General features: G+C 70.6%; 50 protein-coding genes and 2 tRNA genes. 20 read left to right on the forward strand and 32 right to left on the reverse strand.

Features of this window, described 5'->3' with window-relative positions:
• The 6 genes from BJP40_RS24880 to pknB form a co-directional block, all read left to right on the forward strand.
• Positions 1–401: FHA domain-containing protein (locus BJP40_RS24880; RefSeq protein ID WP_143066025.1), on the forward strand; the 401-nt coding region annotated here is incomplete at its 5' end.
• A 10-nt stretch (positions 402–411) separates the two neighbouring features.
• On the forward strand, positions 412–903 hold the full coding sequence (locus tag BJP40_RS24885) for an FHA domain-containing protein (protein WP_071282520.1): 492 nt from the start codon (positions 412–414) through the stop codon (positions 901–903).
• Between the two features lie 137 nt (positions 904–1,040).
• Positions 1,041–2,573, forward strand: a complete 1,533-nt coding sequence (locus BJP40_RS24890; RefSeq protein ID WP_071282521.1) for a Stp1/IreP family PP2C-type Ser/Thr phosphatase — start codon at positions 1,041–1,043, stop codon at positions 2,571–2,573.
• Between the two features lie 28 nt (positions 2,574–2,601).
• Positions 2,602–4,032 (forward strand): FtsW/RodA/SpoVE family cell cycle protein, encoded by a 1,431-nt coding sequence (locus BJP40_RS24895; protein WP_071282523.1) that lies wholly within the window; start codon positions 2,602–2,604, stop codon positions 4,030–4,032.
• A complete protein-coding gene (locus tag BJP40_RS24900) occupies positions 4,029–5,486 on the forward strand; it encodes a penicillin-binding protein 2 (RefSeq protein ID WP_071282525.1) in 1,458 nt (485 codons plus the stop codon). Before BJP40_RS24895 ends, BJP40_RS24900 begins: the two co-directional genes overlap by 4 nt.
• 166 nt (positions 5,487–5,652) lie before the next feature.
• Positions 5,653–7,707 carry a Stk1 family PASTA domain-containing Ser/Thr kinase gene (pknB, locus tag BJP40_RS24905; protein ID WP_071282526.1) on the forward strand — a complete coding sequence of 685 codons (2,055 nt, stop codon included), beginning with the start codon at positions 5,653–5,655 and terminating at the stop codon, positions 7,705–7,707.
• 402 nt (positions 7,708–8,109) lie between these two features.
• On the opposite strand, the gene BJP40_RS24910 is transcribed toward pknB, so the two are convergent.
• The 5 genes from BJP40_RS24910 to BJP40_RS24925 all read right to left on the reverse strand — a co-directional run bounded on the left by BJP40_RS24910 (position 8,110) and on the right by BJP40_RS24925 (position 11,976).
• Positions 8,110–8,817 carry a class E sortase gene (locus BJP40_RS24910; protein WP_371258694.1) on the reverse strand — a complete coding sequence of 236 codons (708 nt, stop codon included), beginning with the start codon at positions 8,815–8,817 and terminating at the stop codon, positions 8,110–8,112.
• Positions 8,818–8,837: 20 nt separating this feature from the next.
• Positions 8,838–10,301: a class E sortase gene (locus BJP40_RS32290; RefSeq protein WP_226962558.1), complete on the reverse strand. Its 1,464-nt coding sequence runs from the start codon at positions 10,299–10,301 to the stop codon at positions 8,838–8,840.
• Positions 10,298–10,936, reverse strand: coding sequence for an aminodeoxychorismate/anthranilate synthase component II (locus BJP40_RS24920; protein ID WP_071282528.1), 639 nt, complete (start codon positions 10,934–10,936; stop codon positions 10,298–10,300). The genes BJP40_RS32290 and BJP40_RS24920 overlap by 4 nt, the downstream gene beginning before the upstream one ends.
• Positions 10,933–11,097: a hypothetical protein gene (locus BJP40_RS33270; protein WP_107407975.1), complete on the reverse strand. Its 165-nt coding sequence runs from the start codon at positions 11,095–11,097 to the stop codon at positions 10,933–10,935. Before BJP40_RS33270 ends, BJP40_RS24920 begins: the two co-directional genes overlap by 4 nt.
• A gap of 108 nt (positions 11,098–11,205) precedes the next feature.
• The gene (locus BJP40_RS24925; RefSeq protein WP_071282530.1) at positions 11,206–11,976 is read right to left on the reverse strand and encodes a DUF881 domain-containing protein; all 771 of its coding nucleotides are present in this window, start codon (positions 11,974–11,976) and stop codon (positions 11,206–11,208) included.
• A 148-nt stretch (positions 11,977–12,124) separates the two neighbouring features.
• On the opposite strand from BJP40_RS24925, the gene crgA reads away from it, so the two are divergent.
• The gene (gene crgA / locus BJP40_RS24930; RefSeq protein WP_071268636.1) at positions 12,125–12,382 is read left to right on the forward strand and encodes a cell division protein CrgA; all 258 of its coding nucleotides are present in this window, start codon (positions 12,125–12,127) and stop codon (positions 12,380–12,382) included.
• Between the two features lie 292 nt (positions 12,383–12,674).
• Here crgA and BJP40_RS24935 read toward each other — a convergent pair whose 3' ends face one another.
• Both BJP40_RS24935 and BJP40_RS24940 read right to left on the reverse strand, forming a co-directional pair.
• On the reverse strand, positions 12,675–13,553 hold the full coding sequence (locus tag BJP40_RS24935; RefSeq protein ID WP_071282532.1) for a rhomboid family intramembrane serine protease: 879 nt from the start codon (positions 13,551–13,553) through the stop codon (positions 12,675–12,677).
• Between the two features lie 97 nt (positions 13,554–13,650).
• On the reverse strand, positions 13,651–14,184 hold the full coding sequence (locus BJP40_RS24940; RefSeq protein ID WP_071268638.1) for a peptidylprolyl isomerase: 534 nt from the start codon (positions 14,182–14,184) through the stop codon (positions 13,651–13,653).
• Between the two features lie 183 nt (positions 14,185–14,367).
• Between BJP40_RS24940 and BJP40_RS24945 the strand changes: the two genes are divergently transcribed.
• The gene (locus tag BJP40_RS24945) at positions 14,368–15,057 is read left to right on the forward strand and encodes a DUF5324 family protein (RefSeq protein WP_071282534.1); all 690 of its coding nucleotides are present in this window, start codon (positions 14,368–14,370) and stop codon (positions 15,055–15,057) included.
• 7 nt (positions 15,058–15,064) lie between these two features.
• Here BJP40_RS24945 and BJP40_RS24950 read toward each other — a convergent pair whose 3' ends face one another.
• The 4 genes from BJP40_RS24950 to BJP40_RS24965 all read right to left on the reverse strand — a co-directional run bounded on the left by BJP40_RS24950 (position 15,065) and on the right by BJP40_RS24965 (position 17,474).
• Positions 15,065–15,565: a DUF6344 domain-containing protein gene (locus BJP40_RS24950; protein WP_143066026.1), complete on the reverse strand. Its 501-nt coding sequence runs from the start codon at positions 15,563–15,565 to the stop codon at positions 15,065–15,067.
• A gap of 217 nt (positions 15,566–15,782) precedes the next feature.
• A complete protein-coding gene (locus tag BJP40_RS24955; protein WP_071282538.1) occupies positions 15,783–16,286 on the reverse strand; it encodes a hypothetical protein in 504 nt (167 codons plus the stop codon).
• A 113-nt stretch (positions 16,287–16,399) separates the two neighbouring features.
• Positions 16,400–16,816, reverse strand: coding sequence for a hypothetical protein (locus BJP40_RS24960; protein ID WP_071282539.1), 417 nt, complete (start codon positions 16,814–16,816; stop codon positions 16,400–16,402).
• A gap of 585 nt (positions 16,817–17,401) precedes the next feature.
• Positions 17,402–17,474, reverse strand: a tRNA-Ala gene (locus BJP40_RS24965).
• Positions 17,475–17,626: 152 nt separating this feature from the next.
• Between BJP40_RS24965 and BJP40_RS24970 the strand changes: the two genes are divergently transcribed.
• Positions 17,627–18,178: a DNA-binding protein gene (locus BJP40_RS24970; RefSeq protein ID WP_071272933.1), complete on the forward strand. Its 552-nt coding sequence runs from the start codon at positions 17,627–17,629 to the stop codon at positions 18,176–18,178.
• A gap of 55 nt (positions 18,179–18,233) precedes the next feature.
• Positions 18,234–19,955, forward strand: a complete 1,722-nt coding sequence (locus tag BJP40_RS24975; RefSeq protein WP_071282541.1) for a serine/threonine-protein kinase — start codon at positions 18,234–18,236, stop codon at positions 19,953–19,955.
• Between the two features lie 91 nt (positions 19,956–20,046).
• On the opposite strand, the gene BJP40_RS24980 is transcribed toward BJP40_RS24975, so the two are convergent.
• The 11 genes from BJP40_RS24980 to dnaA all read right to left on the reverse strand — a co-directional run bounded on the left by BJP40_RS24980 (position 20,047) and on the right by dnaA (position 35,286).
• A complete protein-coding gene (locus tag BJP40_RS24980) occupies positions 20,047–21,336 on the reverse strand; it encodes a hypothetical protein (RefSeq protein ID WP_071282860.1) in 1,290 nt (429 codons plus the stop codon).
• A 300-nt stretch (positions 21,337–21,636) separates the two neighbouring features.
• Entirely contained in the window at positions 21,637–21,765 is a 129-nt protein-coding gene (locus tag BJP40_RS35020; RefSeq protein WP_217649982.1) for a DLW-39 family protein, read from the reverse strand.
• Between the two features lie 156 nt (positions 21,766–21,921).
• Positions 21,922–21,995 (reverse strand) — tRNA-Ile (locus BJP40_RS24985).
• A gap of 73 nt (positions 21,996–22,068) precedes the next feature.
• A complete protein-coding gene (locus tag BJP40_RS24990; protein ID WP_079171446.1) occupies positions 22,069–22,725 on the reverse strand; it encodes a DUF3566 domain-containing protein in 657 nt (218 codons plus the stop codon).
• A gap of 3 nt (positions 22,726–22,728) precedes the next feature.
• Positions 22,729–25,362 carry a DNA gyrase subunit A gene (gyrA, locus tag BJP40_RS24995; RefSeq protein ID WP_071282543.1) on the reverse strand — a complete coding sequence of 878 codons (2,634 nt, stop codon included), beginning with the start codon at positions 25,360–25,362 and terminating at the stop codon, positions 22,729–22,731.
• 41 nt (positions 25,363–25,403) lie between these two features.
• A complete protein-coding gene (gene gyrB, locus BJP40_RS25000; protein WP_079171447.1) occupies positions 25,404–27,485 on the reverse strand; it encodes a DNA topoisomerase (ATP-hydrolyzing) subunit B in 2,082 nt (693 codons plus the stop codon).
• Positions 27,486–28,086: 601 nt separating this feature from the next.
• Positions 28,087–28,647, reverse strand: a complete 561-nt coding sequence (locus BJP40_RS25005; RefSeq protein ID WP_071282547.1) for a DUF721 domain-containing protein — start codon at positions 28,645–28,647, stop codon at positions 28,087–28,089.
• Positions 28,644–29,765, reverse strand: a complete 1,122-nt coding sequence (gene recF, locus BJP40_RS25010; RefSeq protein ID WP_071282549.1) for a DNA replication/repair protein RecF — start codon at positions 29,763–29,765, stop codon at positions 28,644–28,646. The genes BJP40_RS25005 and recF overlap by 4 nt, the downstream gene beginning before the upstream one ends.
• Positions 29,766–29,847: 82 nt before the next feature.
• Positions 29,848–30,726 carry a phosphogluconate dehydrogenase (NAD(+)-dependent, decarboxylating) gene (gnd, locus tag BJP40_RS25015; protein WP_071282551.1) on the reverse strand — a complete coding sequence of 293 codons (879 nt, stop codon included), beginning with the start codon at positions 30,724–30,726 and terminating at the stop codon, positions 29,848–29,850.
• 169 nt (positions 30,727–30,895) lie between these two features.
• Positions 30,896–32,026: a DNA polymerase III subunit beta gene (gene dnaN / locus BJP40_RS25020; RefSeq protein ID WP_071268038.1), complete on the reverse strand. Its 1,131-nt coding sequence runs from the start codon at positions 32,024–32,026 to the stop codon at positions 30,896–30,898.
• A gap of 1,451 nt (positions 32,027–33,477) precedes the next feature.
• Positions 33,478–35,286, reverse strand: coding sequence for a chromosomal replication initiator protein DnaA (gene dnaA, locus BJP40_RS25025; protein WP_079171448.1), 1,809 nt, complete (start codon positions 35,284–35,286; stop codon positions 33,478–33,480).
• Positions 35,287–35,674: 388 nt separating this feature from the next.
• Here dnaA and rpmH point away from each other — a divergent pair, with 388 nt between their 5' ends.
• From rpmH to BJP40_RS25070, 9 genes are all read left to right on the forward strand, one after another.
• A complete protein-coding gene (gene rpmH, locus BJP40_RS25030) occupies positions 35,675–35,812 on the forward strand; it encodes a 50S ribosomal protein L34 (protein WP_003956500.1) in 138 nt (45 codons plus the stop codon).
• 18 nt (positions 35,813–35,830) lie between these two features.
• Positions 35,831–36,202 carry a ribonuclease P protein component gene (rnpA, locus tag BJP40_RS32305; RefSeq protein ID WP_079169171.1) on the forward strand — a complete coding sequence of 124 codons (372 nt, stop codon included), beginning with the start codon at positions 35,831–35,833 and terminating at the stop codon, positions 36,200–36,202.
• The gene (gene yidD / locus BJP40_RS25040) at positions 36,199–36,534 is read left to right on the forward strand and encodes a membrane protein insertion efficiency factor YidD (RefSeq protein WP_071268044.1); all 336 of its coding nucleotides are present in this window, start codon (positions 36,199–36,201) and stop codon (positions 36,532–36,534) included. The genes rnpA and yidD overlap by 4 nt, the downstream gene beginning before the upstream one ends.
• Positions 36,535–36,537: 3 nt before the next feature.
• The gene (gene yidC / locus BJP40_RS25045) at positions 36,538–37,776 is read left to right on the forward strand and encodes a membrane protein insertase YidC (RefSeq protein WP_071282557.1); all 1,239 of its coding nucleotides are present in this window, start codon (positions 36,538–36,540) and stop codon (positions 37,774–37,776) included.
• Between the two features lie 14 nt (positions 37,777–37,790).
• A complete protein-coding gene (locus BJP40_RS25050) occupies positions 37,791–38,300 on the forward strand; it encodes a R3H domain-containing nucleic acid-binding protein (protein ID WP_071282559.1) in 510 nt (169 codons plus the stop codon).
• Between the two features lie 108 nt (positions 38,301–38,408).
• Positions 38,409–39,119 carry a 16S rRNA (guanine(527)-N(7))-methyltransferase RsmG gene (gene rsmG, locus BJP40_RS25055; protein WP_071268050.1) on the forward strand — a complete coding sequence of 237 codons (711 nt, stop codon included), beginning with the start codon at positions 38,409–38,411 and terminating at the stop codon, positions 39,117–39,119.
• A gap of 286 nt (positions 39,120–39,405) precedes the next feature.
• Positions 39,406–40,494: a ParA family protein gene (locus BJP40_RS25060; RefSeq protein ID WP_079171475.1), complete on the forward strand. Its 1,089-nt coding sequence runs from the start codon at positions 39,406–39,408 to the stop codon at positions 40,492–40,494.
• The gene (locus BJP40_RS25065) at positions 40,491–41,588 is read left to right on the forward strand and encodes a ParB/RepB/Spo0J family partition protein (RefSeq protein WP_079171449.1); all 1,098 of its coding nucleotides are present in this window, start codon (positions 40,491–40,493) and stop codon (positions 41,586–41,588) included. Before BJP40_RS25060 ends, BJP40_RS25065 begins: the two co-directional genes overlap by 4 nt.
• A gap of 332 nt (positions 41,589–41,920) precedes the next feature.
• Positions 41,921–42,538, forward strand: coding sequence for a GNAT family N-acetyltransferase (locus BJP40_RS25070; protein ID WP_071268054.1), 618 nt, complete (start codon positions 41,921–41,923; stop codon positions 42,536–42,538).
• An 86-nt stretch (positions 42,539–42,624) separates the two neighbouring features.
• Here BJP40_RS25070 and trxA read toward each other — a convergent pair whose 3' ends face one another.
• From trxA to BJP40_RS25105, 7 genes are all read right to left on the reverse strand, one after another.
• A complete protein-coding gene (trxA, locus tag BJP40_RS25075) occupies positions 42,625–42,969 on the reverse strand; it encodes a thioredoxin (RefSeq protein WP_071282563.1) in 345 nt (114 codons plus the stop codon).
• 51 nt (positions 42,970–43,020) lie between these two features.
• Positions 43,021–43,995, reverse strand: a complete 975-nt coding sequence (gene trxB, locus BJP40_RS25080; RefSeq protein ID WP_071282565.1) for a thioredoxin-disulfide reductase — start codon at positions 43,993–43,995, stop codon at positions 43,021–43,023.
• A gap of 131 nt (positions 43,996–44,126) precedes the next feature.
• Entirely contained in the window at positions 44,127–45,053 is a 927-nt protein-coding gene (locus BJP40_RS25085; protein ID WP_071282567.1) for a hypothetical protein, read from the reverse strand.
• Entirely contained in the window at positions 45,050–45,754 is a 705-nt protein-coding gene (gene sigM / locus BJP40_RS25090; RefSeq protein ID WP_071282569.1) for an RNA polymerase sigma factor SigM, read from the reverse strand. The genes BJP40_RS25085 and sigM overlap by 4 nt, the downstream gene beginning before the upstream one ends.
• Before the next feature lie 65 nt (positions 45,755–45,819).
• Entirely contained in the window at positions 45,820–47,541 is a 1,722-nt protein-coding gene (locus tag BJP40_RS25095; protein WP_071282571.1) for a protein kinase family protein, read from the reverse strand.
• A gap of 119 nt (positions 47,542–47,660) precedes the next feature.
• On the reverse strand, positions 47,661–49,892 hold the full coding sequence (murJ, locus tag BJP40_RS25100; protein WP_071282573.1) for a murein biosynthesis integral membrane protein MurJ: 2,232 nt from the start codon (positions 49,890–49,892) through the stop codon (positions 47,661–47,663).
• A 50-nt stretch (positions 49,893–49,942) separates the two neighbouring features.
• Entirely contained in the window at positions 49,943–52,327 is a 2,385-nt protein-coding gene (locus tag BJP40_RS25105) for a DUF6049 family protein (protein WP_177204477.1), read from the reverse strand.
• Positions 52,328–52,518: 191 nt separating this feature from the next.
• Here BJP40_RS25105 and BJP40_RS25110 point away from each other — a divergent pair, with 191 nt between their 5' ends.
• Entirely contained in the window at positions 52,519–53,961 is a 1,443-nt protein-coding gene (locus BJP40_RS25110; RefSeq protein WP_071282575.1) for a CCA tRNA nucleotidyltransferase, read from the forward strand.
• Between the two features lie 93 nt (positions 53,962–54,054).
• On the opposite strand, the gene BJP40_RS25115 is transcribed toward BJP40_RS25110, so the two are convergent.
• From BJP40_RS25115 to BJP40_RS25125, 3 genes are all read right to left on the reverse strand, one after another.
• Positions 54,055–55,308 (reverse strand): MFS transporter, encoded by a 1,254-nt coding sequence (locus BJP40_RS25115; RefSeq protein WP_071282576.1) that lies wholly within the window; start codon positions 55,306–55,308, stop codon positions 54,055–54,057.
• 152 nt (positions 55,309–55,460) lie between these two features.
• The gene (locus BJP40_RS25120; RefSeq protein WP_071282578.1) at positions 55,461–56,543 is read right to left on the reverse strand and encodes an inositol-3-phosphate synthase; all 1,083 of its coding nucleotides are present in this window, start codon (positions 56,541–56,543) and stop codon (positions 55,461–55,463) included.
• 48 nt (positions 56,544–56,591) lie between these two features.
• Positions 56,592–57,314 carry a PadR family transcriptional regulator gene (locus BJP40_RS25125; RefSeq protein ID WP_071282580.1) on the reverse strand — a complete coding sequence of 241 codons (723 nt, stop codon included), beginning with the start codon at positions 57,312–57,314 and terminating at the stop codon, positions 56,592–56,594.
• Between the last annotated feature and the right edge of the window lie 357 nt (positions 57,315–57,671).

The following is a 57,671-nucleotide window of genomic DNA, read 5'->3' on the forward strand; positions in this document are numbered from 1 at the left end:
CCGGCGCCCCGCCGATGCCCGCCGCACCGCCGCCCGGCTCCGCGGCAGGCGGCGGGCGTCCCGGAGCCGTCTCACCGCACCGGCCGCCGGGCGCCCCCGGCCACACCGCGGGCGCCGGCCAGGTACGGCGTTGGATCGAGATCAACGGCACCCGCCACCAGATCTCCCGCCCGACGCTGGTCCTGGGCCGCAGCACCGACGCCGACGTGCGGATCGACGATCCCGGCGTGTCCCGCAGGCACTGCGAGATCCGGACCGGAACGCCCTCGACGATCCAGGATCTCGGCTCCACCAACGGCATCGTGGTGGACGGGCAGCAGACCACCCGCGCTACGCTCCGCGACGGCTCGCGGATCATCGTGGGCAGCACCACCATCATTTTCCGGCAAGCCGAAGGGTGAAGCGGGGGCAATGTCAGAGCTGACCCTCACGGTCATGCGGTTGGGTTTCCTCGCCGTACTGTGGCTGTTCGTCATCGTGGCCGTCCAGGTCATCCGCAGCGACCTGTTCGGCACGCGGGTCACACAGCGCGGCGCGCGCCGCGAGAGCGCCCGCCCACAGGCGTCGGGCCGCCAGAGCGCGCCCCCGCAGCAGCGGCAGCGCCGCGGAGCCCCCACGAAGCTGGTCGTCTCCGAGGGCACGCTCACCGGCACCACGGTCGCCCTCCAGGGCCAGACGATCACTCTGGGCCGCGCGCACGACTCGACGATCGTGCTGGACGACGACTACGCCTCCAGCCGGCATGCCAGGATCTACCCCGACCGTGACGGCCAGTGGATCGTCGAGGACCTCGGGTCCACGAACGGCACGTACCTCGACCGGAGCCGACTCACCACGCCGACCCCCGTTCCGCTGGGCGCGCCGATCCGCATCGGCAAGACCGTCATCGAGCTGCGGAAGTAGTGCTACATCATGAAGAGGCGTGAGCGGAGCGAGCGAGCCGCAGCGGTCCGCGCGGACCGGGCAGGGCTCCCGACCGGAGGGTGGGCAGTGTGGCTCGACGAGACCGGCTGTACCCCGAGCCGACGGGTGAGGTGCGCATGAGTCTGTCACTGCGCTTCGCCGCCGGGTCGCACAAGGGCATGATCCGCGAGGGCAACGAGGACTCCGGTTACGCCGGACCGCGGCTCCTCGCGATCGCCGACGGCATGGGCGGCCAGGCCGCCGGCGAAGTCGCCTCCTCCGAGGTGATCTCCACCCTGGTCACGCTCGACGACGACATCCCCGGCTCGGACATCCTCACGTCGCTCGGTACGGCGGTGCAGCGGGCCAACGACCAGCTCCGGATGATGGTCGAGGAGGACCCGCAGCTGGAGGGCATGGGCACCACGCTGACGGCCCTCCTGTGGACCGGCCAGCGCCTCGGTCTCGTGCACGTCGGCGACTCCCGCGCGTATCTGCTGCGCGACGGCGTCCTCACGCAGATCACCCAGGACCACACCTGGGTGCAGCGGCTCGTCGACGAGGGGCGCATCACCGAGGAGGAGGCCACCACCCATCCTCAGCGCTCCCTCCTCATGCGCGCCCTGGGCAGCGGCGACCACGTCGAGCCCGACCTCTCCATCCGCGAGGTCCGTGCCGGCGACCGCTATCTCGTCTGTTCCGACGGCCTGTCCGGCGTCGTCTCCCACCAGACGCTGGAGGAGACCCTCGCCAGCTACCAGGGCCCGCAGGAAACCGTCCAGGAGCTCATCCAGCTGGCCCTGCGCGGCGGTGGGCCCGACAACATCACGGTGATCATCGCGGACGTCCTCGACGTCGACGGCGGCGACACCCTGGCCGGGCAGCTGCACGACGCACCGGTCGTGGTCGGCGCGGTCGCCGAGAACCAGCAGCAGCTGAACGACGGCGGCGCCATGCAGACCCCCGCGGGCCGCGCCTCCGGGCTCGGGCGCCCCGCCCCGCAGACCCCCGCCGGCGGCTTCGGCCCGCCCGGGAGCGGTCAGGACATCGACTACTCCGGCATGCCGCCGGAGGGCGGCCGGCGGGCGTACCGCGACGAGGATCTCGCCAAGCCGCGCCGCAAGGGCGGCTGGTTCAAAAGGATCTTCCTGATGGTGCTCGTGCTGGGCCTGCTCGGCGCGGGCGGGTACGCCGGCTGGCGCTGGACCCAGACCCAGTACTACGTCGGGGCGAACAACGGGCACGTCGCCCTCTACCGGGGCATCAGCCAGAAGCTGGCGTGGATCTCGCTGTCCGAGGTGGAGAAGGACCACCCCGACATCGAACTCAAGTACCTCCCGACCTACTACCAGCAGCAGGTCGAGGAGACGATCGCCGGCGGCAACCTCGCCAGGGCCGAGGCCAAGATCAGAGAGCTGGGCGTCCAGGCCAGCGCCTGCCGCAAGAGCGAGCAGGCCCGCGAGGCCGCAGAGCGGTCGGCAGCCTCCGCCCCCGCCGCCTCCGCGTCGCCGTCCCCCTCCACGTCCGCGTCCCCGGCCACGGGGGAGCAGCCCGACGGCACGTCCGACGCCAAGCCCGGCGCCGCCACCACGACCACGCCCACCCCCGCCCCGGGTCCCACCCTCACGGAGGAGGAGAAGCGGGCGGCCTCGAACTGCGGCAAGCAGTAAGCACCCGTAGGGGGGCCTTCTCACCACCATGAGCGTTGTCACCAACACGACCACCATCGGCGCGATCGACGCACCGAGCCGCCGCAACACCGAGTTGCTGCTGCTGGCGTTCGCCGTCGCCATCCCGGTCTTCGCGTACCTGAACGTCGGCCTCGCCATCGACGGCGAGGTCCCGACCGGCATGCTCGGATACGGTGTCGGCCTCGGCCTGCTCGCCGGCATCGCGCACCTGCTGGTGCGGAAGTTCGCCCGGTACGCGGACCCGCTGCTGCTGCCGCTCGCGACCCTGCTCAACGGGCTGGGCCTGGTGCTGATCTGGCGGCTGGACCAGTCGCCGCGGATCCAGAGCATGTACAAGACGTTCACCCCGGACGCGCCGAAGCAGCTCATGTACTCGGCGATCGGTGTGGCGTTCTTCCTGGTGGTGCTGCTGTTCCTCAAGGACCACAGGGTGCTCCAGCGCTACACGTACATCTCGATGATGGTGGCGATCGTCCTCCTGCTGCTGCCGCTGGTCCCCGGGCTGGGCACGGACAGCTTCGGCGCCAAGATCTGGATCAACATCGCCGGGTTCTCGGTCCAGCCCGGAGAGTTCGCCAAGATCGTGCTGGCGGTGTTCTTCTCCGGCTACCTGATGGTGAAGCGCGACGCGCTCGCCCTGGCAAGCCGCCGCTTCATGGGGCTGTACCTGCCTCGCGGCCGCGACCTCGGTCCGATCCTCACCATCTGGGCGCTCAGCCTGGTCATCCTGGTCTTCGAGAACGACCTCGGCACGTCACTGCTGTTCTTCGGCCTGTTCGTCATCATGCTGTACGTGGCGACCGAGCGGACCAGCTGGATCGTGATGGGTCTGCTGATGGCCGTGGGCGGCGCGGTCGCCGTCGGCTCGTTCGCCGGGCACGTGCAGTCCCGCGTGGCGGCGTGGCTCGACCCCTTCGAGTGCCTGGAGACGGCGCCCCCGAACACGAACATGGCCTGGGCCTGCGACCAGATGACGCAGGTGCACATGTCGTTCGGCGCGGGCGGCACCATCGGCACCGGCCTCGGCCAGGGCAACTCCGACCTGATCCGGTTCGCCGCCAACTCGGACTTCATCTTCGCCACCGTCGGGGAGGAGCTCGGTCTGGCCGGCGCCATGGCCTTCATCCTCCTGTACGGCCTGATCATCGAGCGGGGTCTGCGCACCGCGCTGGCGGCCCGCGACCCGTTCGGCAAGCTCCTGGCGTGCGGGCTGTCAGGCGCCTTCGCCCTCCAGGTCTTCGTGGTGGCCGGCGGTGTGATGGGCCTCATCCCGCTGACCGGTATGACCATGCCGTTCCTCGCGTACGGTGGCTCCTCCGTCATCGCGAACTGGGCGCTCATCGCGATCCTGCTGCGCATCAGCGACACCGCGCGCCGCCCGGCCCCGGCCCCCGCCCCGAACCCCGACGCCGAGAAGACCCAGGTGGTCCGACAGTGAACAAGCCCCTGCGCCACATCGCCATCTTCTGCGGCCTGCTGGTGCTCGCGCTGCTGCTGCGGGACAACTGGCTCCAGTTCGTCCGCAGCGACGAGCTGAACTCGCACCCGAAGAACCAGCGGACCGCCATCGAGCGGTACAGCTACCCGCGCGGCGACATCATCGTCGGCGACAAGCCGATCACCGGCTCCGCCGAGAGCGACGACTCGATGTTCAAGTACCGGCGCACCTACGTCGACGGCCCCCTGTGGGCGCCGGTCACCGGTTACGCGTCGTCGGTCTTCGGCTCCGACAAGCTGGAGAAGATCTACGACCCGATCCTCACCGGCAACGACGACCGGCTGTTCTTCGACCGCACCCTCAGCATGTTCACCGGCGAGACGAAGAAGGGCGGCAACGTCGTCACCACGCTCAACGCCGCCGCGCAGAAGGCCGCGTTCGAGGGGCTCGGCGACAAGAAGGGCGCGGTCGCCGCCATCGACCCGCAGACCGGGAAGATCCTGGCGCTGGCCTCCACGCCCTCGTACGACCCGGGCAGCATCGCGGGGCGTTCGAACGCCGACGGCAAGGCGTGGAACGCGATCCAGGACGACCCCGACAAGCCCTTCCAGAACCGGCCGCTGCGCGAGATCTACCCGCCGGGGTCCACGTTCAAGGTGGTCACGGCGGCCGCGGCGATAGAGGCGGGCATCGTCAAGGACATCAACGCGCCGACGGACACCCCCGAGCCGTACATCATCCCGCTGTCCCGGACGCCCATGAAGAACCACGCCCAGGGCTGCGAGAACGCCACCCTGCAGTATGCGATGCAGTGGTCCTGCAACTCCGTCTTCGCGAAGCTCGGTGACGAGGTCGGCCGCGACAAGATGGTCGAGATGTCCGAGAAGTTCGGTTTCAACTCGGAGCTCTTCACCCCGGTCCGCGCCGTCGCCTCGGTGTACGACAAGAACATGGACCGCGGCGGCAACGCCCAGTCCGCGATCGGCCAGTTCAACACCGCGACCACGCCGCTCCAGATGGCCATGGTCACCGCGGCCATCGCCAACGACGGCAAGCTGATGAAGCCGTACATGGTCGACTCGATCATGGCGCCGAACCTCGATCCGATCGAGAAGTTCGAGCCCGAGGAGATGAGCCGGCCGATGTCCGCGGAGACCGCGCAGCTCGTCCAGAAGATGATGGAAGTCACGGTCGAGCAGGGCACGGGCCAGAAGGCCCGCATCTCCGGCGTCCAGGTCGGCGGCAAGACGGGCACCGCCCAGCACGGCGAGAAGAACAAGGCGCGGCCCTACGCCTGGTTCATCTCCTACGCCAAGACCGACAGCGGCTCCCCCGTCGCCGTCGCCGTCATCGTCGAGGACTCCGACGCCACCCGCGACGACATCAGCGGCGGCGGCCTCGCCGCGCCGATCGCCCGCGATGTGATGAAGGCGGTCCTCGACAGCCGGAGGTGACGCGTGTGGCCTGTGTGATGTGCGCGGTGCCTGTGTACCGGTCCCGTATCAGCTTCCGGTCACGGCCTGATCGGCTTGCCGTGCCCGGTAGCCTTTGCCCGAACAGCACACCGCCGGACCACACAGACGGGTGCGGTCGGGACTGACGGAGAGGGCTGGAACAGTTATGGAAGAGCCGCGTCGCCTCGGCGGCCGGTACGAGCTGGGCTCGGTGCTCGGCCGTGGTGGCATGGCCGAGGTCTACCTCGCCCACGACACCAGGCTCGGCCGCACCGTCGCCGTGAAGACGCTGCGGGCGGACCTGGCCCGTGACCCGTCCTTCCAGGCCCGGTTCCGCCGTGAGGCCCAGTCCGCCGCCTCGCTCAACCACCCCGCGATCGTCGCCGTCTACGACACCGGCGAGGACTACGTCGACGGGGTCTCCATCCCGTGCATCGTGATGGAGTACGTCGACGGCTCCACCCTCCGCGAGCTGCTGCACTCCGGGCGCAAGCTGCTGCCCGAGCGCACGCTGGAGATGACCGTCGGCATCCTCCAGGCACTGGAGTACTCGCACCGCGCCGGCATCGTCCACCGCGACATCAAGCCGGCGAACGTCATGCTGACCCGCACCGGCCAGGTCAAGGTCATGGACTTCGGCATCGCCCGCGCCATGGGCGACGCCGGCATGACCATGACGCAGACCGCGGCCGTCATCGGCACCGCCCAGTACCTCTCCCCCGAGCAGGCGAAGGGCGAGACCGTCGACGCCCGCTCCGACCTGTACTCCACCGGCTGCCTGCTGTACGAGCTGCTGACCGTCCGGCCTCCGTTCATCGGCGACTCGCCGGTGGCCGTCGCCTACCAGCACGTGCGGGAGGAACCGCAGGCGCCCAGCGTCTTCGACCCCGAGATCACGCCCGAGATGGACGCGATCGTGTTGAAGGCCCTGGTCAAGGACCCGGACTACCGCTACCAGTCGGCCGACGAGATGCGCGCCGACATCGAGGCGTGCCTGGAGGGCCGCCAGCCGGTGGCCGCGACAGCGGCGATGGGCGCCATGGGCGCGCCCGGCGGCTACGGCTACCCGCACCCCGACGCGCCGACCACCGCGATGCACCCCGCGGACCCGGCAGGGCAGACCTCGATGCTGCCGCCGATGAACCCGGACGACGGCGGCTACGGCTACGACGACCGGGGCGCCGGGCGGCGCCGCCAGCCCCAGAAGAAGTCCAACGTCTCCACCGCGCTGCTGGCCCTCGCGGGCGTCCTCGTCCTCGTCGGCGCGGTCCTCATCGGCCGCGCGATCTTCGACACCGAGGACGGCCCGCGCGAGGTCATCGTCCCCAACCTGGTCGGGCAGACCCTGGAGGAGGCCGGGAAGTCCGCGGTCAACGCCACCGTCAAGGTGAAGCAGGGGGGCACCGAGCGCTGCGACCAGCCCAAGGACGCCATCTGCCGCCAGCAGCCGGAGGCCGACGGCAAGATCGCGGAGAACGGCGAGATCACGGTCTGGCTCTCCGAGGGCGCCCCGCTGGTCAAGATCCCCAGCGTGCTCCAGCAGAGCGAGGAGCTGGCGACCAGCAACCTCAAGAACGAGGGCTTCAAGGTCACGGTCGAGACCGAGGAGTCCGACAAGGCCGAGGGCACGGTCATCCGCCAGAAGCCCGAGGGCCTCACCGAGGCCGAGAAGGGCAGCGAGGTCACGATCACCATCGCCACCCAGGCGAAGGTGGACGTGCCCCGCGTGATCGGTAAGCCGTACGAGTCGGCCAAGGCGCAGCTGGAGGGCCTGGAGTTCCGCGTCCTGCGCGAGGAGGTCGACTCGGACAAGCCGGCGGGCGAAGTCGTCGACCAGTCGCCGGGCGAGGGCCAGCAGGCCCCCAAGGGCTCCGCGATCACGCTGAAGGTCTCCAAGGGCCCGCAGCAGCAGAAGGTCCCCGCACCGACCCTGACCGGGAAGCCGCTGGCCCAGGCACAGCAGGAGGCAGCGGCGCAGGGCTTCCAGCTGGCGGTCGTCGACGGTCCGAACGACGGGACGGCCTTCGTGGTCGCCCAGGACCCCAAGCCCGGCAAGCAGGTCGACCCCAACTCGACGATCAACGTCAAGACCCGGGCCTTCGGCGGCGGCAACCCCGGTGGTGGCGGCGACAACGACACCGGGGACAACGGCAACGACGACCAGGGCGGCTGGTTCGGCTTCGGTGAGCAGGGCGCGGTGCTTCCGGCCGAGCCGGAGTGACACAGCGGCTCGCCACGGCATGAGGGAGGCCCGGAACCCGCAGGGGTTCCGGGCCTCCCTCATGGGGCACCGAGCCGCACTGACCGGGCCCGCCCGGGCGGCGGGCCGCCCGGCTCCGGTCCTCTTCCCGGGGGCCCTTGGCAGGCCCAGGCCCCCGCCCCCCTGGGATCCCCGTCTCCGGAGCGGCTCCGGGCGTCGTCGCCCACCTGACGCGGGGAGCCGGCACGCCGCCGGCTCCCCGCGTCCCGGTCCCGGAACACCTGCGTCCGTGGTGGCCCGGCCCGAGACCCGGGATCCGTCCGTGTCACTCCCGCCTGAGGCAGCCCGGCCGTCACAACGCCTTCCCGCGCGGGCGCCCCAGCGGCGGCAGGGGGCCGTGGGCAGCCTCCGGGGCGGCCTCGCCTACCGCAGCTCCGCCGGCCTCGTCCGGTCCTTGTCGACCTTCTCGGTGCGCTCCAGCTCACCCCACACGATGTAGCGGTGCTCGGACGTGAGGACGGGGGTGCAGGTCGTCAGCGTGATGTAGCGGCCCGGCTTGGTCTTCCCCGACTGCCTCGGGATCGGCTCCAGCACCTCGACGTTGTACTTCGAGGTCTCCGGGAGCGTCTTGTAGACCTTGTAGACGTACCAGGTGTCCTTGGTCTCGAAGACGATCGAGTCGCCGAACTTCAGCTTGTCGATGTTGTGGAACTTCGCCCCGTGGCCGTCCCGGTGGGCGGCCAGCGTGAAGTTGCCCTGCGCGTCCTGGGGCAGCGCCGACTTGATCGGGTCGGTGTAGTAGCCGGCGACACCGTTGTTGAGGACGTCCTCGCCGGTGCCCTTCTTGACCAGCACCTCGCCGTTGTCCATCGCCGGGACGTGCAGGAACCCGATGCCGTCCTTGGTGTCCAGCGCGCCGGGGCCCGTGTCGGCCGCCGACCAGAGCTCCCGTACCGCGTCGCTCTGCCGGCCGGCTTCGCGGTCGGCGAGGACGTTCGTCCACCACAGCGAGTAGACGACGAACAGGCCCATCAGCACGCCTGCGGTGATCAGCAGTTCGCCGAAGACGCTGATGGCGGCGGCGATCCGGCCGCGCACACGTGCTGCCACTACTTCTTCCCGTCTTGAGATGTCGCCGGGCCCCGTCTCCGTCAGCCGGTGAGGGCCTTCGGTTCGCCCTCTGCCCGGGGCCGTTCCTCGACCATCTTGCCCCACACGATCATGCGGTACGTACTGGTGAACTCCGGGGTGCAGGTGGTCAGCGTGATGTACCGGCCGGGCTCCTTGAAGCCGGATCCGTCGGGGATCGGCTTCAGCACCGAGATGTTCGAGGGCGGGGTCTGCGGCAGGATGCTGGCCATCTCGTAGACGTAGTACGTGTCCCGGGTCTCCACGACGATGGGGTCGCCGGGCTTGAGCTGGTTGATGTAGCGGAACGGCTCACCGTGGGTGTTGCGGTGCCCGGCGACCGCGAAGTTGCCTTCCTTGTCGGCGGGCATGGCGGTCTTCAGGGCGCCTTCGGCGTAGTGGCCGACCAGGCCCTTTTCGAGCACCTTCTCCTTGTCGATGCCCTCGGCGCCCGGAACCGCCACGTCCAGCTTGGGGATGTGCAGGATCGCGAAGCCCTCTCCTGCCTCGAAGGCCTTGGGCGCGTCACTGCCCCCCTTCGCCCAGTCCTCCGTGATCCGGCTCTTCGCCTCGTCGACCTCCATGCCGGCCTGCACGTTCGTCCACACCAGCTGGTAGACGACGAACAGCAGCATGAGCACGCCGAAGGTGATGAAGATCTCCCCGACGGCCCGGCTGGCGATGACGGCGAAGCTCTCCTTCGCGGCCCGTGCGGCCCTGCGCGCCTCCATCCGCGTCATGGGGGCGCCTGCGGCCGTGGATGAGGCCGCGGTGGGAGGAGGCGGGGTGGCGGGGCCGGCTGCGCCCCGACGGCGTCCCCGTCCCTTGGCGGCCCGACGCCGCTCGGCCCGGCCCCCGACGGGCACGGCACCGATGCCCCCGCCCGCGGGGCCGCCGGCGGCTTCGCTGTCCGCTGTGTGCGGCTCCTCCACGACCGGGATGGCGACGGTGTCGCCATGACCGCGGGGCGCGGTGGCGGCGTCGCGGTCGCGGCTCTGAGTGGTGCCGCCGTGGTCCGTTGCCGGGCCACCGTGGTCGGGGGGCGTCTCGGGGGCGTAGGCGGCGGGGGTCCCGTACGCGTCCTGGGTGGCCGCCGTGTGCGGGTCGGAGCCGGGTGGGGCGTACGGGTCGCCCGGGATGCCCGCGGCGGGGGCGGTCGGGTGGGGCACGTACGGCGCCTGCGGTGCGTAGGCGGCCGGTCCGGGCGCGTACGGCTGGTGCTGCGGCTGTTCACCGTATGCGTCGGGCTGCGACCGGCCCTCGGGGTACGGCCCGTACGACGCCGCGTCCGGGGAGGTCCCGTACGACGCGTACGGCTGGTGGGGCTGCTGCGGCACCTGGTGGCCGGCGTGCCCGCCGGCGCCCTCGTACGGCTCCCGGGGCGGCTCCGGGAGGTTCGGCGTCCGGAACCAGGGAGAGCCGTGCTGCCCGCCTTCCTGCCCGCCCCGGTCCCCCGCCGGATCGTGCTCCGGGCGCGCGGTGGTCACGCGGCGGCCTTGCCCACCACCGGAGCCAGGCCGGCGGAGCGGCCGACCGCCCCGGTGTCGCCGCAACGCTCCAGCCAGTTGGCGAGCATCAGGTGCCCGTGCTCGGTGAGGACCGACTCCGGGTGGAACTGCACGCCCTCCACGGCGTGTTCGCGGTGCCGCAGTCCCATGATGATGCCGTCCTCGGTGCGCGCGGTGACCTCGAGGACGTCGGGCAGCGCCTCCGGTTCGGCGGCGAGGGAGTGGTACCGGGTCGCGGTGAACGGGGACGGGAGTCCGGCGAAGACCCCTCCGCCCTCGTGGAGCACCAGCGAGGTCTTGCCGTGCAGCAGCTCCGGGGCGCGGTCGACGACACCGCCGTACGCGACGGCCATCGACTGCATGCCCAGGCAGACGCCGAAGACCGGGACGCCCGTGGCGGCGCAGTGCCGCACCATCTCGACGCACACCCCGGCCTGTTCGGGCGAGCCGGGCCCGGGGGAGAGCAGGACGCCGTCGAAGCCGTCCTGTACGTGCCCCGGCTCCACCTCGTCGTTCCGGCGGACCTCGCATTCGGCGCCGAGCTGGTAGAGGTACTGGACCAGGTTGAAGACGAAGCTGTCGTAGTTGTCGACGACGAGGATGCGCGCGCTCACTGCTGACCGTCCACCGTCACATCGTTGAACGGAAGCAGAGGCTCCGCCCAGGGGAACACGTACTGGAAGAGCAGGTAGACGACCCCGAGGGCGAGCAGGAGCGAGAGGGCGCCGCGCACCCATGCGTTGCCCGGGAGATGCCGCCAGATCCAGCCGTACATGACGTCTGCTGTCCCTTCCGTTCGATACCGCACCAGAGTACGGCCCGTTCCCCTCCTCTTGGGGAACCTGTGGAAAGCCTGTGACCTACGCCGCCGGGTCCCGGGCGGTCACGGGGCGGCGGGGCTGGCGTAGTGCAGGTCGAGCGTGCCCGAGTAGCCGGGCAGCGTCGTGGCACCGCGCTCGTCGACCTTCCAGCCGAGGCCGTACGCCTTCACGTACAGCAGGTAGTTCTGGATCGCGGGGGACGCGTCGAGCGCCTTGCGCAGGGCCCGGACGTCGCCGACGGCGGTGACCTTGTAGGGCGGCGAGTAGACCCGGCCCTGGAGGAGCAGGGTGTTGCCGACGCACCGCACCGCGCTGGTGGAGATCAGCCGCTGGTCCATGACCTGGATGCCCTCGGCTCCGCCCGCCCACAGCGCGTTCACCACGGCTTGGAGGTCCTGCTGGTGGATGACGAGGTCGTCGGCGCGGGGCTCCGGGTAGCCGGGAGCGGCGCGGGCGTCCGGCGGGGCGTCGTTGAGCGTGATCGTGAGGGCCCGGCCCGACACCTCGGTGGTGCCGGCGGCCTTCTCCAGGGCGCCGAGCCGTGCGGCGTCGTCCTGGCTCGCCCCGGCGTCCCGGCGGGCGAGGGCACCGACCTCGGAGCGGACGGCCGCGGTGGACTCCTCCAGCTCGGCGTTCCTGTCGTTGCGCTCGCGTACCAGGTCGGAGAGGCGCAGCAGGGAGTCGTCCGTGCGGATGTTGGTGCCCTTGGCGGTGTTGAAGCTGGTGACGAAGAGCAGGCCCGCAAGGGCGAAGACGGCAGCGGTGAGCAGCCGGACCGGCCGCCATCGTCCGCGCCGGGCCGGCTCTCGGGGAGAGTCGGCGGAATTGCTCAACGTACCCTTATCTCCTTAGGCGTCGCAGAAGCACTACGCTAACGGACGCCCGGGCGGGACGACGGTGCCCCCTCGCTCCGCGCCCCGGTACCAGCCAGCAGCCAACGTTCCTGCGCGGTCACGCAGCGCATCGACAGGAGAGTCCCTCGTGCCGAAGTCACGGATCCGCAAGAAGGCCGACTACACGCCGCCGCCCGCCGCCAAGCAGGCGACCGCGATCAAGCTGACGAACCGCAGCTGGGTCGCCCCCGTGATGCTGGCGCTCTTCGCGATCGGGCTGGCCTGGATCGTCGTCTTCTACGTCACCGACGGCACCCTGCCGGTCGAGTCGCTCGGCAACTGGAACATCGTGGTGGGCTTCGGCTTCATCGCCGGCGGCTTCGCCGTCTCCACCCAGTGGAAGTGACCCACCCGGCCGCGTAGCGGGTGGAGGGTTGCCGAGTCAAGCCCTCCCCCGGGTTATCCACAGCGTTGTACACAGCCGTGGAAAAGGTCAGACGATCTGTGGATAACTCCCATGAGGTTGACGCCGATGTGACCGCGGCGGGGCCCACAGGGGCTCCGCCGGTCACATCTCTCACCGTCCGCAGAGTGCAACGCCGCAGGTCAGCGGCTAGGGGCAGCGCCCTCCCGGACAGAACGCGGCCGAATTGTCACCTACTGTGGACAAGTTCGTTCACGTTGGGGATAGCGGACGCTCAGGTGAGCGAGGCAGTCCGCAGAACGACGATCACGGCCGACGCCAGCAGCACCAGCGCACAGACGCCGGCCTGCACGGCGGAACGCCCCCTGCGGGGCGCACGCACCATGCCGAAGGCGACGACCGCACCGGCGACCAGCCCGCCGAGGTGGGCCTCCCAGGCGATCGAGTCGCGGAAGACGATGGTCACCAGCACGTTCAGACCGATCAGCGCCAGAACCGGCCGCAGGTCGTGGTTCAGCCGGCGCATCACCACGAACGTCGCGCCCATCAGTCCGAAGCCTGCGCCCGAGGCACCCAGCGCGCCCGCGTTCGGTGCGGCCAGCAGGTACGTGAGCGCACTGCCCGCGAGGCCGGACAGCAGGTAGAGCGCCAGATAGCGGACCCGGCCGAAGGCGGCCTCCAGCGGGCCGCCCAGCACCCACACGAGCAGCATGTTCAGGCCGATGTGCCAGGGCGCCTCGTGCAGGAACATCGACGTCACCAGGCGGTACCACTCGCCGTCGGCGACCCCGACCACCCGGCCGAGAGCCGGGTCGAAGGCGTAGCCGACCAGTGTCAGCTCGTCCACGAGCCCGTCGACGACCCAGCCGGCGAGGAATACCAGCAGGTTGATCCCGATGAGGACCTTGGTGACCAGATGCGGGTCCCCGGCCGTGACGGCGCCGCCCACGAGGTTCCTCGGACGGCTCGCGTCCCGCGCGCGCCCCGTCCCGGAGCCCCCGCGCACGCACTCCGGGCACTGGAACCCCACCGACGCCTCGACCATGCAGTCCGGGCAGATGGGCCGCTCGCACCGGGTGCAGCGGATGCCGGTCTCCACCCCGGGGTGGCGGTAGCAACTGGACAACCCGTTCGGCGCCTGGTCCTGCTCCATGGGGATCCCCTCGTCGTGGTACGTGCCAACGCCCCGCCCTTCCTTACGGACGGGCGGGGCGAAAAGGTTCCCGCGGGGAAACCCGGCTCCTGCGGGCTCAGCCCTGGCGGGACTCGACCACCACGGACTCGATGACCACGTCCTGCACCGGACGGTCGGTGCGCGGGTTGGTCTGGGCGGTCGCGATGGCGTCCACGACCTTCTTGCCCGCCTCCGTGGTGACCTCACCGAAGATGGTGTGCTTGCCGGTGAGCCAGGTCGTCGGCGCGACGGTGATGAAGAACTGCGAGCCGTTGGTGCCCGGACCGGCGTTGGCCATGGCCAGCAGGTACGGCTTCGTGAAGGCGAGGTCCGGGTGGAACTCGTCCTTGAACTCGTACCCCGGGCCGCCCGTGCCGTTGCCCAGGGGGTCACCGCCCTGGATCATGAAGCCGCTGATGACACGGTGGAAGACCGTGCCGTCGTACAGCGGGTCCGTGGTGCGCTGGCCCGTCGCCGGGTTCGTCCACTCGCGCTCGCCCTTGGCGAGCTCCACGAAGTTCTTGACCGTCGTCGGCGCGTGGTCCGGGAAGAGCCGGATCTCGATGTCGCCGTGGTTGGTCTTCAGGGTGGCGTAAAGCTGCTCGGCCACGGTGTGCCTTCCTTGGGTCTTGTCTGTCGTACCGATCCTCGCACGTCCGGTGGGGCCGTTGCCCCGGATGCCCGCCCCGCATGCCGACCTCCGGACCGGGAGGCATGATTTCGAAAAGGGTGGATAGGCGAAGAATCGCCCGACCTCGCCACCGAGGAGCCCGCCACTGAAGAGGAGGATCCCGTGACCCGTATGGACGGCGTGCGCGCCGCGACCGGTACGGCGAAGGACAGCGTGCTGCACGCCGCGGACGTGGTGGCGCCCTACGCCGGCGCGGCCAGGGAGCAGGCCGCGCTGTACGCGCACGAGGCACGCGTCAAGATGGCGCCCAAGGTCTCGAAGGCCGCCCACCAGGCCGGTCGGCAGGCCCGCGCCCAGTACGCGGTCCTCGTCGCACCGCACGTACCCCCGAAACTCGACGATGCCGCACACCGCGCCGTACACCAGACCCGCCTGGCCGCCCGCCATGCCGCGGAGTACGCCGCCCCGCGGGTGGAGCATGCGGTGGCCGCCGCCGGGCCGCTGCGTGACGAGGCCGTGGCCCGCTCCGCCGCCGCCCTCGCCGCGCTGCGCGGACAGGTGACGGCGAAGGAACTCAAGAAGCTCGTCAGGAAGCACGAGCGCCGCGCGAAGGCCCGGCGCACCGCGAAGGGCGTCGCCGTGGCGGGGCTGGTCCTCGGCGGAGCCGTGGCCGCCTGGAAGTGGTGGGAGCGGCAGTCCGCCCCCGACTGGCTGGTCGAGCCCCCGGAGCCGACGGAGGTGGCCGAGCGCTCCCCGCTCGCGTCCGTCGACGGGAGCGGCCCGTCCTCGCCGGGTCGGGAAGCCGAGCCGGGAGCCGCCGAGAACGGCGACGACAGCGACCGCCGCAGCTGACGGCCCGCTACAGCGCCGCCGCGCCACCGGACAAGGGCGCGGCGGCCGCGCCGGCGGAAGCGGGGACTCCCCGTGTGCCGCAGGCCGACGCGGACGAGCCGGCGACACCGTGGGCGCCCGCGGGCGCGGCCGGAGCCCCGGCGCACGCCGTGAGGGGAGCAGAGGCCGCGAGCTCGGCCACCGGCCGCCGTACCGCCGGGGAGGCCCCGTGCGCCTCGGCGCGAATGCGCTGCTTCATCGTGGGCGGCAGCGCCCGGGCCCGTACGGCGCCGAGTCCCCGGCCCGCCGCACCGCCCGCCTCCACCGCGCGCTGGGCGGGAACGGCCGGACGCACCGGCGCGGCCGCCCCGGTCCGACCGTCCGCCGCGAGGGAGGGCCGCAGCCCGAACAGGGCGAGGAGCACCCGCAGGAGAGAGACGATTGCGGTGCGGAACTGCTTGACCATGACGGCGGCCATGACTCCTCGCTTTCCCATCACGTCGGACACATCGGATTGGGCGATCTGCATACCTTCCTCATGATGTGTCCGCACGTCGAGAACAGGAGCAGCACCGCCGTCAGCACGCAGATCTTCAGATGAACACCACCCGTTCGGCCCCTCCGCCGCCGCAGCGGCCGCTCCGCACGGCACGGCGGCCTCCTGACGCCCCTTCAACAGAAAGGGCGTCAGGGCAACGTGCCACGGGCGTACAGGCCCGGCGCCGGACCCGTCGGCCGCGCCCGCCTCACCGGCCGGCCCAGCGCTCCAGCAGTTCCTCCAGCAGCGCCTCCCGCTCCGCGGGCCGCAGCGCGACGGGGCAGTCGGAGGCACGCCACCAGCCGGTCAGCAGGGACGGGCGCGCCGCCCCGGAAGTGAAGCGGTCCAGCAGCCGGTGCGACAGCGCCACCTCCCGTTCGCTGTACGCCGGCCACGCGGCCGAGGGCACCTCGTACGCGCCCTCCCCTTCTGCCAGCGTGACCCGAACCGTCATCAGCGGCGGCTCCTCGGGGCCGCCGAAGCCCGCCGCTGTCGTCGCGAAGCTCAGCGCCGTACTCAGGCCCCGCCGGAAGGCCGACCTGACGGGAGCGTCGACGACGGTCACCCGCTCCACCTGCTCCCAGGCCCAGGAACCGGTCTCCGTGCCGAAGACCTCCAGCCCCGCGTCCGTCAGCCGGATGCCGGTGCCGTCCCTGAGCGGCGGGGCACCGAGCAGGCACCCCTTCCCGTCGACCCAGAAGAGACCGGCCATCGCCCCTTCTCCCGCGGGCACCGCGGGCTCTCCGGGGTCCGGGACGGCCTGCCTTTCCACTGCTCCCACTGATCGCATCCATCCTCTCGGCGTCACCTGTCAGTGCCCAGTGTTCACCGGCCGCCCTGGCTCTGCGTCTCCTCCGGCCACCCCTGCGCGCGCAGCACGGCCGCCACGTCGGGGGCCCGGTACGAGTCGCCCTTGAGGACCTTGCCGTCGGACCGCAGGGACGGCCGGCCGTCGGGGCCGAGCTTCGACATGTTCGCCCGGTGCACCTCTTCGAGGACGGCATCGAGGTCGATCCCGTGGACGAGTGCCGTGCCGTACGCCACGTACACCACGTCGGCGAGCTCGTGGGCGAACTCCACGAGCCCGCCCGCGGCAGCGGCCTCGCCCAGCTCGGACACCTCCTCCTCCAGCAGGTCCTGGCGGTGCCGCGCCACCTCGGGCGGCACCTCGGCGGGACGGGTGCGGGCAGCGAGCCCGAACGCCTCGTGGAACTCCCGCACCAGCTCGGACACGGACCGCATGAAACCCCCACGGAGAAGAAGACGCACAGGGACGGAACGAAGAACAGGGACAACGACACCGCATCACGGCTCGCCATGACAAAGGAGTTCTGCGTCGCTGCCCGCCCGGCCGGCCCCGCACCGCCTTGAGCGAATCGCGTTCGCGACACCGGCCGGCTGCCGGGCAGCCCCCGCCGGGCCCCGGACCGACTGCCACGACCCACCGCACCACGTCCCTGGGGGCGCGCCGCCCCGGAACGCGGCCCCGACGGTCCGGGCCCCGCGGACCACCACGCCCCGACGGTCCGGACCCCTGCCGTCCGGACACGTGCGGTCCGCAGCCCTGCCGCCCTGAGCCCCGGAGCCCTGCCGCCTCAGGCCCCGCCGTCCGGCAGCCCACCGTCCGGAGCCCAGGCCCGCCGTCACGGCGAGCAGCTCGTCCCGTGCGGCCGTACCCGTCCCGCGTCCCCGGGACCCCGCGGGCCACGGCCCCCACCCCGGGCAGAGCTCCTGACGCCGCCGTGGGCGGGCCCGCCGGCCGTCCGCCCCGCACGTAAGAGAACCCCGCCTGACCACGTACGTACAGGTCAGGCGGGGTTCCCGTTGTGGAGCCTAGGGGAGTCGAACCCCTGACATCTGCCATGCAAAGACAGCGCTCTACCAACTGAGCTAAGGCCCCGCGCCACCCGTCCACGGGTGGTCGCGAACCAGAATACCGGGTGTTCCGGGGTCTCCCGCAAAAGGTGGAGGGACTCCCCCTGCGCGACCACGCTCCGTAAGATGCTCCGCGAGGTTCGCAGCAGCGAACCGCCGCGCGATGGGGAGACGCACATGGACGCAGCAGCACAGCAGGATGCCACCGCGAGAGCCAGAGAGCTCCAGCGCAGCTGGTACGGAGAGCCGTTGGGGGCGCTCTTCCGACGGCTCATCGACGACCTCGGCCTCAACCAGGCGCGGCTCGCGGCCGTGCTGGGGCTGTCGGCCCCGATGCTCTCGCAGCTGATGAGCGGCCAGCGCGCGAAGATCGGCAACCCGGCCGTCGTCCAGCGCGTCCAGGCGCTCCAGGAACTCGCGAGCCAGGTCGCCGACGGCAGTGTCAGCGCGGTGGAGGCCACCGAGCGCATGGACGAGATCAAGAAGTCGCAGGGCGGCTCCGTCCTCACCGCCTCCAGCCAGACCAACAACAGCACGGGGGCGCCCACCGTGCGCCGCGTCGTCCGCGAGATCCAGTCCCTCCTCCGATCGGTCGCCGCGGCCGGGGACATCATCGACGCCGCCGACACGCTCGCCCGCACGCACCCCGAACTGGCAGAGTTCCTCAAGGTGTACGGGGCCGGGCGCACCGCCGACGCGGTCGCCCACTACGAGTCCCACCAGGGCTGACCGCGGATCGGTCGGCACGGACGAGCACGCGGAGAGCGGGAGCGGGCGCAGCGCGATGGGTGAGGTCTTCGCGGGTCGGTACGAGCTGATCGACCCGATCGGGCGCGGCGGGGTGGGCGCCGTGTGGCGCGCCTGGGACCAGCGCCGCAAGCGGTACGTGGCCGCCAAGGTCCTGCAGCAGAGCGACGCGCACACGCTGCTGCGCTTCGTCCGGGAGCAGGCCCTGCGCATCGATCACCCGCACGTGCTGGCGCCTGCGAGCTGGGCCGCGGACGACGACAAGGTCCTGTTCACCATGGACCTGGTCGCCGGCGGCTCCCTGGCGCACGTGATCGGCGACTACGGGGCGCTGCCGCCCCGCTTCGTCTGCACCCTGCTGGACCAGTTGCTGTCCGGGCTGGCCGCCGTGCACGCCGAAGGGGTCGTCCACCGCGACATCAAGCCGGCGAACATCCTGATGGAGGCCACGGGCACGGGCCGTCCGCACCTGAGGCTGTCGGACTTCGGCATCTCCATGCGCAAGGGCGAGCCGCGCCTCACGGAGACGAACTTCGTCGTGGGCACGCCCGGCTACTTCGCGCCCGAGCAACTGTGGGGAGCGGAACCGGACTTCCCGTCCGACCTCTTCGCGGTGGGGCTGGTCGCGCTGTTCCTGCTGCAGGGGCAGAAGCCGGACGCCGACGCGCTCGTGGAGTACTTCCAGGCGCACGGGACGCCGGGTGCGCCGGAGGGCGTCCCGGAGCCGCTGTGGCAGGTGCTGGCGGGTCTCCTGCAACCCGACCCGGACGCCCGGTTCCGTACGGCGACGGGGGCGCGCAAGGCCCTGGCGTCCGCGGTCGAGCTGCTGCCAGAGGATGGGGCCGAGGAGGAGCCGGTCGAGGTCTTCGACCAGCTCGGCCCCCTTCCTCCCGGATACGGGCCCGAGGGCCCCGCCCCGCTTCCGTCGCCGTCCGAGACGGGCAGCTTCCACCTGGCGCCCCCGCCCGGGCGGCCGGCGGAACCCCCGTACGCTGTGGAAGCTCAGGCTCCGGGTGGGGAGCAGCGTCCGGCAGCGGCGGAACCTCCTGCCGGGGTGCCGCACGCCACGGACGTGCCGCGTACCGCGGGGCCCACGGCAGACGCGCTGTCCCAGGCGCCCCTGTCCGCCCTGCCGCCCCACGCCACTCAGCACACCCACGGCTATCCGCAGCCTGATCCGGCGCCGCAGGCTCATGGGACCCCGCCACACCCCGCAGTGCCCCAAGCCCCCACCCCTCATCAGGCACCCCCAGCCCCACAGCCTCACCCGGCCCCGCAGGGCTTCGGGGCCTCACCGGCGCATGGGACCCCGCCGACTTCGGGCGCCCCGGTGGACGCGTCCACCGCGGCGGGCCACCCGCACCGGCCACCACACGGCGCTGCCCCGGCCGCTGCACCCCAGGTTCACGCAGCCGGCGGGCCGCCCCTCCCGACGCAGCCGTACGCGCAACACCCGCAGCAGCACACGCCTTTCCTGCCCTACGCGCAGCCCCAGCCGCACCTGCCCCCGCACTCCTCCGCGGAAGCCGGGCAGGCTCCCTTCCCGGGGCGGGCCGAGCCGCCTGCGGCGAGCCGGACGCCTCCGACGCTGCCGCTGCCCTCCCAGGTGACGGCCACGGCGCCCGTCGGCCGCGCCGCGGCCTCGGAGCCCGTCACGCCCGCGCGGCGCCCCGGCCCGCCCCGTGCCGTGGCGGTGCCGGTGCTGCTGCTTGCCCTGGCCTGCCTGGCCGTCGGGTTCTGGGCCCTGCTGCGGGGCTGAGGGACCGACCACCCGACCGGGGGCCGCCGTTCAGCACCGCGAGCAGCCGAGGTCGGCCCGGGCACGCCCGGCCGCCCGCGGTTCGCGCGCCCTAGGCCCCGGCCCGCCGCCGCGCCACGAGCGTCCAGATCCCCAGCCCGACCAGCAGCGCGGTGCCCGTGGCGATCCCGCCGACGGCGACCAGGCGCATGGTGCCGGCGGACTCACCGGCCGCCGGTGACCCGCGGCTGCCCTCTGCGGCGGCGCGCTGGTCGTCCTCGGTCACCGTGAAGATCCCGGCGGGCCCGGCGTACCCGGGTTCCGGCCGGGCTTCGCCCTCCACGTGCACCCGCAGCGTCAGCCCGTACGGCTTCTTCCCGAACTTCTCGCCGACGCTGGGGTTCAGGGCGACCCGCACGTAGTACCAGCCGGCGAAGCGCATGTGGCGGGCGACGGAGTCGGAGCTGAAACGGTTCTCATAGGTGACGGGAGGCAGCGGGTCGAAGGCGTAGGTCTTCTGCTTCCCGTCGTAGGCCCCCGAGTTGACGCTGTCGACGAGTCCGAGCGCCGGGTTGTGCAGAGAGAGGGAGACCGCGTCGCTGATGAAGCCGTCGCCCGTGGAGCTGCTGAGGTTGGCGCTGAGGAAGAGCTGCTGGCCCCAGTCGACGGGGATCCGGTAGAAGCGGCTCTGGCCGGGCTCGATGCGGTCGGCCCATTCGCCGTCGGTCAGGCCGGGCGCGTCGGAGACCCCGTTGCCGCCCCGCCGCTCGCGTGGACCGCCGGAGGGCACGCCGGGAGAGGCGCTCGGCCAGGTCGAGGGCGCCGCGGCGGGCCCGCCGCCCTCCTTGAGGTCCGGCTCGGTCGTGAAGCGGAGTTCCAGGTCCCAGTCCTCGTTCGAGGAGGTGTCCTGGCTCTGGCGTTCGACGACGACGTAGTACGAGCCGGACTGGCGGCAGGTCGACGTGTCCGTGCCGAGGGTGCGGTGGGCGTAGACCGCCAGCGGGCGGGGAAAGTCCGCGGACCCGAAGCTGGACCGGTTGCTGTTGCACTCCCTGGCGTTCTCGTCCTGCAGGGACACCGTCACCGCGTCGGTGAAGGCCACCTTGCCGCCGGTGCGCGGGACGGCGACGGCGGAGACGTAGGCGTGTGACGCGGCGTCGAGGTCGACGCGGTAGATCCGCTTGCCGCTCTTCGTGAGGGAGTCCCGGTAGACGGTCCCTTCGTCGAGGCGGGGTGCGTCGCCGGTGGTGGCAGCGCCCTGCACCGGACTCGCGCCCTCGGCGAAGGCGTAGCGGTACGGGGAGCCCGCCTCCGGGGAGGCCGCCCCCGCCGGCCCCGCCACGACCGACAGCGCCCCCGCGAGGACGCCCAGCACCAGGCCGGCCGCGGAAGCCCGCCGCACGGTCCGCACGCAGCGGCGCAACCCGCGGCGCTGCCCCGCCCCGTCGGCACCGGCCGTCCCGGCTGCCCCGTGACGGCACCGGTCGACCGCTGCCTGCGGGCCGGTCGCCCGGCCCCCGCCACGCCTCTCCACGCGCATCCCCTCGTCGTCTCGTCGGGCGGCACCATCCTGCCCCGCCCGTCCCGCCGCTGTCTGCGCGGGCACCCGGAAAGGCCCGATCGGTCCGCTGCTCACCGCGCGCAACGGCAAGGGCCCCGGCCGCTCGTCGGCAGCCGGGGCCCTTCGCGAACTGTGCGCGTCTCACGAACCTGTGGTCACGGAGTCGGTGGCCTCCGTCCACAGGTCCTGCTCGGCGCGGTCGGCCTGGATCTGGCGGTACACGAGGAGTCCGCCGATGGCGGCCAGTGCGACCAGGAGAAGCTTCTTCACCGCGCGACCTCGTCTTTCATTGACGTAGGGGACCTTATGGCGCCCGACTATACACACCGACCGATATCAATCGGTGACCTAGCCCGGACAGCCGTACGACCACCACCCCCGGAACGCCGAAGGCCCCGGTCTTCCCGACCGGGGCCTTCGATTCTGTGGGGCTAACAGGATTTGAACCTGTGGCCTCATCCTTATCAGGGATGCGCTCTAACCAACTGAGCTATAGCCCCGCGGCGCTTTCGCGGTATGTCCCGCGCGCTGACCCCTGAAGATTAGCGCACGGGACGGCTCCCGCCAAAATCGCTACTCGTCCTCGGCGAGGGTGAGCTCGACGCCGCCCACGAAGCCGGCGGCCAGGTTGTAGATGAAGGCGCCAAGCGTGGCCAGCGCGGTGGCGAGCACCACGTCGATCACGGCGATCACCGACGTGAAGATCAGCACGCGCGGCAGCGACAGGAACGCCTGCAGGTCGAAGCCGTTGCTGCCGGTGGAACCGGTCGCGTCGCTGATGGTGGTGCCGACCGTGGAGAAGACGCCCATGGCGTCCATGACCATCCACAGCACGGCCGCCGCGACGACGGTGCAGATGCCCAGGGCGATGGACAGCAGGAAGCTGACCTTCATCACCGACCAGGGATCGGCCTTGGCCACCCGCAGCCGCGCCTTCCGGGTCCGCGGGGTGGTCTTCGCGCCCGTCCGCGGCAGGCGCGTGCCACCGGTGCCCTGGGCGTCGTACGCCTGGGGCGGGTGGTACGGCTGCGCCGTCTGACGGGCGGACGGCCGGGCGCCGGGCAGCGGCCCGCCGTCGTCGTAGGTGTCGTACGGGGGCGTGTTGCCCCGGTTCTCGGTCACCGCACCCCCCTGGGAGTCCGTGGCGGGGCCACGGGCACCGCTCTGTCCTGAAGCGGCGGCTCCTGAAGCGGCCGCTCCGGCCGACCCGGTGCCCGTGGCTCCGCTCACGCTCTACTCCTCGTCGTGCTCCCCGGCCGAGGGCTCCGCGCCCCCGGCCGCCTCGGTTACCTCGGACGCCGCCCCCTCGGCCGCGCCGTCCGCCTCCGCGATCTGCTCGACCTCTTCGGCTTCGGCCCCGGCCTCGGCGTTCCGTGCGATGCCGACGACGGCATCGCGCTTGCCCAGGTTGATCAGCTGGACGCCCATGGTGTCACGGCCGGTCTCCCTGACTTCGTTGACTCGCGTACGGATCACACCACCGGACAGCGTGATGGCGAGGATCTCGTCCGTCTCCTCGACCACCAGCGCGCCGACGAGCGAACCGCGGTCCTCCACGATCTTCGCAGCCTTGATGCCGAGGCCGCCACGACCCTGGACGCGGTACTCGTCGACGGACGTCCGCTTGGCGTACCCGCCGTCCGTCGCGGTGAAGACGAAGGTACCGGGCCTGACCACGTTCATCGACAGCAGCTCGTCCCCCTCGCGGAAGCTCATGCCCTTCACGCCGGAGGTGGCGCGGCCCATCGGACGGAGCGACTCGTCCGTGGCCGTGAAGCGGATCGACTGCGCCTTCTTGCTGATGAGCAGCAGGTCGTCGTCGGCGGAGACCAGTTCGGCGCCGATCAGCTCGTCGTCGCCGCCGCCCTCCCGCTCCCGGAGGTTGATGGCGATGACACCGCCGGAGCGGGGCGAGTCGTAGTCCTTCAGCGGCGTCTTCTTCACCAGGCCGGCCTGCGTCGCGAGCACCAGGTACGGCGCGGCCTCGTAGTCGCGGATGGCCAGGATCTGGGCGATCTGCTCGTCCGGCTGGAAGGCCAGCAGGTTGGCCACGTGCTGACCGCGGGCGTCCCGGCCGGCGTCCGGCAGCTCGTACGCCTTGGCGCGGTAGACCCTGCCCTTGTTCGTGAAGAACAGCAGCCAGTGGTGGGTGGTGGAGACGAAGAAGTGGTCGACGATGTCGTCTTCCTTCAGCTTCGCCCCGCGCACGCCCTTGCCGCCGCGCTTCTGGGCGCGGTAGTCGTCGGTCTTGGTGCGCTTGATGTAGCCGCCGCGGGTGACCGTGACGACGATGTCCTCCTCGGCGATGAGGTCCTCGATGGACATGTCGCCGTCGAAGGGCACGAGCTGGCTGCGGCGGTCGTCGCCGAACCTCTCGACGAGCTGCGCGAGCTCCTCGCTGACGATCTGCCGCTGCCGGGACTCGGACGCGAGGATGCCGTTGTACTCGCGGATCTTCGCCTGCAGCTCGTCGTGCTCGGCGACGATCTTCTGGCGCTCCAGGGCGGCCAGGCGCCGCAGCTGCATCTCCAGGATCGCGTTGGCCTGGATGTCGTCGATCTGCAGCAGGCCCATGAGGCCCTCGCGGGCGACCTCGACGGTGTCGCTGCGCCGGATGAGGGCGATGACCTCGTCGATCGCGTCCAGGGCCTTGAGCAGGCCGCGCAGGATGTGGGCGCGCTCCTCCGCCTTGCGCAGCCGGAAGCGGGTGCGGCGGACGATGACCTCGATCTGGTGCGTCACCCAGTTGCGGATGAACGCGTCCAGGGACAGGGTGCGCGGGACGCCGTCGACCAGCGCGAGCATGTTCGCGCCGAAGTTCGTCTGCAGGTCCGTGTGCTTGTAGAGGTTGTTGAGGACGACCTTGGCGACCGCGTCCCGCTTGAGGACGATGACCAGGCGCTGCCCGGTCCGGGACGACGTCTCGTCGCGGACGTCGGCGATCCCGCCGATCTTCCCGTCCTTGACGAGGTCTGCGATCTTCTGCGCGAGGTTGTCGGGGTTGACCTGGTACGGGAGCTCCGTGACGACCAGGCACTGCCGGTTCTGGATCTCCTCCACCTGGACGACCGCGCGCATCGTGATGGAGCCGCGACCGGTTCGGTACGCCTCCTCGATGCCCTTGCGGCCGACGACGAGTGCGCCGGTGGGGAAGTCGGGACCCTTGATGCGCTCGATCAGCGCGTCGAGCAGCTCCTCGTGCGTGGCGTCGGGGTGCTCCAGCGCCCACTGGGCACCGGCGGCGACCTCACGCAGGTTGTGCGGCGGGATGTTGGTCGCCATGCCGACCGCGATGCCCGCGGAGCCGTTGACCAGCAGGTTAGGGAAGCGGGACGGCAGGACCGTCGGCTCCTGGTTGCGGCCGTCGTAGTTGTCCTGGAAGTCGACGGTCTCCTCGTCGATGTCCCGGAGCATCTCCATGGACAGCGGCGCCATCTTGCACTCGGTGTAGCGCATGGCGGCCGCGGGGTCGTTGCCCGGGGAGCCGAAGTTGCCGTTGGAGTCCACCAGCGGCATGCGCATCGACCAGGGCTGCGCGAGGCGGACCAGCGCGTCGTAGATCGACGTGTCACCGTGCGGGTGGTACGTGCCCATGACGTCGCCGACGACGCGGGCGCACTTGTAGAAGCCCTTCTCGGGGCGGTAACCGCCGTCGTACATCGCGTACAGCACGCGGCGGTGGACGGGCTTGAGGCCGTCGCGGACGTCGGGGAGCGCGCGCGACACGATGACGGACATCGCGTAGTCGAGGTAGGAGCGCTGCATCTCCGTCTCGAGCCCGACGGGCTCGATGCGCAGCTGCGTCTCCTCCTCGGCCGCGACCTCGGTCGCGGCGTCCGGGGTCGCGGGGGTGTTCTCGTCGGCCATGGCCGGTGATCAGTCCTTTCGTACGGTCAGCCGAGACCGACTCAGATGTCGAGGAAGCGGACGTCCTTGGCGTTGCGCTGGATGAAGGAGCGGCGCGCTTCGACGTCCTCGCCCATCAGCACCGAGAACAGGTCGTCCGCCTGGGCGGCGTCGTCCAGGGTCACCTGGCCGAGCACGCGGTGCTCGACGTCCATGGTGGTGATGCGCAGCTCCTCGGCGTTCATCTCGCCGAGACCCTTGAAGCGCTGGATCGAGTCCTCCCTGATCCGCTTGCCCTGGCGGCGGCCCAGGTCGATCAGGGCGTCGCGCTCGCGGTCGGAGTAGGCGTACTCGAAGTCGTCCCGGCCCCACTTGATCTTGTAGAGCGGAGGGCGCGACAGGAACACGTGCCCGGCCTCGACCAGCGGCCGCATGAAGCGGAAGAGGAAGGTCAGCAGCAGGGTGTTGATGTGCTGGCCGTCGACGTCGGCGTCCGCCATCAGGATGATCTTGTGATAGCGGAGCCGCGAGATGTCGAAGTCCTCGTGGACCCCGGTGCCGAAGGCGGAGATCAGCGCCTGGATCTCCTGGTTCTGGAGGATCTTGTCGACGCGCGCCTTCTCGACGTTCAGGATCTTGCCGCGGATCGGGAGAATCGCCTGGTACTCCGGGTTCCGGCCGGACTTGGCCGAGCCGCCCGCGGAGTCACCCTCGACGATGAAGATCTCGCACTTGGTCGGGTCGTTCGACTGGCAGTCGGACAGCTTGCCGGGCAGCGAGGCCGACTCCAGCAGGCCCTTGCGCCGCGTCAGGTCGCGCGCCTTGCGCGCGGCGACACGGGCGGTGGCGGCCTGGATCGACTTGCGGATGATGTCCGCGGCCTCGTTCGGATTCCGGTCGAGCCAGTCGGTGAGGTGCTCGTGGACGACCTTCTGCACGAAGGTCTTCGCTTCGGTGTTGCCCAGCTTGGTCTTCGTCTGGCCCTCGAACTGCGGCTCGGCGAGCTTCACCGAGATGATCGCGGTCAGGCCCTCGCGGATGTCGTCGCCGGTGAGGTTGTCGTCCTTCTCGCGCAGCAGCTTCTTGTCCCGCGCGTACCGGTTGATCAGCGAGGTCAGCGCCGCGCGGAAGCCCTCTTCGTGGGTGCCGCCCTCATGCGTGTGGATGATGTTGGCGAAGGAGTAGACGCCCTCGCTGTACTGCGAGTTCCACTGCATCGCGACCTCGACGGACAGGTTCCTGTCCTTGTCCTCGGCCTCGATCTCGATGACGGAGGGGTGGATCACCTCGCCCTTGCGCGAGTTGAGGTACCTCACGAAGTCGACGATGCCGCCCTCGTAGTGGTACGAGACCGTGCGCGCCGGGGCTTCCTCGGCCGACTCTGCGGCGTCGGGGTCGTCGGCGTTCATCGTCGCCTTGGCGGACTCCCGCTCGTCCGTGAGCGTCAGGGTGAGGCCCTTGTTGAGGAAGGCCATCTCCTGGAAGCGGCGCGACAGCGTCTCGAAGGAGTAGTCGGTGGTCTCGAAGATGTCCGGGTCGGCCCAGAACGTGACCGAGGTGCCGGTCTCGTCGGTCTCCTCGTGCTGGGCGAGGGGCGCGGTCGCGGCGCCCATCTTGTAGTCCTGCGTCCAGCGGTAGCCGTCGGTCTTGATCTCCACCGAGACCTTGGTGGAGAGCGCGTTGACGACGGAGACGCCGACGCCGTGCAGACCGCCGGAGACCGCGTAGCCACCGCCACCGAACTTGCCGCCCGCGTGCAGCACGGTCAGCACCACCTCGACGGCGGGCTTGCCCTCGGACGGGACGATGCCGACGGGGATGCCGCGGCCGTTGTCGACGACCCGGACGCCGCCGTCGGCGAGGATCGTGACGTCGATGGTGTCCGCGTGGCCTGCCAGGGCCTCGTCGACCGAGTTGTCGACGACCTCTTGCACCATGTGGTGCAGGCCGCGCTCACCGGTCGAGCCGATGTACATGCCGGGTCGCTTGCGGACCGCGTCCAGACCCTCAAGGACCGTGATCGCGCTGGCGTCGTACGACGAGCCGCCGGCGTTCGGGGCTTCGGCGCTCTCGCCGGCGGCAGTGGACGGGTTGTTCTCGTTGGGGTTGCCGGAATCGGCCACGAAGCGCCCTTTCTGGCACAGCGCTGCCTAGCTCTCCGGGGACCCGGAGGTGGCTGCGTCGTTCGACATGTTCCGCAGTGGGCGGGATTACCTACCAGTCTACCGGTAGCACTGACACTCATGGGGGTTTGCCGGTACCTGAGTCCGCATGTGCCGCCCTGAACCGGACCCAGACGACTCCCCATATCCGGGACGGGGCTCCAAGAGGCTCACACGGGCACTCAGCGCTTCGGCATGTCAACCGCCCGCGACGGTGAGCGACACCTCATCGACACCGTGCGCACCGACGCGGCCACCGGCCCCCGCGAGGTCCTCCACAGCAGGTCACGCGCCTGTTCACGGCCTGCTGCCGGAGCCTTGGCCCTCGCCCCCGCCACCGGCGGCGCACCAAGGAAGGCCGACGAGAATCGAACACCGGCCACGGGGCACCGACAGGTGGCCGAATCCACCTGTGGGAATCCACCGCTCCGCTCGTACGGACCGCCACCCCGCCACCGACACTCCGCGCCCGGCCCGCGCCCCGCCCACCACGCCGGGGCCTCCCTTCAGCCACCTCGGCAGATGATCCGCGGCAACCGGAGCCCTGGCGACCAAGACGCTGGTGGCGGAGGAGGCGCGCCCGTCAGCCGTACGTGTCGCCGGGCCCCCGGCTGCCCGGTGCCCGCAGCGGCCCGTAGCCGCGCCGCGGCCCGCCGCCCGGCCCCAGCACCTTGATCGTCCGCACGGTCCCGTGCCCGAGGTCCTGGTTGAGCCGCGCCACGAGCGTGGGGGCGAGCAGCCGCAGCTGCGTCGCCCACGCCGTCGAGTCGCACTGGATGGTGAGCACCCGCACGTCCGGGTCGTCGTCGTACCGCACCGGCACACAGTGCTTGGCCAGGTCGTCGCCCACGATCTGCGGCCAGCGGCCCATGACGCCGCCGACCGCTGCGGGCGCCTCCCAACCCCGCTCGGTGATCAGCCGGTTGATCGCCGCACCCAGCGGCAGCGGGTCGCGCCCGTCGGCACGCGCACCGGACCGCAGCCCGCCGCCCCGCTTGGCCTGCTTCTTCTGCTGCGCCGCCGCGCCCCTGGCCTTGGCCTGCTCCTTCGCGGCGCGCAGCGCCACCCTGGCCAGGTCCACGCCGGACGGTGCGGGCGCCGGCACGGCCGCGGCCTGCGGTTCCTGCGGTGAAGGTGTCGTCATGCGCGCTCCACCGAACCCTCCGCCACGGCGTACCGCGTTCCCGCCAGCGCGCCGGGCACGTCGTCGTCCACCGCCGCCGTCACCAGCACCTGCTCACCCTTGGCGACGAGCTCCGCCAGCCGTTCCCTGCGCCGGGTGTCCAGCTCGGCGAAGACGTCGTCGAGCACCAGGACCGGCTCGTTGCCCTCGGAGCGCAGCAGCTCGTAGGACGCGAGCCGCAGCGCCAGCGCGTACGACCAGGACTCGCCGTGGCTCGCGTACCCCTTCGCCGGCATGCGCCCCAGCATCAGCACCAGGTCGTCGCGGTGCGGCCCGACCAGCGTGACGCCCCGTTCGATCTCCTGCTTGCGCACCTCGCCGAGCGCCCCCAGCAGCTGGCCGTACCACTCCTCGCGCGTTCCCCCCGCGCCCGGGGCGGACGCCTTGTACTCCAGCACCACGGGGCCGCCTCCGGGTGCGAGCTGCTCGTACGCCTTGGTGGCGAGCGGCTGCAGCGCCGCGATCAGGTCCAGCCGCTGAGCCAGCAGTTCCGCGCCGACGGCGGCCAGGTGCTGGTCCCAGACGTCGAGCGTGGACAGGTCCATGGAGCGGCCGCCGTGCCTGCGGGCCAGGGCGGCGGACTTCAGCAGGGTGTTGCGCTGCCTGAGGACCCGGTCGTAGTCCGCGCGCACCCCGGCCATGCGGGGTGCACGGGCCGTGACGAGTTCGTCGAGGAACCTGCGGCGCTCGCCCGGATCGCCCTTGACCAGCGCCAGGTCCTCGGGGGCGAAGAGCACGGTCCGGATGATCCCCAGCACGTCCCGCGGTCTGACCTGGGAGGACCTGTTGATCCTGGCGCGGTTGGCGCGTCCCGGGTTGAGTTCGAGCTCGACCAGCTGTTGCCGGTCTCCCTGCCGTACGGCGGCACGGATCACCGCCCGCTCGGCACCGATCCGTACCGGGGGGGCGTCCGAGGACACACGGTGGCTGCCCAGCGTGGCGAGGTACCCGACCGCCTCGACGAGGTTGGTCTTGCCCTGGCCGTTGGGCCCGACGAAAACGCTGACGCCCGGGTCGAGAGGCACCTCGGCCCGGGCGTACGAGCGGAAGTCGGCCAGCGACAGATGCGTGACGTGCATGGTGTGTGGCGCCGACCTTCCCCCGGCGAGGCGGCCGCCCACGCTCCGCCCCGACCGGGGTGGAGCGTGCACAGCCTGTGGATTACTTCTTCGGCTCGACGGCGTGGCCGCCGAACTGGTTGCGCAGTGCGGCGATCATCTTCATCTGCGGCGAGTCGTCCTGGCGGGACGCGAACCGGGCGAAGAGCGACGCCGTGATCGCGGGCAGCGGCACGGCGTGGTCGATGGCGGCCTCGACCGTCCACCGGCCCTCGCCGGAGTCCTGGGCGTAGCCGCGGAGCTGGTCCAGGTGCTCGTCGTCGTCCAGGGCCCGCACCGCCAGGTCCAGCAGCCAGGAACGGATGACCGTGCCCTCCTGCCAGGAGCGGAAGACCTCGCGGACGTCGGTGACCGAGTCCGCGGCCTCCAGCAGCTCCCAGCCCTCGGCGAACGCCTGCATCATGGCGTACTCGATGCCGTTGTGGACCATCTTGGCGAAGTGACCCGCGCCGACCTTGCCGGCGTGGACGGCGCCGAACTCGCCCTCGGGCTTGAGCGCGTCGAAGACCGGCTGGACCCTCGCGACGTGCTCGGCGTCGCCGCCGTACATCAGCGCGTAGCCGTTCTCCAGGCCCCAGACACCACCGGAGACGCCGCAGTCGACGAAGCCGATGCCCTTGGCGGCCAGCTGCTCCGCGTGCTTCTCGTCGTCCGTCCACCGCGAGTTCCCGCCGTCCACGACGACATCGCCGGGGGACAGCAGCTCCCCGAGGGCGTCGACGGTGGTCTGGGTGGCCTCACCGGCCGGCACCATGACCCACACGACGCGCGGGCCCTTGAGCTTGCCCACCAGCTCCTCAAGGCTGTGGACGTCGGCGATGTCGGCGTTGCGGTCGTAGCCGACGACGGTGTGGCCCGCGCGGCGGATGCGCTCGCGCATGTTGCCGCCCATCTTGCCAAGGCCGATGAGACCGAGCTCCATCAGATCTTCCTTACGCGTCGTGTGCGAGTTCGTACCCGTGTCCGAGATTACGCCCGGACACCGGCGCACACCTGTGGGGTCAGGCGCTCACTCGGCGTGCCGCGGGAGGCGGCACGCCGAACGGCGATCGGGGGGCGGCCGCGGGTCTCCTGGCCGCCCCCTCACCCGCTCAGCCGCTGAGGCGCACCGGCATGATCAGGTACTTGTACGCCTGGTCGGCCTCGGCGTCGACGGCCGGCTTGCCGTTCAGCAGCGCGGGCTTCGTCGAGGTCGTGAAGGACAGCTGCGCCACGGGGGAGTCGATGGCGCTCAAACCGTCCAGCAGGAAGGTCGGGTTGAAGGCGATCGAGATGTCGTCGCCCTCCAGGTGCGCGTCCACCCGCTCCACAGCCTGTGCATCGTCGCTGGAACCGGCCTCAAGGATGAGGACGCCCTGCTCGAAGCTCAGCCGGACCGGAGTGTTCCGCTCGGCGACCAGCGCCACACGCTTGACGGCCTCCACGAACGGCGCCGTCTCGATCGTCGCCACCGAGTTGAACTCGGTCGGGAACAGCGTCCGGTACTTCGGCAGGTCGCCTTCGAGCAGCCGGGTGGTGGTGCGGCGGCCGGCGCCCTCGAAGCCGATGAGGCCCTCGCCCGCGCCGGAGCCGGACAGCGCCAGGGTCACCGAGTCGCCGCTGGTGAGCGCCTTCGCGGTGTCCAGCAGGGTCTTGGCGGGCACCAGGGCCACGGCCGAGGTGTCCGGGGACTCCGGCTTCCAGAGGAACTCGCGGACCGCGAAGCGGTAGCGGTCGGTGGACGCCAGCGTGACGGTGTCGCCCTCGATCTCGATGCGCACACCGGTGAGGACGGGCAGCGTGTCGTCGCGGCCCGCGGCGATGGCCACCTGGGAGACCGCGGAGGCGAAGACCTCGCCGGGGACGGTGCCCGTCGCGGTCGGCATCTGCGGCAGTGCCGGGTACTCCTCCACAGGCAGGGTGTGCAGTGTGAAGCGGGAGGAACCGCAGACCACGGTCACCCGTACACCGTCGGTGGAGATCTCCACCGGCCTGTTGGGGAGTGCGCGGCAGATGTCGGCCAGGAGGCGGCCGGACACCAGGACCGTGCCGTCCTCCTCGACCTCGGCCTCCACGGAGACCCGTGCGGAGACCTCGTAGTCGAAGCTGGAGAAGCTGAGGGCACCGTCCTCCGCCTTCAGCAGCAGGCCCGCGAGCACAGGCGCGGGCGGCCGGGCCGGGAGGCTGCGGGCCACCCAGGCCACCGCCTCCGCGAGTACATCGCGCTCCACCCGGATTTTCACCGTTAGCCGCCTCCTGCTGTTACTGGCTCGCCCTGCTGGCCTTCCTCGTCGGCATCGGTTCCCCTGCGGCAGCTGCGGCAGCAGATGTGTGGATGCCGGGGTCCAGTCTGACGTACGCCACCGACACTCGGTGCGGCTCGGGGTCAAGTCGGCACGAGCCGCAGCCGGCGCTCCGGCCCCGAGTTGTGCACAGGCCCCGCTTCCCAACGGATTCAGCGCTAACTCTGTGTGGGAGTAGTAGTAGGGCTTGTGGATACCGTGGATAACCCTGTTTTCCCAGGTCACATCCGGTTTTTTGTCCACCGCGCCTGTGGGCGCAGCCCGTGGACAAGTGGGGTCCGCTGTGGACACAGCCGGGTTGTGCACACCCGATACACAGGCAGCCCGCAGTTCTCCCCAGTCCTGTCCCCAGCTTTACCCCGGTTCCCCACAGCCCAACCCAGCGACTTCGTGTGATGGCTTTCACTCCGGCCGGTGAGGCGGGGTGTTTCGTTGCCGAACAGTGGACAGCGGTGTGGAGAAGCTGTGGACCATGGAACGGTACCTGTGGGCCGCCGGTGGACAACGGCTGACGGGCTCCGTGGGCAGAGCGATTGTCCACAGGCTGTGGAGAGTCGTAAGCCACAATTCCACACCCCTCTGACCTGGGGCGATATACCTGTGACCGTCCCTCTTGTGGACGACTTCCGGATAACTCCGGGATCCCCACCCTGTGGATGACGGATCATCCCCGGAGCTGTGGAGAACGGCGTGGCGTACACAGCTATTCGAACACCTCTGGAGCTTGTGCACCGCCTGTGGAAGCCGCAGCGCAGCCGCCTCCACACCGGCCACGGGCCTCGCAGGCGGTGATCGGGGGCACCTCGCACAGCCGGCGGCCTTTGCAGCGGGCCCTCGTCGCGGCCGGGCGGACCTTTCTGCCCCGCGCGTACGACATGGTTCTCCGGCAGCCGAGCCCCGGGAGCCGGTGCCCGGAGGTCCACGCGCCCGAGCGCCGGGGCAGCGGCGCCCCCCCACGGCCTGACCCGACACGAGCAGGGCTGCTGCCGTCCCCGGGCTCGTGTACACGACCGCAGTGCCGGTCACCGGGCCACAGGCTCGCGGTGGCTTCCGGTGCGGCCACCCGGCCCCGCCGGCCGGCCCTCTCCCCGCCGGCCCGGCTCCCGGCGCCGGCTCTCCGGCTGTCGGTCCACCGCTCGGTGGCCGGCGCCCGGCTCAGTCGGTCGCCTGCCGGTGGCGCCCCCTGGTCGCGCGACCGCCCCGGCACGGGACGCCCGGTTCCGGCGCGTCCGCGCCCCCTCGTTCTCCGCGTCTGCTCGGCGTCCGTGCCCCGCTCCGCCACTCGCGTCCCGGTCCCGGTGCCCCACACGGCTTCGGCGCCCTCCCGCAACGGCGCAGGGCGCCCCGGGACGAGGTCCCAGGGCGCCCTGCACAGCGCCGCGAGCGGCCGCTCAGCCGTTCTTGATGCGGTTGGTCAGCTCCGTCACCTGGTTGTAGATGGACCGCCGCTCCGCCATCAGGGCACGGATCTTGCGGTCCGCGTGCATCACCGTCGTGTGGTCCCGCCCGCCGAACTGCGCACCGATCTTCGGCAGCGACAGGTCCGTCAGCTCCCGGCACAGGTACATGGCGATCTGCCGGGCCGTCACGAGCACCCGGCTGCGCGACGAGCCGCACAGGTCCTCCACGGTCAGCCCGAAGTAGTCCGCCGTGGCCGCCATGATCGCGCCGGCGGTGATCTCCGGCGCCGTGTCCTCGCCTCCGGGGATGAGGTCCTTCAGGACGCTCTCGGTGAGCACCAGGTCCACCGGCTGCCGGTTGAGGCTCGCGAACGCCGTCACCCGGATCAGCGCGCCCTCCAGCTCGCGGATGTTGCGCGAGATGCGCGAGGCGATGAACTCCAGCACCTCCGGCGGCGCGTTCAGCTGCTCCTGCACCGCCTTCTTGCGGAGGATCGCGATCCGGGTCTCCAGCTCCGGCGGTTGCACATCCGTCGTCAGACCCCACTCGAAGCGGTTGCGCAGCCGGTCCTCCAGCGTCATCAGCTGCTTGGGCGGCCGGTCCGAGGACAGCACGATCTGCTTGTTCGCGTTGTGGAGCGTGTTGAAGGTGTGGAAGAACTCCTCCTGCGTCGACTCCTTGCTCGCCAGGAACTGGATGTCGTCGACGAGCAGGATGTCCACGTCGCGGTAGCGCTTGCGGAAGGTGTCGCCCTTGCCGTCGCGGATGGAGTTGATGAACTCGTTGGTGAACTCCTCCGAGCTCACGTACCGCACCCGCGTCCCGGGGTACAGGCTCCGCGCGTAGTGGCCGATCGCGTGCAGCAGGTGCGTCTTGCCGAGGCCCGACTCCCCGTAGATGAACAGGGGGTTGTACGCCTTGGCGGGTGCCTCGGCGACGGCGACCGCCGCCGCGTGCGCGAACCGGTTGGACGAACCGATCACGAACGTGTCGAAGAGGTACTTCGGGTTCAGCCGAGCGTGCTGCTCCCCCGGTCCGCCCGAGCCGCCCGGCGGTACGGTCCCGCCCGAGCCGCCCATCGTGCCGGGCCCCGGCATGCCGCCCGGCCCCGTCCCGTGACCGGCACCGCCCGGGGCACCGCCTCCGGACAGGTGCGCCCCCTGCTGATCCTGCACTTCCCGGCGCTCACCGCGCGGACCGTCGTACGGTCCCCGCTCCGGCGCCTGCGGACCGCCGTACTCGTGGTGCGGGTGCTGCGGCCGCGCCGTGGCGTACGGATCCCGCTCCTGGTAGCCGCCGAGCCGCGGCTGCTGCCAGAGGTCTTCCTGGGTGCGCGGCCACGCGCCCGGCTCGGGCCGCTGCTGGTACTCGGGGTAGGCGGGCCGGACGGTCGGCAGCCCGTCGTCGACCGGGGCCCGGTGCCCGTACCCGTCGTACGGGTCGCCCGTGCCGCGGTCGTCGTAGCGCGACTGCGGAGGCTGCGGCCGGTCGTGCCCCGGCGTCGGCCCCGGGTCCCCGGTCGGACCGGCGGAGTCGTCGACGGTGATCGCGATACGGATGGGGCGGCCACACTCACGGCTGAGCGTTTCGCTGATCAGCGGCGCCAGCCGACCCTCCAGCACCCTCTTGCCCCACTCGTTGGGGACGGCCAGCAGCGCGGTGTCGGCCACCAGGGCCAGGGGCTGGCAGCGCTCGATCCACTGCCGGTCCTTGGGCTCGATGTTCTGCTGCCCTTCTCCGAGGAGGTGGTCGAGGACGCGTGGCCACACCGCGGCAAGATCAGCAGGTACGTCAGCCACGGGGCACGCTCTCTCACGGGTCCCACGAATGTGTGCTTCTTGGGACGGGATGGAAGGACAGGCAGGAAAAGAATCCGAGTTCAGCCACGGTAGTCGCGGCGCCTCGCGCGGTTCAAGTTGTTGTCCACAGCCTGTGCATAGCGGCGGGTGCCGGGGCGCACCCGCGGGGCGCCGTACCGCCGCTGGGGTGCTGGTTTGACCGGAAGACGCGGCCCCACGTACCGTAACCAGGTCGAGTTGTCGATGGCTGCTGCCGCCTGCCTCCGATGGGCAAAGGTCACTCTGGTGATCGTATAGCGGTGCACTCGGGCGTATTGCGAGCTACTCGTGGGCGCACGGTGACAGCCAGGCGATGCCCCGCAAGACGAGTCATTTCTGGAGCCCCCGAGTGAGCAAGCGCACCTTCCAGCCGAACAACCGCCGCCGCGCCAAGACGCACGGCTTCCGTCTGCGCATGCGTACCCGTGCCGGCCGCGCGATCCTCGCGTCCCGCCGCAGCAAGGGTCGCGCCCGCCTGTCCGCCTGATCGCGGCCAGGTCATGACGTGCTGCCTACCGAGAATCGGCTGAGGCGGCGCGAGGACTTCGCGACCGCGGTACGGCGGGGCCGAAGGGCCGGCCGTCCGACCCTCGTGGTCCATCTACGCAGCGGTGCAACGGACCCGCACGCGCCAGGGGAGAGCGCTCCCCCGACGCGTGCGGGTTTCGTCGTCAGCAAGGCCGTGGGTGGTGCTGTCGTCCGTAACCAGGTGAAGCGTCGCCTGCGTCACCTCATGCGTGAGCGGCTGGCGGTGCTGCCCCCCGGTAGCCTGGTGGTAGTACGAGCGCTGCCCGACGCGGGCGACGCCGACCATGCACAGCTGGCCCGAGACCTGGACGCCGCCCTGAAACGGCTCCTGGGAGGGGGCGCGCGATGAAGTACCCGCTGCTGGCCCTGATCAAGATCTACCAGTGGACGATCAGCCCACTGCTGGGCCCCGTCTGCAGGTACTACCCCTCGTGTTCCCACTACGGATATACGGCCATCGACCGGCACGGCGCCATCAAGGGCACGGCCCTGACCGCCTGGCGGATCCTGCGCTGCAACCCGTGGTCGCCCGGTGGGGTGGACCACGTGCCGCCGCGCAAGCGTCCCCGCTGGCACGAAATGCTGCGCGCACGTCTGCGCGGCGCCGGCGAAGGCGAGGGCGGGCACTCCGCCGAGACCAGCCCGGCCGCAGAGACCTCGCCCAATGCTCAAGGAGCCTGATTAGTGGACACGATTGGAAATCTGTTCAGCTTCATCACGGGACCCGTCTCGTGGATCATCGTGCAGTTCCACACGCTGTACGGGGCGATCTTCGGGCCTGACACGGGCTGGGCCTGGGGTCTGTCCATCGTGTCCCTGGTGATCGTCATCCGCATCGCCCTGATCCCGCTCTTCGTGAAGCAGATCAAGTCGATGCGGAACATGCAGGCGCTCCAGCCGAAGATGAAGGCGATCCAGGAGCGCTACAAGAACGACCGGCAGCGCCAGTCGGAAGAGATGATGAAGCTGTACAAGGAGACGGGTACCAACCCGCTCTCCTCGTGCCTCCCCATCCTTCTGCAGTCGCCGTTCTTCTTCGCGCTGTACCACGTGCTCAGCAAGATCGCTTCCGGTGACACCATCGGCAGCCTCAACCAGCAGCTCGTCGACAGCGCCCGCGAGGCGCACATCTTCGGCGCTCCGATCGCGGCCACCTTCACGGACTCCGCCGCCGAGGTCGCGGCGCTGAACGCCAACATCACCGACGTCCGCGTCGTCACCGCAATCATGATCGTGATGATGTCGGCGTCGCAGTTCTTCACCCAGCGCCAGCTGATGCAGAAGAACGTGGACCTCACCGTGAAGACGCCGTACATGCAGCAGCAGAAGATGCTGATGTACATCTTCCCGGTGATCTTCGCGGTGATGGGCGTCAACTTCCCGGTCGGTGTCCTCGTCTACTGGCTGACCACCAACGTGTGGACCATGGGCCAGCAGATGTACGTGATCAACCAGAACCCGACTCCGGGCAGCAAGGCGCAGGACAGCTACCTCCAGCGGCTGCTCAAGAGCGTCGACCACCACGGTGAGGTTCGGGGCCGGCGTCGGCGCAACGTGGTCCAGACGATCGTCGCCAAGGGCCCGGACCGCAACGAGAACGAGCGGCGCTTCATCAGCGGCCTGGCCAAGGCCGGCTACTCCGCGCAGCCCGACGGCACCGTGACCAAGGCCGACCCGGCCGTCGCCGAGGCGGAGGCAGCCGCGGCCCGGCGCCAGCAGCCCAAGCGCCAGACGAAGGCGAAGCGCCAGGCCACCGGTTCCTCTCCGGCTGCGGCGAAGCCCTCGCTGGAGAAGACCGAGCAACCGAAGGGCGAAGAGAGCCAGGAGCGGCCGACCAAGGCGTCCTCCGGCACCGCGCCCCGAGCCAAGTCCGGACAGCGCAAGGGCCAGCAGCGGCCCAAGCACCCGTCGTCCAAGAAGTAAGAAGGAGTCCATCCGTGACGGAAGGCACCACGTCCGCCGCCCAGGGTGGCGACACCCTGACCCGCCTGGAGCAGGAAGGGGAGATCGCGGCTGACTACCTTGAGGGTCTGCTCGACATCGCCGACCTGGACGGCGACATCGACATGGACGTCGAGGGCGACCGGGCCGCGGTCTCGATCATCAGTGACGCGAGCAGCAGGGATCTGCAGAAGCTCGTGGGCCGCGACGGGGAGGTGCTGGAGGCGCTGCAGGAGCTGACGCGTCTCGCCGTGCACCGGGAGACCGGTGACCGGAGCCGGCTCATGCTGGACATCGGAGGCTTCCGTGCCCGCAAGCGCGCCGAGCTGACCGAGCTGGGCGCCAAGGCCGCCGACGAGGCCAAGAACTCCGGTGAGCCGGTCAAGCTCGAGCCGATGACCCCGTTCGAGCGCAAGGTCGTGCACGACGCGGTGGCCGCCGCAGGCCTGCGCAGCGAGTCCGAGGGCGAGGAGCCGCAGCGCTTCGTCGTCGTGCTCCCCGCCTGATCCTCCACGTTGTGTCGGCCCCGTCTGTTGCGCAGGCGGGGCCGATCCTTGTCAGCTTGATAGTCAGCCACCCAGTTGCGGTGATGCGGTATGGAAGGACGGGTTCCCGTGTCGGAGGCAGAGGAGCTTCCCCCCGCGCCGGATGAGGCGCGCACGGTCTTCGGTGAGTTCTTCCCGGAGGCGGTCCGGTATGCGGAGTTGCTCGCGGACGCGGGCGTCAAGCGCGGTCTGATCGGTCCGCGTGAGGTGCCTCGGCTGTGGGAGCGGCACCTGCTGAACTGCGCCGTCCTCTCCGAGGTCGTGCCCGACGGGGTGACGGTCTGCGACGTGGGCTCGGGCGCCGGCCTGCCCGGCATTCCGCTGGCGCTGGTACGGCCGGACCTGAAGATCACCCTTCTGGAACCGCTGTTGCGCCGCACCACCTTCCTGCAGGAGGTCGTCGAGTTGCTCGGCCTGGACCACGTGACCGTGGTTCGCGGTCGCGCTGAGGAGATGCTCGGCAAGCTGCCTCCCGTGCATGTGGTGACGGCGCGGGCTGTCGCGCCGCTCGACCGGCTCGCCACGTGGGGTGTGCCTCTGCTCCGCCCGTACGGGGAGATGCTGGCGCTGAAGGGGGACACGGCCGAGGAGGAGATCCGTTCCGCTCGTGCGGCTCTCAGCAAGCTGGGGGTCGTCGGAGCGTCTGTCCTGCAGGTCGGTGAGGGGATCGTCGAGCCCCTGTCCACGGTGGTGCGGGTAGAGGTCGGAGAAAGCCCCGGAGGTGTCCGCTTCGCGGCCAAGCGGGCCAAAGCCGCTCGGCCCTCCCGGCGTCGCCGCTGAGCTCGCTCCCGGGCCCGTCGAGGTGGGGCGCAGAGGCCCCGTCCCGCAGTGGATCCGGTTTGATCCTCATACGTACCTTTTTCGGAGTGTCGTGACGCCCTGACCCTGCAGCGCGTGCATCGTGTTTCACGTGAAACGTCGCTCACTGCTGCAGGGGATCATCAGCCGCGGCCGTGCGGCTGCCACGCCACGACACCGCAGGTCGCTCATGAGGGCTACGGAGTTGTCCACAGAAGTGGATTCCTCCACAGAAGCACCGGCCACGCTGGTTCCCGAGCCCGAAAGCATGGCAGGCTCTCTCCATCGTGAGCCTGAAGCCGAGGAGAGTGAATCCTTGCGGTCCGACGCCAACATCGCGGGACCGATGACCGAACCGGTCCCCGGTCCCCGCAGCGAATCGCCCGGGGGCAATGTTTCACGTGAAACACAGCCCTTGGTGGATGAGACCCCTATCGGCCGGGCCGCCCAGCTGGCAGTGGCAGCCCTGGGGCGGGCCGGCGAGGGCCTGCCCCGCCCGCAGCAGACCCGCGTCATGATCGTCGCCAACCAGAAGGGCGGCGTCGGGAAGACCACCACGACCGTCAACCTGGCCGCTTCCCTGGCTCTGCACGGCGCACGGGTGCTGGTGATCGACCTCGACCCGCAGGGCAATGCGTCGACGGCTCTCGGTATCGACCACCACGCCGAGGTCCCCTCCATCTACGACGTCCTGGTGGACAGCAAACCGTTGTCCGACGTGGTCCAGCCCGTCCAGGACGTCGAAGGTCTCTTCTGCGCCCCCGCCACCATCGATCTCGCCGGTGCGGAGATCGAACTGGTGTCGCTGGTGGCGCGGGAGAGTCGACTGCAGCGTGCGATTCAGGCATATGAGCAGCCGTTGGACTACATCTTCATCGACTGCCCCCCGTCACTCGGTCTCCTGACGGTCAACGCCATGGTCGCCGGCGCCGAGGCGCTCATCCCCATCCAGTGTGAGTACTACGCGCTGGAAGGTCTCGGTCAGCTGCTGCGGAACGTCGACCTCGTGCGGGGCCACCTCAACCCCGCGCTGCACGTGTCGACGATCCTGCTCACGATGTACGACGGCCGCACCCGGCTGGCCTCCCAAGTGGCGGAGGAGGTGCGCAACCACTTCGGGGAGGAGGTGCTGCGCACCAGCATCCCGAGATCCGTCAGGATCTCCGAGGCGCCGAGCTACGGGCAGACGGTTCTGACCTATGACCCGGGTTCGAGTGGTGCACTGTCCTACCTTGAGGCGGCCCGAGAAATCGCCTTGCGGGGCGTCGGGGTCAGCTACGACGTTCACCACCACGCCCACCTGGGTGGCCAGCACCATCAGCACAGTCAGCACAGCATGTCGGAGGGGATCCAATGAGCGAGCGACGGAGGGGCCTGGGACGCGGGCTGGGTGCGCTGATCCCCTCTGCTCCCCAGGAGAAGAGGGCAACCGCGGGCGGTACGGGCTCCACATCGCCGGGTGCCATTCCCTCACTGGCCGGGGACCGTGGTGTGGCTGCGGCCAAGGTGACGACTCTGCCGCCGGGGAACGGGCCCACGGGAAACGACAGCGTGTCGCTGCCGGAGCAGGCAGAGGCGCCTTATCAGCCCGAGGCGCCGACAGGGGCACACTTCGCCGAGCTGCCACTCGCGGCAATCACCCCCAACCCGTGCCAACCGCGCGTGGTCTTCGACGACGATGCGCTGGCCGAGCTGGTGACCTCCATCAAGGAGGTCGGTCTGCTCCAGCCGGTCGTCGTACGGCAGGTGGCACCCGGTCGCTATGAGCTCATCATGGGCGAGCGCCGTTGGCGGGCATGCCGTGAGGCGGGCTTGGAGCGCATTCCCGCCATCGTGCGTGCCACCGAGGACGACAAGCTTCTGCTCGACGCCCTCCTGGAGAACCTGCACCGGGCGCAGTTGAACCCGCTGGAGGAGGCGGCTGCCTACGACCAGCTGCTGAAGGACTTCAACTGCACGCACGACCAGCTGGCGGACAGGATCGGCCGGTCCCGGCCGCAGGTCACCAACACACTCCGTCTCCTGAAGCTGTCCCCCCAGGTGCAGAAGAGGGTCGCCGCCGGTGTGCTCTCAGCCGGGCATGCACGGGCCTTGCTGTCCGTGGAGGACGCGGAACAGCAGGAGCACCTGGCCTCCCGCATCGTCGCCGAGGGGCTCTCCGTGCGGTCGGTCGAAGAGATCGTCACCCTCATGGCGTCCGAGCCCCACAAGCGGCCCAAGGCAAGGGGCCCGCGCGCCGGCGGCCGCGTGTCTCCCGCCCTCAGTGAGCTCGCCACTCGGCTCTCCGACCGCTTCGAGACCAGGGTGAAGGTCGATCTCGGCCAGAAGAAGGGCAAGATCGTCGTCGAGTTCGCCTCCATGGATGATCTGGACCGGATCCTCGGGACACTGGCCCCGGGCGAAGGGCGGGTCCTGCAGAAGGGCCTTGCCGAGCAGGAGGCAGACGGCTGAGGCTGATGTCGCGGCGTCCACCAGGCGTCCGGCCTCCTCTGCGCATCAGGGCGGACCTCACATCCGAGTTCATCGGGGCGAGGTCCGCCCTTTGGCCTTTTCCTGTATGCGACTCATCACCCGATCGGTACGATGCGTTCGGGTATGCGCATCCGCACGGTCCAACGTGGAGGGAGCCAGGCCATGCGCGAGGTGAGCCGCAGTCAGCTGATGACCGCGGGGCTGGGACTCGGTGTGGTGGGCGGGTTCATCGGCGGCCTGCTCCGGGAGCGGAGTGTGCTGGCAGCCGCCCGTGGCGCGGCAACGGGCGAAGGAAGTGAGGAACAGCCTCCATGGGGCGACGGCTCGTACCGCTCACGCTGGACAACCTTCAGGACCTCCCCAAGCGGTGCCGCACCTGCGTCTTCTGGGAGCTCGACCCCGTCAGCGGGGAAGCTGCGCTGAAGGCGGGCACGCCCGAACTGGAGAAGGAGGCGTGGATCTCCGCTGTGCTCCTCGACTGGGGGTCCTGCGGCCGTGTCGTCTACGTGGACGAGGCGCCGGTGGGGTACGTGCTCTACGCGCCGCCCGCCTACGTGCCCCGGTCCTCCGCCTTCCCCACCAGCCCGGTCTCTCCCGACGCCGTGCAGCTGATAACGGCCTGGATCTCCCCCGGCTATCAGGGCCAAGGTCTCGGGCGCGTGCTGGTGCAGACGGTGGCGAAGGACCTGCTGCGCCGGGGCTTCAAGGCCATCGAGGCATTCGGTGATGCGCGCTGGAAGGAACCCGCCTGCGTGCTGCCCGCCGACCACCTTCTGGCAGTGGGCTTCAAAACGGTTCGCCCTCACCCGGCGTATCCACGCTTGAGGCTGGAGCTCCGCAGCACGGTGTCCTGGAGAGAGGACGTGGAACTCGCGCTCGACCGGCTGCTGGGTGCGGTGCAGAAGGAACCGGCGCTGCGCCCGCTGTGACGTCACGGGCAGCGGAAACGGCCCACCCTGTCGGATGGGCCGTTTCGGTGTTTCACGTGAAACGGTGTTTCACGTGAAACATGGCCTCAGACCGCGGCCTCGTCGCTGATGAAGTCGGCCAGGTCCCGGAGGATGGCGGCCTTGGGCTTGGCGCCGACGATGGTCTTGGCGACTTCGCCCCCCTGATACACGTTCAGGGTGGGGATCGACATGACACCGTACTTGGCGGCGGTCACAGGGTTCTCGTCGATGTTGAGCTTGACGATCTCGATCTGGTCGCCGTATTCCGCGGCGATCGCCTTCAACGAGGGTGCGATCTGCCGGCAAGGACCGCACCAGGCGGCCCAGAAGTCCACCAGCACGGGCTTGTCGCTCTTGAGGACGGCCTCCTCGAACGAGGCGTCGGTCACTTCCATCAGGTCGCCGGCCACGGCGGCCTCCTTCTCAGTGCGGGGTGTCGGGGTGGGGATGCGGGGTTCGCGTCAGACCGCGGGGGTCTTCTCGGGCTCGGCCAGCGTCTCCGCGTGGGAGAGGGCGGCGAGGAAACGCTCGGCGTCGAGCGCCGCGGAGCAACCGGTGCCCGCGGCTGTGATCGCCTGGCGGTAGGTGTGGTCGACGACATCGCCGGCCGCGAACACACCCGCCACGTTGGTACGCGTGGACGGCGCGTCCACCTTCAGGTACCCCTCCTCATCCAGCTCAAGCTGGCCCTTGAAGAGCTCGGTGCGGGGGTCGTGTCCGACGGCGATGAAGAGACCCGTCACGGGAAGCTCCGAGGTCTCGCCGGTCTGGGTGTCGCGGAGGGTGAGGCCCGAGAGCTTCTGGTCACCGTGGATCTCTGCGACCTGGCTGTTCCAGGCGAAGCGGATCTTCGGGTCGGCGAAGGCCCGGTCCTGCATCGCCTTGGAGGCACGCAGGGTGTCACGGCGGTGCACGATGGTGACCGACTTGGCGAAGCGGGAGAGGAACGTGGCCTCCTCCATGGCGGTGTCGCCGCCGCCGATCACGGCGATGTCCTGGTCCTTGAAGAAGAAGCCGTCGCAGGTGGCGCACCACGAGACACCGCGTCCGGAGAGGGCGTCCTCGTTCGGCAGGCCCAGCTTGCGGTGCTGGGAGCCGGTGGCCACGATCACGGCGCGCGCCTGGTGCACCGTGCCGGCGGTGTCGGTCACGGTCTTGATGTCTCCGGAGAGGTCGACCGAGACGATGTCGTCCGGGATCAGCTCGGCACCGAAGCGCTCCGCCTGGGCGCGCATGTTGTCCATGAGGTCGGGGCCCATGATGCCGTCACGGAAACCGGGGAAGTTCTCCACGTCGGTCGTGTTCATGAGAGCGCCACCAGCGGTGACGGCTCCTTCGAAGACCAGCGGCTTCAGCGACGCGCGCGCCGTGTAGAGCGCTGCCGTGTAACCGGCGGGCCCGGAGCCAATGATGATCACGTTGCGGACGTCGCTCACGGGATTCTTCCTCGTCTCTGCAGACTGCCAACTGCTGCCTAGGGGGCCAGGTCGTGCACCGTCACCCCACCCAACGGATCCTAAGGCGCCGACATTCCCGAGCCGTCCGGCCTTCCATAGCGACCCGTCGGTCACTTACGGGTGACAGCCTGCCTGAGCAGCATGTTCGCTGGTTCCGCTGCACTATCGGCTGTCGTACACGAGGCGTCCATGATGTAGACGTCCACCCGTCCGGCATCCCCTGCCCGTGGCAGGAGCACCAGGTAGGCCGCGCGGCCCTCGTACTCGCCGGGTTCCGATGCCAGAGGCTTCTCGTTGCGGCCGAGTCCTTCCGCCACACAGTCGGGGACGTGTCCCGGGCTCTGCAGTGCCCGTTGCGGTCCACTGTCCTCGGTCTGCGCTCCGGGCTGGAGCCAGGGCGACATGCCGTCCGGAGCGGTCTCCGCGGGGGTGAGGAGTGCGCGGACCTTGTCGGGCAGCGCCGTCCCCGAGAACCGGGGAGAGGCGGGGTGCGTGGCGGCGGTATCGGCCTGGGAGCTGGCTGTGACGTCGGAGGTCCCGGTGACACCCCTGAGGAGCACGAATCCCAGTCCGGTGAGTGCGAGGCCGCAGGCGGCGCCGAGAGCGACAAGGCGGCGCCGGCGCGAGCGCGTGGAGCCGCGGCCCGGTCCTGTGGCGCCCCGGGGGCGGCCGGCCGGCCTGTCCTTCGGCGGCTCTGTGAGAGCCGGTCGTCGGTCACCGGCATCGCTCGGTGCCGCGGACTCGGTTTCACGTGAAACATCAGCGGTGGTTCGTGGGGCGGTCGCGTCGAGCAGCGCCTCGGCCGCCAGGGCGGCATCAATGCGTTCCGCGATGTCCGCCGGCATGCGTGGTGGCCCGGGGAGGGTTCCCAGCAGACCGCGGATCTCTTCGAGTGAAGCCTGCACATCGGTGCAGATCTCGCAGTTGTCGAGGTGGCGCCTGACATCGGCCGTCCTGGAGGGCGGGAGAAGCCCTTCGGTCAGGTCGGAGATCTCCGAGACGTCCGGGTGCTGGGTCGTGTCGGCCGTGGAAGTCACGCGCGTCCACCTCCGCCCTTCACAGCAGCAGGACCATGCGGTCCTGGATCCCTCGGTCCCGGTGCCGGTGGGACGGATGTCCCCGGCGTCCGGTTCCTTCCCCCTTCGGTGTCGTCGTTACCCCTGGTGTCATGGCGCAGATGAGTGAGCATGGGGACAAGGCGGGCACGTCCCCGGGCACATCGGCTCTTGACCGTTCCGACGGGTACATCAAGCATGCGTGCCGCTTCGGCCACGGCATAGCCCTGCATGTCGACGAGGACCAGGGCTGCCCTCTGGTCGGGGGGAAGCTTCGCCAGGGCCGCCAGGAGCTCCCTGTGGACATCCTGGCGCTCCGCTGGGGCCGCGGCCGACTCGTGGGGCTCCAGGAGCTGCTCCATTCGCTCCATGTCGTCCATCGGGGCGGTCCTGCGTGAGGCCGTCCTACGGGCCCGGTCGAGACAGGCGTTCACCGTGATGCGGTGCAGCCATGTGGTGACGGCCGACTGCCCCCGAAAGGTGTGCGCGGCGCGGAAGGCCGACACCAGGGCGTCCTGGACGGCGTCCGCCGCCTCCTCTCGGTCGCCCAGGGTCCGTAGGGCGACGGCCCACAGCCGGTCCCGGTGCCGCCGCACCAACTCCCCGAAGGCGTCCCCGTCACCGGCGACGTGCCGGGCGAGGAGCTCGTGGTCGCTTTCGACGTCCAGCGTGGGTTCTTCCATGCCCGCAACCCTCCCTGGCGCGACAGTACGTGCTCACCGGGCTGCACGACAGAGACCGGGGCGGCTCAGCCGAGGACCCTGATTTCCGAGATCCCCCCGCGGAAGCCGGAGCCGTCCGGTGGCAGCTCGCTGATGTGCACCAGCAGGAACTGCGTGCGTACGGGCTTGTCCAGTTTCACGTCCAGCGTGCTGCCCACCGTGCTCAGCTGGGTGAGGCGCTGCGAGAAGTCGGCGAGTGAACTTGCGCCCGAGGCGCCTTCCCCGGCGGCGAGGACCTGCGCCTTCTGCCCGCTGCGGTACATCTGTACCACGACACTGGAAACGTCGCGGACGCTGCCGAGGTCCACGATGATGCCGCTGCCCTGCTTGCGGTCGGGCAGGTTGCCGAAGTTGGCGTAGCCGAAGTACTGCGGTGTGATCCAGGCGGTGCCGTCCTGGCCGTCGACGGCCAGCGGGACGAGCTTCGTCTTGATGCCCGAGCCGCTCGGCATGAACTCCTGCGCCCCCGCGATGTTCAACGGCTTGGCGGGCTTCTGCGCCTTCTCGTCGCCGGTCTCGGCCGGTGTCGGCTGGGTGATGCCGGGGTCGTCGGGCTGCTGGTCCTGTTCGAGCAGGCGGTCGGCGATCTGCCAGCTTCCGAGGCCCAGGGCGGCGATGAGGAGCGCGGACACCGTCCACTTCAGAGCGCGGCCCGTGCGGCTCTGGAGCGGCGGTGGCGGGACGACGACGGGCTGGGTGACCCCGGTGCCGGGGTGCGGCGTCGGCCGGCCGTAGCCGCCCTGCTGGTACGTCGTGCGGTGGAACTCCGGTGGAGGCGTGGAGAACACCGGCTCCGGCGGGCGGATCCGGGGCATCGTCGCCACGGCCTTGGCCAGTTCGTCCGGCGTCGTACAGGCGGGTTCCTGGCGAGACGCGGTGGCGCCGTCGTTGGCCAGCGCGCGCATGGCCAGCTCCGACAGCCCTCGGTGCACTCCCGCGCGCACCTGGTCCGGGGCGATCAGCCCGACGCCCTTGGGCAGGCCGGACAGACCGTGCGCGTCGTTCTCGTACGGCCAGCGCTGCGTCAGGGCCGCGTACAACAGAGCGCCGATGGCCTCGGTGTCGGTGAGCTGGGGCCGGTCCTCGCGGATGCCCCGCAGGGCGGCGTTCACCGCCAGGCCGCGGATCCTGTACTGCCCCGTCGACGTGCGCAGTACGGCACTCGGGGTGAGGCGCAGATGGGCCAGGCCCTCGCGGTGCGCGGCCGCCATGGCCTGGGACACCTGGCTGACCAGCTGGTAGGCGTCGTACGGCTCAAGAGGGCCGGCGGCCAGCAGCGTGGTCAGTTCCGTGGCGTCCGGCAGCCATTCGTGGACGACGTAGACGAGGTCGTTCTCCTCGACGGCGTCCAGGACCTGCACGAAGCGGGGGTCGCCGAGCAGGGCGGCGGAGCGCGCCGCGGCCAGCACGGATCGGGCCCGGGGATGGTCGGCGGGCAGCACGTGGACGCCGACCGCCCTGCGCAGCTTCTCGTCCACGGCACGCCAACTGCTGAACCCGTCCAAACGGGTGACGCACTCCTCCAGGCGGTAGCGCCGCGCCAGCTTGTGGCCGCTGTGGAGTTCCGGTGTGGTGAGGGAAGGCTGTTCGTCGGCTCCCTGTTCGCCGTCCGTGGTGTGGGCAGACGTGCCCCTTGCGTCCTGCGCTTCCGCCGCCCCGTCGGCCGTGGTCCCGTCCGCCTTGGCGGTCAGCGGGTCGTCACCGCTGTTGTCGGCCACGTCGACGGCAGCCGTGCTACGTTCCGCCACCGTCGTTCCTGCCTCCCCATCCATAGCGCCACATCCAACAGCCAAGCCAATTGTGCCCACAGTCCGCCGCCATGCACGACACACGAAGGCCGGCGATGGTTGTGCGAGGACCTCGTGTTCTAGCGGCCGAGGCGGCCCCGGACCATGCCGACCATGGCGTTCAGCTCCGCGATGCGCATCTTGCGGGCCGCCGCGTAGAACACGCCGAGCAGCACGACGCCGCCCGCGGCCAGGGCGGCCAGCGACCCGAGGGCGTCCTTGCCCAGCAGGGAGAGGACCCCGAAACCGGCCGCTCCGGCCAGCAGGGCGGCGGGCAGCGAGGCCATGCACAGACGGGCGTACGTACGGACGATGTGCGCGCCGTCGAGGTCGCCGCCGAGCCGGTTGCGCAGCCGGCGCCACGCGACTCCGACACCGACCATGTAGGCCAGGCCGTACGACGCCGCCATGCCGACGACGGCCCAGCGGGGCGGCAGCACGAAGTAGCAGACGGCCGAAGCCGCCGCGTTGACGGCGGCCACGATGACCGTGTTGTAGAACGGCGTCCGCGTGTCCTCGTAGGCGTAGAAGCCGCGCAGGACGACGTACTGCACGGAGTAGGGGATCAGGCCCAGGCCGAACGCCATGAGGATGAAGCCCATGCCCGTCGCCGCCTCAAGGCCGCTGGACGCGTAGAGCAGGGTGCACAAGGGGACACCCAGGGCCAGGAAGCCGAAAGCGACGGGAACGATCGCGACGGCCGAGTTCCGCAGGCCCTGAGAGATGTCGTCCCGGACGGCCCCCGGGTCGTTGTCGTGGGCCGCCCGCGAGATCCGGGGCAGGAGCGCGGCCATGACGGACACGGTGATGATGGCCTGCGGCATGCCCCAGATGAGCTGCGCGTTGGAGTAGGCGAGGATGCCGGCGCCGTCCGTGCCGGAGGCCTTGCCCGCGGCCGTGGCCAGCTGGGTGACCACGACGACGCCCGCCTGGTTGGCGAGGACGAACAGCACGGTCCACTTGGCGAGCCGAACGGTCTTGCCGAGGCCGTGGCCCTTCCAGTCGAACCGGGGCCGGAACCGGAAGCCCGCCTCACGCAGGTACGGGATCATCGCCAGTGACTGGACCACCAGGCCCAGCAGCGTGCCGATGCCCAGGAGCCGGACCCCTTCGTCGGGGATGACGTCCACGCCCATCCTGGTCTCGGAGTAGGCGCCGTACACGAAGATGAAGAGCCCGAACGTTGCCATCATGACGACGTTGTTGAGGACCGGGGTCCACATCATCGCCCCGAAGCGGCCCCGGGCGTTGAGGATCTGACCCATCACCACGTGCACACCCATGAAGAAGATCGTGGGCAGGCAGAAGCGGGCGAAGGCCACGGCGACGCTGTTGGCGTCCGGGTCGTTGGCGATGGTCGGGGACATCGCGTGGACCAGCAGAGGTGCGACGAGGACCGCGATGCCGACGATCAGGCCGAGCGCCACCATCACCAGGGTCAGCAGCCGGTTGGCGTAGGCCTCGCCGCCGTCCTCGTCGTTCTTCATCGCCCGGACGAGCTGCGGGACGAACACCGAGTTCAGGCCGCCGCCGATGGTCAGGATGTAGATCATCGTCGGCAGCGTGTACGCGACGGTGTAGGCGTCACCGAGGGTGGCGGCGCCGAGGGCACCGGTGATGACCAGGGTGCGCAGGAAGCCGGTCAGGCGGGAGACGAGGGTGCCCGCCGCCATGACCGCGCTCGACTTCAGCAGCCCGGAGGCCCGACCGCCGGACTTCTTCGGGGGCGGGGGCGGCGCCTCCTCCTCGACCGGCTCCTGAACGGCGGCCGGCGGCGGAGGCGGTGGCGTGGAGGCGTCCACCACGGGTGCCGACGGACGGCCCTGGACCTGCTGGTCCGCGTAGAGGTGCGCGAAGGCGTCGGCCGGTGCCCGCTCGCCGCCCGCCCGGCTCACCAGGTCGTCGACACCGGTGAACTGCACGGTCCTGGCGTCGTCGCCGTACGGCAGGTGACGGGACGGCCCCTCGGGCTCGGGCGGCGGCGTCTGGGCCCAGAGCCGCGGGTCCGGGGCGTACTGCGGGGTGGCGGGCTGCTGGTAGAGGGGGCGGGGCTCCTCGTAGGTCCCCGGCGGAGGCGGCGGGTGGGCGGCCCGGTCGTACAGTGCCTCACCGACTGGGTCCTGCGCGGTGAGATCACGGGACCGGTACGGGTCATCGGCGTAGGCGTCCTGGACGTACGGGTCCTGAGGCGGCTGCGCGGAGTCGCCGGCGGGTGGTGGCACCTGGCCCGGGGTACGGGCCGGGGGCGTTCCGCCCGAAGGCGCACCGGTGCCCGGGTTCTGGCCGCGGTCACCCTCGTACGGCGCGTTCATGGTTACCCCACCTCATCGTCCCGGGCCGGCCGGCCACGACATTCGCTCGCTCAACGGTTCACTCTCTCACCCGGCCCGGACGGGCCTCCGCTTTGCGGTCCGGTGTCCGCCGCCGGGTCACTCGGCTGCGCCTCGTCGTCGCTCTCCGCGACCCCGGAGGCCGGCGGCGCGGTTCCGGGGCCCGTCTCCCCGCCGGTGTCGTCGGCCGCCGCGGCCTCGGAGACCTCGTCCCCGGGGAGCCCGTCCCCGGGGAGCCCGTCCCCGGCGGCCTCCAGAGCCGCGGCGCGCTTCCGCTGGGTGTACATCCTGATGCCCGCGAGCACAAGCAGCAGGACGCCGCCCGCGATGACCAGCATGACCGCGGAGGTGATCTCCGAGACCTTCACGGTGAACTGCATCGGCTTCCCGTAGGCCCTGCCGTCCTCGGTGAAGAGCTGCGCCGTCATCGGGACGGGGCCGTTGGCGTTCGCCGACGCGGTGAACTTCACGGACTGGCTGTGTCCGCTCTCGATGCTGATCGGCAGCTCCGCCACGGCTTCGCCGCCGTTGAGCTTCAGACGGGTCGGCTTGGTCGACTCCAGCCGCAGCACCAGCCGGTCCACGCCCTGCAGGAGCTTGTTCTGGACCGTCACGGGGATGGTGGCGCTGCGCCCGGACAGCGTCAGATCGGACTTGTCGATGAGCTGCACCTCGTCGGTGAGACTCTTCAGGTCCTCCAGCACCCGGTCCCGGTACAGCTGCGCGTCCGCCGGGCGGCCCCGCCAGGAGGCTGACATCTCGCGGTTGATCGCATTGCCGAACGGTGTCACCACCCGCCTCCGGTTGGTGAGGATCACCGCGAAGTTGTCCAGGGTGGACTGGGTGGTCCTGACATCCAGGAACGCCGCCCTGAGCAGTTCCTTCTGCCGGAGTCCCTTGGGGTAGCTGCTCGGCACCCGCGTCGTCGCCGCCGGGTCGGGCTTGACCGCGGCGGCGGCGATCAGGTCCGAGGGCTGCGACCAGCGGCGTCCGGCAAGGCCCTGGACGGCCCGGGCCAGGGAGTCGGCCTGGGACGCGGTCGGCATCCGTTGCGGGGCGATGACGATGCTGCGCGCGGTGCCCGGACGCTCGTGGGTGACGGCCAACGTGTGGGCGAGGAAGCGCTGCACCGCCAGGGTGGAGGCTTCTGCGCTGGTCATGTCGCCGTCGAACGCCTCGGACAGGATCGCGTCGGACACGACGGCGGTCGTTCCGCCGCCGACGGGACGGGCCGCGTTCGGCGTGTAGGACAGGTTCTCGCGCATGCTGTCGCTGCGGGTGATCACCTTGTCGGCACCGGCAGAGGTGGCCACGTTGATGATCGAGGGGTCCACCGCCCCGTCCACCGGCCAGGCGAAGTCCACGGACGGCTTCACGTGGAGGATGGTCTCCACCGTGGATTCGGCGACGTCGGTGGCCGGGCGCAGATGCCTGAGCGAGCCGGACACCTCCCGCCCCTGATGGGCCAGCGACGCCAGGTCGGGGTCGCCGTAGGGCAGGGCGACGACCTTGTCTCCCTGAACGGCCTTGCCCAGGGCGTTCAGCCACTCGTTGGCAACAGACTGGTTCTTCCCCGGGACGGTGGTGTCGCCGTTCCTCACCCGATAGGGGCCGGTCATCGCCTCGGCGGTGGCCAGCAGGTCCGGGTCGATCACCCAGGTGACGGGAAGGTCGGCGCCGAGTGCCACGAGCCGCTCCAGCCGTCCTCCCGGGGCGAGCTCGGAGGCGAGGGCGTCGTCCTCGAAGACGGGAGTCTGCTGTGTGTCGGAGCCCGTCTCGGCCGACAGGTGCACCGACGAGATCAGCGGCCAGAGGACGGTGGTCTGCGTCGTCTTCTTGGCCGCCGCGGGCTGCCAGGGAAGGAACGTCCTCTCGATGCCCAGCACGCGCTCCCCGCCGGAGCTCGGCGTCCTGCCGGAGAGGGAGACCCCGAGCTGGTAGACGCCCTCGTCGTCCATGCCGAGCTCGTCGACGGGGACGCTGATCGTGAAGTCCCTGCTGCCGCCGGCGGGGATCGCCGGGACCGCGACCGCGTACGCCCCGCCGAGCGGTGCGCCGTCCTCGGCGGGCGAGTAGCCGGTGCGGCGGGCGGCGTCCTCGATCGCGCCGCGGCTGGAGAGCCGGGAGCCCAGGCGCACGTCGACGTGCGCGGCGCTCACCGACCGCTTGCCGGTGTTGGTCACGGTGCCGCTCAGGGTGAGCGTGTCGCCTTTCACCGGCGCGCTGGGCTGGACTGTGTCGAGAGACACATCGACGGTGCGCGATCCGGAGGCTTCCGCGGCGTGCGCGGCGGAGGCGCCGGGCAGGTGGAGCAGTCCGGCCAGCAGTGGTACGCCGGCGGCCACCGCCGTCATGCGGCGCAGCCATCGGCGGGCAGGGGAGCGACGCATGCTCTGGAAGTCTGCCGCCTCGGCCACGCGCTCGTCCGTCCCTCGTCGTCTGTTGCCGTCGGTCCCTGCCGGTTCCCGCGTCCACGCATGGTAACGAGACGCGCTGCGGCGGAGTGCTGCGGAGGTGAGCCACAAGATCGGGCGACAGTACGCGGGAGGGCGGCGGAGCCGGAAATCCGCGACGCCGCCGGGGGCGGGGCCACGTACCCTGTTCTGTCGTGCCGAATGCCAACGAAGACACCCCGACTGCCCTGAGCCAGGCGCAGCGCCGCGCGGTCACCGAACTGCTGCGCGTCGCCCCCGTGGCCGATGATCTCGCTCGCCGTTTCAAGGCGGCGGGATTCAGCCTCGCCCTCGTCGGCGGGTCGGTGCGGGATGCGCTGCTGGGCCGCCTCGGCAACGACCTGGATTTCACCACGGACGCCCGCCCGCAGGATGTCCTCACGATCGTCCGACCGTGGGCCGACGCCGTGTGGGAGGTCGGGATCGCCTTCGGAACGGTGGGCGCGCAGAAGGACGGTTACCAGATCGAGGTGACGACGTACCGCTCCGAGGCGTACGACCGCACGTCCCGCAAGCCCGACGTCTCCTACGGAGACTCCATCGAGGAGGACCTCGTCCGCCGCGACTTCACGGTCAACGCGATGGCGGTCGCGCTGCCGGAGAAGGAGTTCGTCGACCCGCACGGCGGCCTGGAGGACTTGGCGCACCGGGTGCTGCGGACGCCGGGCACCCCGGAGGAGTCGTTCTCCGACGACCCGCTGCGGATGATGCGTGCGGCTCGTTTCGCCGCTCAGCTCGATTTCGAGGTTGCTCCCGAGGTCGTGACGGCCATGACGGACATGGCGGGGCGCCTCGACATCGTCTCCGCCGAGCGGGTGCGGGACGAGTTGAACAAGCTCATCCTCTCCGCACACCCGCGCAAGGGGCTCGGGCTCCTCGTGGACACCGGGCTGGCCGCACAGGTCCTGCCCGAGCTGCCTGCCCTGCGGCTGGAGAGTGACGAGCACCACCGGCACAAGGACGTCTACGAGCACTCGCTGACGGTGCTGGAGCAGGCCATCGCCCTGGAGCAGGGCGAGCCCGACCTCGTGCTGCGTCTGGCCGCGCTCCTCCATGACATCGGCAAGCCGAGGACCCGGCGCTTCGAGCCGAACGGCCGTGTCTCGTTCCACCACCACGAGGTGGTCGGGGCGAAGATGACCAAGAAGCGGATGACCGCGCTGAAGTACTCCAACGAGTTGATCAAGGACGTGTCCCGCCTGGTCGAACTCCACCTGCGGTTTCACGGCTACGGATCGGGCGAGTGGACGGATTCGGCCGTACGCCGCTACGTACGTGATGCCGGGCCGCTGCTTGAGCGGCTCCACAAGCTGACCCGGTCCGACTGCACGACGCGCAACAAGCGCAAGGCCGCCGCGCTGTCGCGTACGTACGACGGGCTGGAGGCCCGTATCGCTGAGCTCAAGGAGCAGGAGGAGCTGGACGCGATCCGGCCCGACCTGGACGGCAACCAGATCCAGGAAGTGCTGGGGGTCGGCCCGGGGCCGGTCGTGGGGCGCGCGTACAGGTTCCTGCTCGAACTGCGCCTGGAGAACGGGCCGATGACGCACGACGACGCAGCGGCCGCCCTCAAGGAGTGGTGGGCCGCTCAGAGCTGAGCGGTCTCCGCGCCGCGCCGCCGTCGTGTTTCACGTGAAACACGACGGCGGCGCTGTACAGGGTGCCGTTTCACGTGAAACATCGGCCGGCCGTCAGGGGCGCCAGCGGAAGAGCGCGGCGGCGGAGAGGCTGTACAACCCTGCGACGACGAGGACGAGGGCCGCGGACCTGCCGTCGGGCGGCAGCATCAGCGCCGCCATACCCGCCGCGGCGACGAAGGCGACGTTGAAGAGCATGTCGTACAGCGCGAAGACCCGCCCGCGATAGGCGTCGTCAACCGTGCGCTGCACCACCGTGTCCGTAGCGATCTTGGTGGACTGGGTGACCAGTCCGAGCACATAGGCGGCCATGAGGGTGGGCACCGGAGCGAAGGGCAGGCCGAGCGCCGGCTCCAGCACCGCGGCAGCCGCTGCGCACACGGCCATCCAGCCACCCGTGCCCAGCCTCCCCACGGCCCACGGGGTGATGGCAGCGGCCGTGAGGTACCCGGCGCCGGACACGGCGACGGCCACGCCGAGCAGCGCGAGCCCCTCGGACTCGGTGGAGGTCCAGGCGTACCGGGCGAGCATCAGCACGGTCACGGTGAGAGCGCCGTAGCAGAAGCGGGCGAGGGTCATCGCGACGAGCGCCCGGGCAGCGGACCGCCTCTCCCGCAGGTGGAGCAGCCCGCCCCACAGTCCGCGGGCCGTGGAGGCCAGCGCGGCGGAGATTCTCGGCAGTACCAGGTCCGGGTCCGGGCCCAGCAGCTCCCGGCCCATGCGCAGGGCGGCAAGCGCCGAGGACAGGTACAGCGCGGAGCCCAGCAGGATCACGGCGGCGTCGGACCCGGCGGCACCCAGGCGCACGAGGAGGGCCAGGCCGCCGCCCGCCGTGGCCGCGAGCGTCCCTGCTGTGGGGGACAGGGCGTTGGCCATGACGAGCCGGTCCGCGTCCACGACCCGGGGCAGGGCGGCGGAGAGCCCGGCCAGGACGAACCGGTTGACGGCGGTGACGGCCAGGGCGGAGGCGTAGAAGAGCCAGTCGGGCGCCGGTGCCAGCATCAGCAGCGCCGTGCCCGCGGCGAGCAGGGCACGCAGCAGATTGCCGTAGACGAGGACCTGCCGGCGCCTCCACCGGTCGAGCAGAACGCCCGCGAAGGGCCCCACGAGGGAGTAGGGCAGCAGCAGCACCGCCATCGCATAGGCGATGTCCGCGGGTGTGGCCTGGCGCTCCGGGGAGAAGACCACGTACGCGGCCAGGGCGATCTGGTACACGCCGTCGGCGCACTGCGAGAGCAGCCGTACGGCCAGCAGACGGCGGAAGCCGCTGAGGCGCAGCAGCACGCGCAGGTCACGTACGACAGGCATGGCAGCAAGGGTCACACAGGGCGAAGGCCCCCGGGCAGACGCCACGGGGGCCGACGGCGGCAGGAGGACCCCCTCGCGGAGGACTCCCAGGAGGGCGCCGGCGACGCATGCCGATGCGGTGCGTGCCGGTGCCGCTCACTGCTGCCTGCGCCTCAGCGCTCGACCTCGCCGCTGATGAACTTCTCGACGTTGGTACGGGCCTCGTCGTCGAAGTACTGGACCGGCGGGGACTTCATGAAGTACGAGGACGCGGAGAGGATCGGGCCACCGACGCCGCGGTCCTTGGCGATCTTTGCGGCGCGGAGCGCGTCGATGATGACACCCGCGGAGTTCGGGGAGTCCCACACCTCCAGCTTGTACTCCAGGTTCAGCGGCACGTCACCGAAGGCGCGGCCCTCGAGGCGCACGTAGGCCCACTTGCGGTCGTCCAGCCAGGCCACGTAGTCGGAGGGGCCGATGTGCACGTTGTGCTCGCCCATGTCCCGGTCGGGGATCTGGGAGGTGACGGCCTGCGTCTTGGAGATCTTCTTGGACTCCAGGCGCTCACGCTCCAGCATGTTCTTGAAGTCCATGTTGCCGCCGACGTTCAGCTGCATCGTGCGGTCCAGGATGACGCCCCGGTCCTCGAACAGCTTGGCCATGACGCGGTGCGTGATGGTGGCGCCGACCTGGGACTTGATGTCGTCGCCGACGATCGGGACACCGGCCTCGGTGAACTTGTCGGCCCACTCCTTGGTGCCCGCGATGAACACCGGGAGGGCGTTGACGAAGGCGACCTTGGCGTCGATGGCGCACTGCGCGTAGAACTTGGCAGCGTCCTCCGAGCCCACGGGCAGGTAGCAGACGAGCACGTCGACCTGCTTGTCCTTGAGGACCTGGACGACGTCCACGGGCTCCTCGGGGGACTCCTCGATGGTCTGGCGGTAGTACTTGCCGAGACCGTCCAGGGTGTGGCCGCGCTGCACGGTCACGCCGCTGTTCGGCACGTCGCAGATCTTGATGGTGTTGTTCTCGCTGGCGCCGATGGCGTCGGCGAGGTCCAGGCCCACCTTCTTCGCGTCCACGTCGAAGGCGGCGACGAACTCGATGTCACGGACGTGGTAGTCGCCGAACTGGACGTGCATCAGTCCCGGCACCTTGCTCGCCGGGTCGGCGTCCTTGTAGTACTCGACGCCCTGCACCAGCGAGGCGGCGCAGTTGCCCACGCCGACGATGGCTACGCGAACCGAACCCATTCCGGTTGCTCCCTGTTTGATCTCGACAAGTCCCTGCGGCGCAGGGATTCAGTTGGTGGTGTCGTCGGACGGATCCGGCCGGGTGCTGCCCCCGTGCCGGGGCAGGCCGCCCGTCTCTCCAGATGTGCCGTTCCGGCTCCCGGGCCCGTCGGAGTACACCGGTCCGGACTGCTCCGGGTCGGCATGCCCCGGGCCGGATCGTCGCTGATCCCGCCCGGCCCGCTCGCTCTCGATGAGCTCGTTGAGCCAGCGCACTTCACGCTCCACGGACTCCATGCCGTGGCGTTGGAGTTCGAGCGTGTAGTCGTCCAGCCGCTCGCGCGTGCGCGCGAGTGAGGCGCGCATCTTCTCAAGCCGTTCTTCGAGGCGGCTGCGGCGGCCTTCCAGCACGCGCATGCGCACCTCGCGCTCCGTCTGCCCGAAGAAGGCGAAGCGCGCCGCGAAGTGCTCGTCCTCCCAGGAGTCGGGACCGGAATGGGAGAGGAGCTCTTCGAAGCGTTCCTTCCCCTCGGCCGTCAGCCGGTAGACGATCTTGGCGCGGCGTCCGGAGAGGGAAGTGGTGAGGACGTCCTCCGGCTCGTCACCCGGCTCCTCGGCCAACCAGCCGTTGGCGACCAGCGTCTTGAGGCACGGGTAGAGCGTCCCGTAACTGAAGGCGCGGAAGATGCCCAGCGAGGTGTTGAGCCGCTTGCGCAGCTCGTACCCGTGCATGGGTGCCTCCCGGAGCAGGCCCAGGACGGCGAACTCGAGGATGCCGGAGCGCCTGCTCATCTGTCCCTTCCTCCTCCGTACCGCCTCGTTATACCGCTCTGATGTATCGGCTCGATACATCATGACGATAGAGCGGTGCCGGGGTGCCGACAAGTGGGGTGGTCGTGAACGGCGTCACATCCCCAATTCGCAGTAAAGGACTTGCCGGGTTTGGGGTGAAGTCGGAATCAAGGGGTGTTTTGGCCGTGCGTAGTCTTTGGCGCATGCACACCACCGGGAACCACGGGACGACGGGGGACGTCATCGTCGTGGGTGCAGTGGCGGACGGGCCCGACGGGCGTGTCCGAGCCATTTCGGGGGGACCGGAACTCAGCTGCCGCTTCCAGGCGTACACGCCTGCCCGAGGAGTAGTCGTTC

Source organism: Streptomyces sp. CC53, assembly GCF_001865245.1.
Classification (GTDB): domain Bacteria; phylum Actinomycetota; class Actinomycetes; order Streptomycetales; family Streptomycetaceae; genus Streptomyces.

Bases quoted from the DNA above. Each gene is read 5' to 3' on its own strand.
- BJP40_RS24885 (WP_071282520.1), top strand. From the start codon at position 412: ATGTCAGAGCTGACCCTCACGGTCATGCGGTTGGGTTTCCTCGCCGTA.
- BJP40_RS24890 (WP_071282521.1), top strand. From the start codon at position 1,041: ATGAGTCTGTCACTGCGCTTCGCCGCCGGGTCGCACAAGGGCATGATC.
- BJP40_RS24895 (WP_071282523.1), top strand. From the start codon at position 2,602: ATGAGCGTTGTCACCAACACGACCACCATCGGCGCGATCGACGCACCG.
- pknB (WP_071282526.1), top strand. From the start codon at position 5,653: ATGGAAGAGCCGCGTCGCCTCGGCGGCCGGTACGAGCTGGGCTCGGTG.
- BJP40_RS33270 (WP_107407975.1), bottom strand. From the start codon at position 11,097: ATGTACGGCTGGATCTGGCGGCATCTCCCGGGCAACGCATGGGTGCGC.
- BJP40_RS24935 (WP_071282532.1), bottom strand. From the start codon at position 13,553: ATGGAGCAGGACCAGGCGCCGAACGGGTTGTCCAGTTGCTACCGCCAC.
- BJP40_RS24950 (WP_143066026.1), bottom strand. From the start codon at position 15,565: ATGCAGATCGCCCAATCCGATGTGTCCGACGTGATGGGAAAGCGAGGA.
- BJP40_RS24955 (WP_071282538.1), bottom strand. From the start codon at position 16,286: ATGGCCGGTCTCTTCTGGGTCGACGGGAAGGGGTGCCTGCTCGGTGCC.
- BJP40_RS24960 (WP_071282539.1), bottom strand. From the start codon at position 16,816: ATGCGGTCCGTGTCCGAGCTGGTGCGGGAGTTCCACGAGGCGTTCGGG.
- BJP40_RS24970 (WP_071272933.1), top strand. From the start codon at position 17,627: ATGGACGCAGCAGCACAGCAGGATGCCACCGCGAGAGCCAGAGAGCTC.
- BJP40_RS24975 (WP_071282541.1), top strand. From the start codon at position 18,234: ATGGGTGAGGTCTTCGCGGGTCGGTACGAGCTGATCGACCCGATCGGG.
- gyrA (WP_071282543.1), bottom strand. From the start codon at position 25,362: ATGGCCGACGAGAACACCCCCGCGACCCCGGACGCCGCGACCGAGGTC.
- BJP40_RS25005 (WP_071282547.1), bottom strand. From the start codon at position 28,647: ATGACGACACCTTCACCGCAGGAACCGCAGGCCGCGGCCGTGCCGGCG.
- recF (WP_071282549.1), bottom strand. From the start codon at position 29,765: ATGCACGTCACGCATCTGTCGCTGGCCGACTTCCGCTCGTACGCCCGG.
- gnd (WP_071282551.1), bottom strand. From the start codon at position 30,726: ATGGAGCTCGGTCTCATCGGCCTTGGCAAGATGGGCGGCAACATGCGC.
- yidD (WP_071268044.1), top strand. From the start codon at position 36,199: ATGAAGTACCCGCTGCTGGCCCTGATCAAGATCTACCAGTGGACGATC.
- BJP40_RS25060 (WP_079171475.1), top strand. From the start codon at position 39,406: ATGGCAGGCTCTCTCCATCGTGAGCCTGAAGCCGAGGAGAGTGAATCC.
- BJP40_RS25065 (WP_079171449.1), top strand. From the start codon at position 40,491: ATGAGCGAGCGACGGAGGGGCCTGGGACGCGGGCTGGGTGCGCTGATC.
- BJP40_RS25070 (WP_071268054.1), top strand. From the start codon at position 41,921: ATGGGGCGACGGCTCGTACCGCTCACGCTGGACAACCTTCAGGACCTC.
- sigM (WP_071282569.1), bottom strand. From the start codon at position 45,754: ATGGAAGAACCCACGCTGGACGTCGAAAGCGACCACGAGCTCCTCGCC.
- murJ (WP_071282573.1), bottom strand. From the start codon at position 49,892: ATGAACGCGCCGTACGAGGGTGACCGCGGCCAGAACCCGGGCACCGGT.
- BJP40_RS25115 (WP_071282576.1), bottom strand. From the start codon at position 55,308: ATGCCTGTCGTACGTGACCTGCGCGTGCTGCTGCGCCTCAGCGGCTTC.
- BJP40_RS25120 (WP_071282578.1), bottom strand. From the start codon at position 56,543: ATGGGTTCGGTTCGCGTAGCCATCGTCGGCGTGGGCAACTGCGCCGCC.
- BJP40_RS25125 (WP_071282580.1), bottom strand. From the start codon at position 57,314: ATGAGCAGGCGCTCCGGCATCCTCGAGTTCGCCGTCCTGGGCCTGCTC.